This is a genomic window from Cellulosimicrobium composti (assembly GCF_010287905.1).
In the GTDB taxonomy this organism is placed as follows: domain Bacteria; phylum Actinomycetota; class Actinomycetes; order Actinomycetales; family Cellulomonadaceae; genus Cellulosimicrobium; species Cellulosimicrobium composti.
Genome location: NZ_JAAFAN010000006.1, coordinates 1 through 55,458, shown reverse-complemented (window position 1 = coordinate 55,458; position 55,458 = coordinate 1). Strand labels below are relative to the sequence as shown.

Below are 55,458 nucleotides of genomic sequence, written 5' to 3'. Positions count from 1 at the left end.
GCCCGAGCCCGGAGGTCGCGGTGAGGCGGTAGGGCCCGTTCGGCGTCCGGCGCCGGCGGCGGGAGGGCACGGCCGGGGCCGGGCCGCGCTCGCGCGCGGTCCGGCCCGGTCGCTCAGCGAGGGTCGAGGACACGGATCACTGCTTCCCGGTCTCGGTCTGGACCTTCGTCACGATGCCCTCGTCGCCGAAGAACTTCTCGTTCGCGGCGGGCCAGCCGCCGAAGTCGTCGGCGATCGTGAGGAGCGTCGGCACCGCCGGGAACGGGTCGCTCGGGTCGTTGGCGCCCTCGACCTCGACGTCGAGGTCGCCCGTGAGCGGGCGGAAGCCCTTGCTCGCGAACGCGGCCTGGCCCTCGGGCGTGACGACGAAGTCGAGGTAGCTCTGCGCGCGCGGGTCCGCGTCGACGGTCACCGCGGCGGGGTTCTCGATGAGGAGCGTCTGGTCGGGGACGACGTAGTCGAACGTCTCGCCGTTCTGCCGCGCGAGGATCGCCTCGTTCTCGTAGGAGATCAGGACGTCGCCCGTGCCCGCGGTGAAGGCGGTCGTCGCGTCGCGGCCGCCGCCGGGCAGCGCGACGGCGTTCGTGAAGAACTTCCGCAGGAACTCGGTCGCGTCCTCCTCCGTGCCGCCGTTCGCGATGACGCTGCCCCAGCCGGCGAGGATGTTCCACCGGGCGGAGCCGGACGAGCCGGGGTTGGGCGTGACGATCTCGATGCCGGGCTGGACGATGTCCTCCCAGGTCCGGATGTTCTTCGGGTTGCCCTCACGCACGACGAGCACGACGACCGACTGGCTGACGATGCCCTGGTGCTCGCCCGCGTTCCAGTCCTCGGCGACGATCCCGGCGTCGACGAGGCGCGTGACGTCGCCCTCGAGCGAGAAGTGCACGTAGTCGGCCTCGAGGCCGTCCGCGACGGCGCGGCTCTGGTCCCCGGAGGGGCCGTACGACGTCTCCCACGTGACGCCCTGGCCGTCCTCCGTCTCGGCCCACAGCTCCTGGGCCGCGTCGTTGCCCGCCTTGGGCACGGCGAACCCGACGAGCGAGAGCGTCGTGGGCTCGACGGAGCCGTCGCCGCCCGCGTCGCCGCCGGACCCGTCGACGGCGGTCGGCGCGCACGCGGTGAGGACCAGGGAGGTGGCTGCCGCGGCAGCCGCGAGGGTGATCGTCGTCCGGAGGCGTCGCATGGTGTCGTCCTTTGTCGGGGCCCGGAGGGTCCGGGGGAGCGGTCGGGGTCCCGGTCCGCGGCGTGATAGTGGACTGCCGCGGTCGGGTAAGTCGAGATTCAAGCGCGGCGTTCCCACCCTCCGAAACCCCCGACCGACTGCTGGGACGACGTAACGCCACCGTGAACGGCGCCGCCGGGCGCAGGTGTCCACCTGAGCACGCGCTTCGGTCCGGGCGTGCCTGCTGTGGGACACTGAGGTACGTGGCCCCCCGCGGAGATGGACTTCTCAACCACGACCTCATGCCCGGCGAGAAAGGCCCCCAGGACGCCTGCGGCGTCTTCGGTGTCTGGGCGCCCGGCGAGGAGGTCGCCAAGCTCGCCTACTTCGGTCTGTACGCGCTGCAGCACCGAGGCCAGGAGTCGGCCGGCATCGCCACCAGCAACGGTGAGCAGATCCTGGTCTACAAGGACATGGGACTCGTCTCCCAGGTGTTCGACGAGACGGCGCTCAACGCCCTGACGGGGCACATCGCCGTCGGTCACTGCCGGTACTCGACGACGGGCGGCGTGACCTGGGAGAACGCCCAGCCGACGCTCGGCGCGACGGCGTCCGGGACGGTGGCCCTCGGCCACAACGGCAACCTCACCAACTCCGCCGAGCTCGTCAACCTCGTCGCCGAGCGCTACGGCAGCCAGCGTCGCGGCGAGCTCGCGCGCGGCAACACCACGGACACCGCGCTCGTCACCGCGCTGCTCGCGGGCGACGCCGACCACACGCTCGAGGCGACGGCTCTCGAGGTGCTCCCGCGCCTGCGCGGCGCGTTCTCGCTCGTCTTCATGGACGAGCGCACCCTCTACGCGGCACGCGACCCGCAGGGCGTGCGCCCGCTCGTCCTCGGCCGCCTGGAGCGCGGGTGGGTCGTCGCGAGCGAGACGCCGGCGCTCGACATCGTCGGCGCGTCCTACGTGCGCGAGGTCGAGCCGGGCGAGCTCATCGCGATCGATGCCGACGGCCTGCGATCGCAGCGCTTCGCCCCCGCCGAGCGCGCCGGGTGCGTCTTCGAGTACGTCTACCTCGCGCGCCCCGACACGACGATCAACGGCCGCTCGGTGCACGCCGCGCGCGTCGAGATGGGCCGCCAGCTCGCGCGCGAGCACCCCGTCGACGCGGACCTCGTCATCCCGGTGCCCGAGTCCGGCACGCCCGCCGCGGTGGGCTACGCGGCCGAGTCCGGCATCCCGTTCGGGCAGGGCCTCACCAAGAACGCCTACGTGGGCCGCACGTTCATCCAGCCGTCGGACACCCTGCGCCAGCTCGGCATCCGCCTCAAGCTCAACCCGCTGCGCGACGTCATCCGCGGCAAGCGCCTCGTGGTCGTCGACGACTCGATCGTGCGCGGCAACACCCAGCGCGCGCTCGTGCGCATGCTGCGCGAGGCCGGGGCGGCCGAGGTGCACGTGCGCATCAGCTCCCCGCCGGTCAAGTGGCCGTGCTTCTACGGCATCGACTTCGCGTCGCGCGCCGAGCTCATCGCGAACGGGCTGTCGCCCGACGAGATCGGCCAGTCGCTCGGCGCCGACACCCTCGGGTACATCTCGACGGAGGGCATGATCGCGGCGACCGAGCAGCCGTCGTCGCAGCTGTGCACCGCGTGCTTCACGGGCAAGTACCCCATCGAGCTGCCGCCGGACGACCAGCTCGGCAAGCACCTCCTCGAGCAGGCCGAGCTCCCGCTCGGCGCGCCCGAGGACGGGCTGCGCAGCCTGTCCGTCTCCGCGGGCGGCTCCGGCGCACTCCAGCACCCCTGACCACCTCACCTGCACGACCACCGGCGCGCGCGCCGCGACGAACCCTTGGAGCCGACACGATGACTGCCGACGCGCCCCGGACGGGCCTCACCTACGCCGCCGCGGGCGTCGACACCGAGGCCGGTGACAAGGCCGTCGAGCTCATGAAGGACGCCGTGCGCCGCACGCACGGGCCCCAGGTGCTCGGCGGCGTCGGCGGCTTCGCCGGGCTGTACGACTTCTCCGAGGTCGCGACCTACCGCCGCCCGCTCCTCGCGACGTCGACCGACGGCGTCGGCACCAAGGTCGCGATCGCGCAGGCGCTCGACGTGCACGACACGATCGGCTTCGACCTCGTGGGCATGGTCGTGGACGACATCGTCGTGGTGGGCGCGAAGCCGCTCTTCATGACCGACTACATCGCGTGCGGCAAGGTCGTGCCCGAGCGCATCGCCGGGATCGTCCGCGGCATCGCGGCGGCCTGCGAGGTCGCCGGGACGGCGCTCGTCGGCGGCGAGACCGCCGAGCACCCGGGCCTGCTGGGCCAGGACGAGTACGACGTCGCGGGCGCCGCGACCGGCGTCGTCGAGGCGGACGCGCTGCTCGGCCCGGACCGCGTGCGCGCGGGCGACGTCCTCGTCGCCATGGCGTCCTCGGGCCTGCACTCCAACGGCTACTCGCTCGTGCGCGCCGTGCTCCAGCACGCCGGCTGGGGGCTCGAGCGCCACGTCGACGAGCTCGGGCGGACGATCGGCGAGGAGCTCCTCACGCCCACCCGCGTCTACGCGAGCGACTGCCTGGCGCTGGCCGCCGACGACGCCGCCCAGGTGCACGCGTTCACGCACGTCACGGGCGGCGGCCTCGCGGCCAACCTCGCGCGCGTGCTGCCCGCCGGGCTCGTCGGGGTCGTCGACCGCGCGAGCTGGGACGTCCCGCCGGTCTTCCGCCTCGTCCGCGAGCTGGGCGACGTGCCGCGCGGGGACCTCGAGAGCACGCTCAACCTCGGTGTCGGCATGGTCGCCGTCGTCGGCGCGGACGGCGTCGACGCGGCCCTCGCGCGGTGCGCGGCGCTGGGCGTGCCCGCCTGGGTGCTCGGCTCGGTCGAGGCGCTCGACGCGTCCGCGACCGACGTCGCGGACGGCGAACTCGTGGCGGGGACGAAGGGCGTCCAGGCCGGGGCCGTGCGCCTCGTCGGCGACTACAGGGCCTGACGCCCGCGGGGTCGGCGGGTCGCGCCGGCCCCGCGCCCCGCGCTCAGCGGTCGACGCGGACGACGGTCGGCGCGGACGCGGGTCGACGCGGACGCGCAGGGTGGCGGTCGGCGCGTCCTCGCGGCGCGGTCACCGGCCCCCGACATGACGGCGCCGCCGCCTGCAGGGCAGGCGACGGCGCAGCCGGGGTCGTGCGTCCGCGGGACCGCGGAAGAGAGGTGGTCGACGAACCGTCAGCGGTCGTCGGACCAGTCGTTGTAGCGCTGGTCGTAGCGCTCGAGGTCGTCCGACGACTCGGCGCCGAAGCGCGAGTCCGTCACGACATCCGTGTGGCTGTGACCGGTGAGCTCACGCTCGAGCGCACTGTAGTTCGTCTCGGGGCTGTAGTACTTCAGCGCGCGAGCGACCTTGGTCTGCTTTGCCTTCTGACGGCCGCGGCCCATGGCTCCGACCCCCTCAACGTAGAAGCGGGGCGGCTACGTGCTCAGACGTGCGGCCCCGGGGTGTAGTTTCGTCTGTTCAGGGTCCAACGGTACATGGTCCGGGCCTATTCCATCCACTCAGGAGCCCGGCCGGAGCCCCGGACGTGCCTGTCGTCACAGAGTCTCCACGCGCCGAGGGACCGGCGGGCGGTTGCGGTCCCGCGTGCCGGCGTCGGGAACACGTCCGTATGCCGCACGGACGCCTATCCGGCCGTTCCGACCCATAGACCGCCTAATTCACCCGTCCGTCAAGTCGCCCGAAATCCGCATGCTGCGACAATGGAGGGTACTGGCGTCGTGCTGTCGTCGTGATCCGGGGCATGAGCCGGACCAGCGCGTACCAGGAGGAGGTGTCGTGATGTCCATGCACGGAGAGTCCGAGGTTCTGCTCACGCCCGCCGAGGTCGCCAGCCTGTTCCGCGTCGACCCCAAGACGGTCACCCGCTGGGCGAAGGCCGGAAAGCTCTCGTCCATCCGCACGCTCGGTGGACACCGCCGCTACCGCGAGTCGGAGGTGCGTGCGCTCCTCGGCGCCGCGAGCGAGCCCGCCGAGGGCACCGACAAGTCCTGATCCGCCGCGCCGCGCCGCGCCGCCCGCGCGGCGGCGCGACGGCGGACGGGGAGGACGCGGCGGGCCGGTCACCGGCCCGCGCGGAGAGAGACACGGGCCGAGCGGCCCGATGTGCGCGCCCCGACGAGGGCGCGCTACGACCGGCGGCGGAGCACGGCCGCGGCGACGAGCGCCGCGCCCGCCACGACGGCACCCAGCAGCAGCTTGACGTTGCGCGAGCGGTCCGGGTCCTCCTCCGGCAGCCCGCCGCCGCTGAGGAACGTGCCCGTGTCCGAGGCGGCCTGCTTCGCCTGGTGCGCGGCCTGCTTGGCCTGGACGCGCGGGTCCAGGCGCGTCGTGAGCTCGTCGATCGTCCCGGCGAGCTCGGCCCGCGTGCGGGCGATCTCGTCCTCGAGCTGGGACTGGGACAGCTGGGGCGTCGGAGCCCCGTCGGATCCGCTCACGAGCGCAGTCCTTCCTTGATGGTCGCCACGTCTTCCTTGATGCCCTCGACCGCGCCGGTCGGGGTGGGCGGCACGCCGCGCTGCAGCTGCTTGACGCCGACGAACGCGAGCGTACCTGCGACGAGCACGAGCGCGAGCCCCACGATCAGCGCCGCGAGCCAGAGGGGCATCACGGTCGCGAGGCCCTCCATCGCGGAGTGGAGGAGGAACCCGAGGCCGTACAGGACGAGCACCCCGCCCACGACGAGCATGCCGATGCCGATGCCGGCGTGCTTGGCCTTGGTCGCGAGCTCGGCCTTCGCGAGCGCGATCTCCGACCGGACGAGGCGGGTCGCCTGCTCGGACAGCCGCTCGACGAGCTGCCCGACCGTCGGCTTCTGCTCCTCGGGCGGGATGCGCCCGTCGATCCAGTCGCTCATCTCTCCGCCTTTCCGCAGGTGACCCCACCACTCAACCGGGACCCGCGGCGGCGCGCAACTCCCCGGGGGCCGACGGTGGGCCGGGGCGCGCGGCGCGGTGGGGCGGCGTCGGGGGAGACCAGAAGACCCCCGCCCGGATCCCGGACGGGGGTCTCTCGGTGGCTCCGACCGGCGTCGATCCGGTGACCTTTCGATTTTCAGTCGAACGCTCTACCAACTGAGCTACAGAGCCATGGGGGAAGAGCCCGGCCGGCCGATGCCGACCGGGCTCTTCGCCTCACGCGACCCTGACGGGACTTGAACCCGCGACCTCCGCCGTGACAGGGCGGCGCGCTAACCAACTGCGCTACAGGGCCTTGCTTCTTCAGCGTGGAACACCCTAACACCCGTTCACCGGGGGCTTTTGGCGGCCCGCTTTCGAACCGAGAGGATCGTACCGTACCGATGAGCCGATCCGTAAATCCGCTGGTGGCCACCGGTCCCGGGCCGAGCTCGCGTACCCCCAACGGGATTCGAACCCGTGCTACCGCCGTGAAAGGGCGGGGTCCTAGGCCGCTAGACGATGGGGGCTCAGAACGTCGGCCAGTGTACAGCCGTGCCCGCGTCGTGGTCCCGCGCGGGACCGGGGGAGGATGGTCGCGTGGTGGAGATGACGCGGGCCGAGTTCGAGGACGCCGTGCGGGACGGGCTGGACCTCGTCCCGGAGGACCTCGCGGCGCAGATGGACAACGTCGTGGTGCTCGTCGAGGACGACGCGCCCGCGGACGACCCCGACCTCCTCGGCCTCTACGAGGGCGTGCCGCTCACCGAGCGCGACCACCTGTGGGCGGCCGGCTCGCTGCCCGACCGCATCACGATCTTCCGCAACCCGACCCTCGCGATCTGCGAGACGCGCGAGGACGTCGTCGAGGAGGTCGCCGTCACGGTCGTCCACGAGATCGCGCACCACTTCGGCATCGACGACGACCGCCTGCACGAGCTCGGCTGGGGCTGAGCGCGGGCGCGGCGCGACGGCGGCTCGCTACGATCGACGCGTGACGACGAGCGCCGCGAGCGACCCCGCCCACGCCGGCGCGCACGACCACGAGGCGGTCGCCCGCCTCCTCCACGCGCTCGCGGAGCCGAGCCGCCTCGCGATCGTGCACCTGCTCGCGCGCGACGAGCGCCGGGTGGTCGACCTCACGCGCGAGCTCGGGCTCGCGCAGTCCACGGTCTCCGCCCACCTCACGACGCTGCGCGACGCCGGCGTCGTCGGGGTCCGGCGCGAGGGCCGCTCCTCCTGGTACCGCCTCGCGCGGCCCGAGGTCGCGCACCTGCTCGCGGACGCCGAGCACGTCGCCCTCGCGCCCTGACGCCCGCCGGGCCCGGGTGGCCGACCTCACCTCGGGCACCCTGGAAATCATCGGTGACCGGCGATATCATCGTTAATCGCCGATGAATGGAGGCCCGATGGGTACCGGTCACGACCACGGTGCGGGGGGCGGCGCGCCCGACCACCGCGCGCGCCTCGGGGTCGCCTTCGGGATCACCGCGACGATCCTCGTCGCGCAGGCCGTCGGGGCGGTCCTCACGGGCAGCCTCGCGCTCCTCACCGACACCGCGCACATGCTCACCGACGCCACGGGCCTGCTCGTCGCGCTCGTCGCCGCGTCGCTCGCGCTGCGACCCGCGACCAAGCGGCGCACGTGGGGTTTCCGCCGGGTCGAGGTGCTCGCGGCGCTCGCGCAGGCGGCGCTGCTGCTCGCGGTCGGCGTGTACGCGGTCGTCGAGGGCGTCCGGCGGCTCGTCGCGCCGCCCGAGGTGCCCTCGTCCGAGCTGCTCGTGTTCGGCGTCGTCGGGCTCGTGGGGAACGTGGTCGCGATCGCGGTGCTCGCGTCGGGCCGTCGCGCGAACCTCAACCTGCGGGGCGCGTTCCTCGAGGTCGTCAACGACGCGCTCGGGTCGGTCGGGGTCGTCGTCGCGGCCGTCGTCATCGCGACGACCGGGTACCAGCGGGCCGACACGATCGCCGCCCTCGTCATCGCCGCGCTCATCGCCCCGCGCGCGTTCCGGCTCCTGCGCGAGGCGACGGCCGTGCTCATGGAGTTCACGCCCGAGGGGCTCGACCTCGACGACGTCCGGGCGCACATCCTCTCGCTCGACCACGTGGAGGACGTGCACGACCTGCACGCCTCGACCGTGGCGACCGGCCTGCCGACGATCTCCGCGCACGTCGTCGTGGACGACGCGTGCTTCCGCGACGGGCACGCGCTCGAGATCGTCGAGCGGGTGCGCACGTGCGTCGCGCACCACTTCCCCGTCTCGGTCGAGCACTCGACGTTCCAGCTCGAGACGGCGGCCCTGCGCGACCGCGAGGCGCACGGCCACGCGTAGCGACGGCGAGGCCGCGGACCGTCGCGCCGCCGGCCGCCGGGAGCCCTCGCCGCCCCACTAGGGTGGGTGCCATGACGATCCTCGTGACCGGCGGAGCCGGGTACATCGGCGCGCACGTGGTGCGCCTCCTGCAGGAGCGCGGCGAGAAGGTGGTCGTGGTCGACGACCTCAGCACCGGCCGTGCCGACCGCGTCGGCGACGCGACGCTCGTCCAGGTCGACGTGGCCTCGCCCGAGGCCGTGGACGTCCTGACGCGCGCGCTCACCGAGCACGAGGTCCGGGCCGTGATCCACTTCGCGGCGCGCAAGCAGGTGGGCGAGTCGGTCGAGAAGCCGGCCTGGTACTACCAGCAGAACGTCGGCGGCTTCACGAACCTCGTCACGGCGATGCAGGCGGCGGGCGTGGACCGCCTCGTGTTCTCGTCGTCGGCCGCGACGTACGGCATGCCGTCGGTCTCGCTCGTCGAGGAGAAGCTGCACGCCGAGCCGATCAACCCGTACGGCGAGACGAAGCTCGTCGGCGAGTGGCTCGGCCGAGCGGCCGGCCGGTCCTGGGGGCTGCGGTTCGTCGCGCTGCGCTACTTCAACGTCGCGGGCGCGGGCTGGCCGGAGCTCGGCGACCCGGCGGTGCTCAACCTCGTGCCGATGGTCCTCGACCGGCTCGAGCGCGGCGAGCGCCCCAAGGTCTTCGGGGACGACTACCCGACGCCGGACGGCACGTGCATCCGCGACTACATCCACGTGCTCGACCTCGCGCAGGCGCACCTCGCGGCGCTGGAGTACCTCGACGTCGCCGAGCGCCCGTTCGACGTGTTCAACGTCGGCACCGGCCAGGGCTCGTCGGTGCGCGAGGTCATCGACGAGATCGGGCGCGTGAGCGGGCTCGACGTCACGCCGGAGGTCCTGCCGCGCCGCGCGGGCGACCCGCCGCAGCTCGTGGGCGACCCGCGTCGCATCAACGAGCTCTTCGGGTGGCGCGCGACGAAGGGGCTGCCGGAGATCATCGGGTCGGCGTGGGAGGCGTGGCAGGCGGGTCCCCGTCGCATCGACCGCGCACCCGGTGCGACGGCCGGGTCCGCTCCCGAGATGTGAGGGTCGCCGTCTCGTGCGACCCTACGTTCCTCAGCATGCTGAGTAATGGCCGGGGAGGTGCCCCGGTGACGGGAGACGGGACGACGACGTGGGCGACGAGAGCGACCCTGGACGGCTGTACGACCTGACCGCCGCACGCACGAGCCGCGTGGTGCTCGCCGCGTACTCGACCTCGTTCGGGCTCGGCGCGCGGCTCCTCGACGCGCCGACCCGTGGCGGGATCGACGCGGTCTACGGGCTCGTGCGCATCGCGGACGAGGTCGTGGACACGCGGCGGGGCGACGGCGCCGCCGACCTCCTCGACGAGCTCGAGGCCGAGACGGGTCGCGCCCTCGAACGCGGGTGGTCGACGAACCTCGTCGTCCACGCGTTCGCCCTCACCGCGCGCCGGTGCGGGTTCGGCCACGCCGAGGTCGACCCGTTCTTCGCGTCGATGCGCACCGACCTCACGGTGCGCGTGCACGACCGCGAGAGCTACGAGCGGTACGTGTACGGCTCCGCGGAGGTCGTCGGCCTCATGTGCCTCGCGGTCTTCCTCAACGCCCGCCGCCGCCCCGGCGAGCCCCTGCGCGTGCCCGACCCGGTGCTCGTGCGGGGCGCCCGGGCGCTCGGCGCCGCGTTCCAGAAGATCAACTTCCTGCGCGACCTGCGCACCGACCACGACGAGCTCGGGCGCGCGTACCTCCCCGGGGTCGTGCCCGGCCGGCTGCGCCGCCGGGACGTCGAGGCGTTCTGCCGCGAGGTCGAGGCGGACCTCGCCGCCGCCCGGGCCGCGCTGCCCGGCCTCCCGGTGCGTCCGCGCATCGCCGTCGCCGCGACCGTCGCGGTGTACGAGCGGCTCCTCGCGCGCCTCGCCGCGACGCCGCCCGAGGACATCCTGCGCGCGCGCGTGCGCGTGCCGGACACGATGAAGGTCGCGCTCGCGGCGCGCGCCGCCGGCGGCCAGCTCCTCGGGCAGGTCGCGTCCGCCCGTTCCCCGCGGCCCCGGAAGGTGCTCGCGTGAGGGCACCGCGCGTCGCCGTCGTCGGAGGAGGGATCGCCGGGCTCGCCACCGCCGCGCTGCTCGCGCGCGGGGGAGCGCGCGTCACGCTGCTCGAGCGCCACGACGTCGTGGGCGGCCGCGCGGGCACGCTCGAGGTCGACGGCTTCCGCTTCGACACCGGCCCGTCCTGGTACTTCATGCCCGAGGTCTTCGAGCACTTCTTCGCGCTGCTCGGCGCGCGCGTCGAGGACCACCTCGACCTCGTGCCGCTCGACCCCGCCTACCGCGTGTTCTTCGAGCCCGACGGCGACGCCCCGGCGCCGGCGTTCGAGCTCTCGGCGAGCCCCGGCGTGAACCGCGCGCGGTTCGACGCGATCGAGCCCGGCGCGGGCGCGCGCCTCGCGGCGTACGCGGCCGACGCGAGCGAGGCGTACGGCCTCGCGCTCGACCACTTCCTCTACACGACGTTCGAGCGACCCGACCGGGCCCTGTCCCCGTCGGTCCTGCGCCGCCTCCCGCGGCTGGCCGGGCTGCTGCGCGAGAGCCTCGCCGACCGCGCCGCGCGCGCCGTCGACGACCCACGGCTCCGCCAGCTCCTCGGCTACCACGCCGTGTTCCTCGGTTCCTCCCCGTACCGGGCGCCCGCGCTCTACTCCCTCATGAGCCACCTCGACCTCGTCGACGGCGTGCAGTACCCGCGCGGCGGCATGCACACGCTCGTCGAGGCCGTCGAGCGGCTCGCGCGCGCCGAGGGCGTCGAGGTCCGCACGGGCGCCGACGTCGCCGAGATCGAGGTCGCGCCCGGCACGCGACGCCGCGGCCGGGTCACGGGCGTGCGCCTCGCGTCGGGCGAGCGCGTCGCGGCGGACGTCGTCGTCTCGGCCGCGGACCGGCACCACACGGAGACCGTGCTGCTCGCGCCGGACCGGGCAGACCTGCCCGCTGCCGCGTGGGAGCAGAAGGGCCCCGGGATCTCCGCGCTCCTCGTGCTCGCGGGGGTGCGCGGCGAGCTGCCCGAGCTCGCCCACCACTCGCTGTTCTTCACGGGCGACTGGCCGGCCAACTTCGACGCCGTGCTCGGCACGGACGGGCCCAGCGACCCCCGCGGCCTGCGGGTGCCCGCCCCGGCGTCGCTGTACGTGTCGCGGACGTCCGCGACGGACGGACCGTCGTCGTCCGCCCCCGCGGCGCCGCCCGGCCACGAGAACCTCTTCGTGCTCGTCCCGTTCCCCGCCGACCCGACGCTCGGTGCCGACGCCGAGTCGCAGCGCTCGCTCGAGGCGCTCGCGGACCGCTACCTCGCGCAGGTCGGCCGCTGGGCGGGCGTCCCCGACCTGCCGGGGCGGGTCGTCACGCGGCGCGTCCTCGGCCCGGCCCACTTCGCGACCGAGCTCTCGTCGTGGCGCGGGAGCGCGCTCGGCATGGAGCACACGCTGCGGCAGTCCGCGCTGTGGCGCCCGGGGAACGCGTCCCGCCGTGTCGACGGGCTCTACCACGCCGGGGGTGGCACGATCCCGGGCGTGGGACTCCCGATGTGCCTCATCAGCGCCGAGCTCGTCGCCAAGCGGCTGCTCGGCGAGACCTCGGCGCGCCCGCTGCCCGCCCCGCTGCGCGAGGGCTTCCTCGCGGCGAGCCGGCGACCCGAGCGGCTGCACCCGTCGGGGGCGCCGGCGGTGGTCCGCCGGTGACCGGTCTCGCCTACCTCGCGGCGCTCGCCGTGTCGCTCGGCGGCCTCGCCGTGCTCGACCGCCGCTTCCGGCTCGCGTTCTGGGCGGACCCGCGCCGCGCGGGCCTCACCGTGGGCCTGGGCGTCGTCGGCTTCCTCGCGTGGGACGTCGCGGGGCTCGCGCTCGGCATCTTCGCGCGCGGCGAGAGCCCCTGGATGACGGGCCTCCTGCTCGCGCCCGACCTGCCCGTCGAGGAGGCGGTCTTCCTGACGCTCCTGTGCTACAACGCGCTGCTCGTGTGGCGGGGTGCCGAGCACGTCCTCGCCGCGCGCCGCGCCCGGGCGGGGGGCGACGCGTGACGAACATCGTGCTCAACGCGGTCGTCCTCGCGCTGCTCGTCGTCGTGTCCTGGCGCGTGCTGCGCCGGCTGCGTCCCGGGCCGCTCGTGTGGACGGCCGTCGTGCTGTGCGTGCTCACCCTCGTGTTCGACACGCTCATGATCGCGGCCGACCTCTACGTGTTCGACCCGGGGAAGATCCTCGGCGTCTACCTGTGGGGCGCGCCGCTCGAGGACTTCGCGTACGCGCTCGCCGCCGCGCTCGGGATGCCCGTGCTGTGGACCGTGCTCGGCGACCGCGGCCGGGCACGCGCCGCCGGCGGCGGTCCGCGCGACCGGGCCGACGAGGACGCCCGGTGAGGGCGGTGCTCGCCGCGTCGCGGCCGTTCTCGTGGATCAACACCGCCTACCCCTTCGCCGCGGGCTACCTCGTCGCGACGGGGGGCCGGGTCGACGTCGCGCTCGTCGTCGGCACGCTCTACTTCCTCGTGCCCTACAACCTGCTCATGTACGGCGTGAACGACGTGTTCGACTACGCGAGCGATCTGCGCAACCCGCGCAAGGGCGGGATCGAGGGCGCGCTGGCCGACCCCGCGACCGCGCGGGTCACGCACCGGCGCATCCTGCGCGCGTGCGTGGCGACGAACGTGCCGTTCCTCGTCGCGCTGCTGCTGCTCGGCGACCCGCTCGCCGGGGTCGTGCTCGCGCTCGTGGTGCTCGGCGTCGTCGCGTACTCGGCGCCGGGCCTGCGGTTCAAGGAGCGCCCGTTCCTCGACTCGTTCACGTCGGCGATGCACTTCGCCGGGCCGCTGCTCTACGCGCTCGTCCTCGTGGACGCCGACCTCGCCGCGCGCTCGGTCTGGCCGGTCCTCGTCGGCTTCGTCCTGTGGGGCATGGCCTCGCACGCGTTCGGCGCGGTGCAGGACGTCCGTGCGGACCGCGAGGGCGGGATCGCGTCCGTCGCGACGGCGGTCGGCGCGCACGCGACGGTGCTCGGCGCGGCCGCCGCGTACGTCGCCGCCGCGGCCGTGCTCGCGGTCCTGCCGTGGCCGGGCGTCCTGGCGGCGCTCCTGCCGATCCCGTACGCCGTCAACGTGCTGCGGTTCCGCGACGTGCGCGACGACGACTGCGAGCGTGCGAACGCCGGGTGGCGCACGTTCCTGTGGCTCAACCTCGTCACGGGTTTCCTCGTGACGATGCTGCTCATCGCGGGCGCCCTCGTCTGACGCGCCGCCCGGCCCGCGCCGCGCCCCGGCGGACGTGCGGGGACGACGACGGCCCCGGCCCGCGAGGTCGTCGCGGTGCCGGGGCCGTCGAGGGCGCACGGTCAGGAGATGTCGCCGTACTCCCAGTGCCAGGGCTCGTTCTTGTTGCCCCCGGCGCGAGCCCACTCGGGGTTGTCCCACCCGTAGGCCGGCGCGTTGGCGCGCATCCACTCGTACTGCGCGGTGCCGTAGCTCTGGATGCCTCCGCTCAGGTCGAGCGCGAGCGCCCAGCCGTGGTTCGACATCCCGGGCGGCGCCGCGAAGTAGCCGCGGGACGCCTTCACGGCGACCTGCGACGCGTAGGAGCGGTACGAGTCCGTCACGGACAGGTTCGCGCCGAACGTCTCCTTGTACTTCGCGTTGAGCGCCTCGATCTGGTGCGCGGCGTCGCAGCGGAGCTGCTCGCCGGCCGCGAACGACAGCTCGCACAGCGCGTCCGCGGGGATCTGCCCGTTGCCGAAGCCCGCCGTGGACGCGGCCCACCGGTCGAGCTGGGCGGCGATCTCCGCGGGCGACGGCGGCCCGGGCACGACCTCGACGGCCACGCCCGATCCTGCGGCGTCGAGCAGCGTGGAGAGCTCGGCCGTCAGAGCGGCGATCTCGTCCGTGGTCGGCGCCGTCCCGGCCGGAGCCGCGGCGTCTGCCGACTCGGAGGAGTCGGCGCCCTCGGCCTCGGGGGCCGTCGTGAGGTCGGGCGCCTCGGTCGCGGCGTCGGCGGCCGCGGCGTCCTCCTCGGGCGACTCGATCGCGGCGGCGGCCGCCTCCTCGTCGGACGGCTCGGCGTCCGGCGCGTCCGCGGGCGCGGCGAGGTCCGGGGCGGCGGCGCCCAGCGTGGGCGCGACGGTGCCGAGGTCGGCGAGGGGCACGCGGCCCGACGACCGGCTCGCACGGTCGGTGCCGCGCTCGTCCAGCACGGGCACGCTCGCGGCGAGGGTGTCGGCGGCGGTGAGCGCGTCCTGCTCGGCCTCGGCCGGGGCGTCCGCGGTCTCCTCCGCGACGTCCGAGGCCTGGAGCTCGGTGCCCGCGGCGAGGCCCGCGAGGCCGGACGCCGGGCTCGCCGACGAGGCGTCGGTGACGGCCTGGCTGAGGCGCGCCTGGGCGTCCTCGATCTGGGCGACCTGCTCGGGCGTGAGGCTCGCGGCGCCCTCCCCGGTGAGGAACTGGGCGCGCACGAGGGCGTCGCTCGCGGCGTCGACGGTCGCGGGGTCCGCGGCGGCCACGCCGAGGGCGGGCGCGGTGGTCGTGGTCGCGGCCGGCGCCGCGGCGGACGTGTCGCCGGGCGCCGCCGACGGAGCGGCGGACCCCTCGGCGAACGCGGCGGCGGCGGTCGTCGCGGTGAGCGCGACGGCCGCCACGGCGGCGCCGGTCGCGAGGGTGCGCGGACGACGCACGGCGCGCGCGGCGACGTGCGAGCGGCGCGCGGCGGAGACGACGAGGGCGGGGAGCGAGGCGCGGCTCGCGGTGTGGCGCCCCATCAGCGCACCTCGCCACGGGGGGCGGGGCGCGCGTCGGTCGTGCGGGGGGAACGGTGTGCGGGCGTGCAGAGCTGAGCAGAGGTCAAGCGAACGATCCGATCATCGGGTCGTGGTCGCGGGCGGTCGAAGCGCGGGGCGCTTCCGAGCCCTGGTGCACCTGCGCAGGACGGGAAGCGCTGGGTGACCACGACGGCGTGCGGTTCGGGCGGGACGCGAGCGCGCCCTCTCACCACGAGGCCGACGGTGCGGTCGCAGGGGGGACCACGGAATCCGTCGGCTGTTCCATCTTCAACTAGACGTGTGTCCAGCGGGGGACGGTTCCGCGGGGGAGGGCCGGGAATGAGGTGGGAACCCTGTGGTCAGGACGTGAAGAGGGGACGTGCCTCGCGTCCCGGACCGCGCGTCACGACGGCGCGCCGGCGCTCGCGGCGACGAGCGCGAGCAGCGCGAGGGCGTAGGCGTCCTCCGGGTCGGGCGCGTCGAACGCGGCCGCGTCCCCCAGCACCTCGGTGCGCACGACGTAGCCGTCGTCGGTGCGCTCGAGCGCGCGGAACGTCCCGCCGAGGAGCTCGCGGAGCTGGCTCTCGAGCGGGTGCCACAGCGCGTCCTCGAGCGCGACGGAGTCGAGCGCCCACTCGGTCGTCCCGTTGAAGCCCAGCACGACGCCCGTGTCGAACTCGTGCGGCTCGATCGTCATGTCGCTCACGGTGTAGACGTCGCCGTCGCCGCCCGTCGCGAGCAGGCGGAAGCGGTCGCCGGGACCGGGCGACCACCGCACGCCCGCGTCCCGCAGCGCGAGCGCGAGCTCCCAGGAGATCATGCGTGCCACGCTAGGCCCGGCCGCTCGCGCCCGCGCGCGGGCGGACCCGGCAGGCGGCGTCCGACCCGCGGGACGATCCGTCCCGCGGGCGACGCCGTTCACGACCCCGAAACACCGAGCACGTTCACTCGTCCCCATGACCCACGACGTCCCCCGGGGCGCGGACCGGAGCGGCGCCCACCCCGCGCGTCTCCGGCCCGCCCGACCGTCCCGCCGCCGCGCCGGGCCCGACCACGACCCGACGGCTCGCCGCTCGCGCGAAGGCGCAGCCGCGGAGACCGGACCCCGCGCGCCGGGCCCGGGGGAGCCCGGGACCCGCGCTCCCGGCTCCGGGCCCGTGACCGTCGCGATCGAGCGGCGCGTCGCGCCCGAGAACGTCCCCGCCGTCACGCGGTGGGTCCAGGCCGGCGTCAACCTCGCCAACCGCTACCCAGGGTTCCTCGGGTCGGGCTGGGTCCGCGCGTCCGCGGGGTCGCACGACTGGCACATGCTCTACCGGTTCGCGGACGCGGCGACGCTCGACGCGTGGCAGACGTCGGCCGAGCGCCGCGAGTGGCTCGCGCAGGGTCGCGGGCTCGTCGAGGAGACGCGCGTCGAGCACCGCACGGGTATCGAGGGGTGGTTCGACGCCCCGGCCGCGAGCCCGGCGGCCGCGCCCGGCGCGGACCCGGCGCCGTCGCCGCCCGCGCCGCCGCGCTGGAAGCAGTCCGTGAGCATCTGGCTCGGGTTCTTCCCCGTGAACCTCGCGTTCACGCTCCTCGTCGGCGCGCTCGTCCCGGCGTGGGACGACGTCCCGGTCGTGCCGCGCGTGCTCGCCACGACCCTCGTCCTCACCCCCGTCATGACGTACCTCGTGCTGCCGCGCGTGACGCGCCTCCTCGCGCCGTGGCTCGCGCGGCCGGCGCGCGGCGGGTCCGACGGCCCGGAGGTGGCCGCCGCGCGCGCTGCCTAGCCTGGGGGGATGGACACCGAGCTCGAGAGCACGACCGACGTCCTCGTCACGCTCGGCGCGGTCGTGGCGGGCGCCCTGCTCGCGTTCGTCCTCGGCACCGTGATCTCGGCCGTCGTGCGCCGCGCGGGACGGCGCAGCGAGCTCGCCCGGGACCTGTCGCGACGGCTGCGACGCCCCGACCGTGCGGTCCTGACCGTCGTCGCCGTGTGGGTCGCGGTGCGCCTCACCACGGACGCCGCGACCCCGTGGCGACCCGGCGTGGAGCACCTGCTGCTCATCGCGTTCATCGTGGTGGGCGCGTGGTGGGTCGGCGCGATCGCGTTCGTGCTGGAGGACTCGGCGCTGCAGCGCTACCGCACGGACACGGCGGACAACCGGCACGCGCGCCGCGTCCGGACCCAGATCACGGTGCTGCGCCGCCTCACCGTCGCCGTGATCGTCGTGTGCGCGGTCGCGGGCATCCTCCTGACGTTCCCCGCCGCGCGCGCCGCGGGGGCGAGCCTGCTCGCCTCGGCGGGGCTCATCTCGATCGTCGCGGGCCTCGCCGCGCAGACGTCCCTCGCGAACGTGTTCGCGGGCATGCAGATCGCGTTCACGGACGCGATCCGCGTGGACGACGTCGTGGTGCTCGAGGGCGAGTGGGGCCGCATCGAGGAGATCACCATGACGTACGTCGTGGTGCACCTGTGGGACGACCGCCGCCTCATCATGCCGTCGACGTACTTCACGACGACCCCGTTCCAGAACTGGACCCGGCGCGCCGCCGACCTGCTCGGCACGGTCGAGCTCGACCTCGACTTCGAGGTGCCCGTCGGCGAGATGCGCGGCGAGCTCCGGCGGCTGCTCGCGCTCACGGAGCTCTGGGACGAGCGGGTCGGCATCCTCCAGGTCACCGACGCCGTCGGGGGACTGGTCCGCGTGCGCGCGCTCGTCAGCGCGCGCGACGCCCCGACGCTGTTCGACCTGCGGTGCTTCGTGCGCGAGGGCCTCGTCGACTGGCTCCAGCGCGCGGCCCCGCAGGGGCTCCCGCGCACACGGCTCGAGCGCGCGGCCGACGCCCCGGCGCTCGCGGACGACGCCGCCTCGCCCGGCCGCGAGGAGGACTCGGGGGACGGCACGTCGGCGCCCGTCGCCCCCGCGCGCCCGCCCCGGCTGCCGGTGGACCGCGGGTCGCGTCGCGCGGACGCGCCCGTCGTCCTCGGCACGATCCGGCGCGCGGGCCGGGGCGCGGGCGCCGCGCCGAGCGAGGACCCGACCCGGGTCGTCGGGGTCGTCCCCGGGCCGGACGGTGCGCCCGGTCCGCACGACGGCGACCCCGCACGGGGACCGGGCGTCGACCACGACGCGGAGGCGCCGGGACGCACCCGGCCGCTGCCCGCCGTCGGGCAGGACGACGACCCCGGCGACGCCCCGGACGAGGCCACGCCCGAGGCCGCGGAGTCGGCGTTCTTCAGCGGGACCCCGGAGGGCGAGGAGCGCTCGCGCGCGTTCGCGGGCCCGGGCCAGGACGTCATCGACGAGCGCGAGCGCACGGCGGAGCACGGCGCGGTGCGCGACGACGAGACCGGCGCGCCCGACGGCGACGCCCCCGGGGACGACGACGCCCGGGCCCGAGGCTGAGGACCGGAGCCTCGCCGCGTCGGCGGCACCGGGCCCCGACCCGGCGTGGACGGGTCAGCCGAGCCCGGGGACCTCGACCGTCGCGTCGGCGTAGGGCGCGACGAGGAGCGTCGCGGTGGCCCAGCCGCGTGTGAGGAGGCCCGTGTCCGAGTCGGGCTCGGAGTGCCGCTCGGTGCCGGAGTACTGGAGCACGAGGTGGCGGTCGCCGTCCTCGTGGATGTTGGCCTGGACGAGGCCGAAGCTCGCGAGCGGCGCCTGGCGCAGCCCGCGCAGCCGGTCCGGCGGGACGTCGGGGACGTTGACGTTGAGCGTGCGCCGGTCGAGCGGCACGTCGCCCGCCGCGTCGCCCGCCATCCACGCGAGCACGTGGTCGGTGACGAGCCGCGCCGTGTCCCAGTGCTGCGGCTCCGCCGCGTCGACGGAGACCGCGAGCGAGCGGATGCCGTGCGTCATCGCGGACAGCGCGGCGCCGACCGTCCCCGAGTGGAGGATCGCGTTGCCCGTGTTGGCGCCCTTGTTGGCGCCCGACAGCAGGAGGTCCGGCCGCGGGCCGAACCCGCCGTACGCGGCGACGAACGCGATGAGCGCGGGCGCGGCCCGCACCGCCCAGGACGTGACCTCGTCGGGCAGGCCGGGCGCCCGCCGCGGCTCGACGGCGAGCCGGCCGTCGCGCTCCGCGCCGAGCAGCGACGCGCTCGCGCCCGACGACTCGCGCGCGGGCGCGGCGACGACGACCTCGTACCCCGCGTCGAGCGCCGCGCCGGCGAGCACCGCCAGCCCGGGCGAGTCGATCCCGTCGTCGTTCGTCACGAGCGCGCGCACGATGCCTCCTGGGTCGGTCCTGGTCGTCGGTCTACGGCCGCGCCTCGCGCACCGTGACGCGGGACGCGAGGCGCTCGATCTGGTCGCGGCGGCCCGTGCCGAGCCCGCGACGGGTCACGTTGAGCGCGCCGGCCGCCGCGCCGAGACGCACCGCGGCGGGCAGGTCGAGCCCGCGCCCGAGCCCCACGGCGATCCCGGCAGTCATCGAGTCCCCGGCGCCGCGGTGGTCGACGGTCGTGATGCGCGGCGTGCGCACCGTGTAGGTGTGGTCGCGCGTCACGAGCAGGGACGGGTCGTGGGCGCGCGAGACGACGAGGGCGCGCGGCCCGGCGTCGACCATGGCGCGTGCGGCGGCGAGGAGCGCCGCCTCCGTGTCGTCGTCGGCGAACCCGCCCTCGACCATCTCCTCGTGGCTGATCTTGAGGACCGCCCCGGGGGCGGACGCGACGGCGCGCGCCTGCTCCCCGGAGAGGTCCGCGACCACCTGGCGCTCCGACGCGTGCAGGTCGCGCGCGAGGCGCGCGAAGAACGACGCCGGGACCCCGACGGCGGTCTCCGACCCGGTGAGGATGGTCACCGCGGCGTCGAGCCCGGAGACGAGGACCGTGCCGTACAGGTCGTCGACCTCGTGGCGGTTGAGGGGGAACGGGTCCATGCTCACGACCTCCTCGCGCGAGCCGCCGCGCCGGTCGTGCACGTACGCGCCGTTCGCGCCGGTCGTCGTCGCCCGCAGGTCGAGGTGCTCCGCGCGCGCGAGGTGCGCCGCGACGCTGCCGGTCTCCCCGCCGAACGGCCCGCACACGACGACGTGCGCGCCGAGCGAGTACGCCATGCGCGCGAGCCACAGGCCCTGGCCGCCCGGGTGGACGTGGACCTCGGGCGACGTCTCGTACGGGCCCGCCGGCTCGATCTCGACCGTGAGGAGCGGCGTGAGGGCGAGCACGCACACCGCCGGCGTGCGTGCGGGCTCGTCGGACGGGCCGGCGAGCGGCCCGGGCGGCGGGGTGGCGCTCATCCGTCGAGGCTAGGGCGGCGGCGTGCGCCTCACCCGTCGAACGACGGCACGGCGTGCACGGCAGCCCCGGGGGCGAGCGGGTCGGCCGCGCGCTCGGGCGACCGCCCGAGCCGCGCGTCGAGCCACCCGGCCAGGCGGTCCGGGCGGTCGGTCATGATCGCGTCGACGCCGCGGCCGAGCAGGTCCTCCCACTCGTCCGTCGTGTTCGCCGTCCAGCAGTGCACGCGCAGTCCCGCCCCTCGCACCGCCTCGACGAGGCCCGGCTCGTGCGCGAGGAGCGCGACGTCCGGGTTGCACGCGACGACGCCGAGGTCCGCGCACACCGCGACGAGCTCGTCGAGGCTGTCGGGGCGCAGCACCAGGAGCAGGGCGCGCGCGAGGTGCCCGGCCGCGTCGCGCAGCGCGGCGACCGTGGGCGGCCAGAACGACTGGACGACGGTGCGGTCCGCGAGCCCGGCGGCGTCGACGTGCCGGGTGACGAGCGGGACGTCCTCGACCGACCACACGCCCTTGAGCTCCACGAGGAGCTCCAGCCCCGGCCGCTGCGCGGCGAACCGCGCGACCTCCTCGAACGTCGGCACGCGCTGGCCCACGAACGCGCGCGAGAACGACGACCCGGCGTCGAGCGCGCGCACCTCGGCGAGCGTGAGAGCGTCCACACGGCCCGTCCCGTCGGTCGTGACGTCCACGACGTCGTCGTGCAGCACGACCGTGCGGCGGTCGGCCGTGAGGCGCACGTCGAGCTCGATCGCGTCCGCCCCGGCGCGACACGCCGCCTCGAACGCCGCGAGCGTGTTCTGCGGCGCGACGGACGAGTTGCCGCGGTGACCGACGACGAGCGGCCGGCCCGCGCGCTCGGCGGCCGGCCGGAGCAGCCGTGGGCCGGGGGAGGCGTGCGACACGTCGGTCGCGGTGCGGTCGGGCGACATGGGGTCAGTCTCGCGCGCGACCCCGCCGCCGTCCTTCCCGGGCGGGCACGCCGCCGACTTTCACCCGGGTGTCAGCGGCTCCGGCCGGTGAGCGCGAGGAGTCGCGCGAGGTCGTCGGCGTCGTCGGCGACGTCGAGCGGTCGGAGCAGCCGCCCGGGCTCGTCGCGCGTCGAGCGGGACTGCGCGTAGTGCAGCGACCACGCGACGAGCGCCGGGTCCACGTCCTCGGGCGCACCGGTCGCGCGCGCGAGGTCCCACGCGTGCACCACGAGGTCGAACGTCAGCTGGGCGCAGTACTCCGCGCCCGACTCGTCGCCGTAGGACAGGTGCACGCGACGCTCCAGCGCGCCGGGCGCGAGGAACGCCTCGCGCGCCTGGACCGACGCGTCGACCCACCGGTCGACGGGGTCGTCGCCGAGGACGTCGCCGTCGAGCACGGTCCCCACGTCCTCGATCCAGCGCCCCGCGAGGAGCTCGGGCGCCCAGAGCTGCTCGACGGTGAGGTGGTTGACGAGGTCGCGCACCGTCCAGTCCGAGTCCGGCGTGGGCACGGCCCAGGCGTCGTCGTCGAGCGGTCGCACGAGCGCGTCGACCGCACCGATCGCGTCGCCGTGGGCGGCGAGGACGTCCATGCGAACCTCCCGGGGCGGGTGCTGCCGTGGCTCCTCCACGGTGGCACGCCGGGTCGCGCGGCGCAGGTCGAGAGCGGCCGGGTGGCGCGGCCCGCGGCCCCGGGGACGGGGGGACCGCGGGCCGCACGTCTCAGACCGACACGACGATCTTCACGTGGTCGTCCTTGTGGTCGATCAGCTCGCGGTAGCCCTTCTCCACGACGTCCTCCACCGCGATGCGGCCCGTGACGAACGGCGCGAGGTCCACCTTGCCGTCCTGCACGAGGCGGATCGCGGCCGGGTGGTCGTCCGCGTACCCGATCGCGCCCTTGATCGTCAGCTCGCGCAGCAGCACGGTCATGACGTCGAGCGTCGGCGGCTCGGAGAACAGCGCGACGATCTGGAGCGTGCCGCCCGCCTTGAGCGCGCGGGTCAGCGTGTCGAGCACGGGCTGCGCGCCCGAGCACTCGATCGCGACGTCGGCGCCGCGGCCGTCGGTGAGCTCGAGGACGCGCGCGGCGACGTCGACCTCGCGCGGGTCGAGCACGACGTCGGCGACGCCCGTCTCGAGCGCCTTGGCCTTGCGCGCCCCGCTCACCTCGGTGACGACCGCGCGCGCCCCGATCGCGTGCAGCACGGCGCACGTGAGCAGGCCGATCGGCCCCGCGCCGCCGACGAGGACCGTGTCGCCCGCCTTCGCCCCCGAGAGCCGGACGCCGTGGTACGCGACGGCCAGCGGCTCGACGAGCGCCGCCTGGTCCAGCGGAACGTCGCCCACCGGGTGCACCCACCGCCGCTCGACCACGATGTGCTCCGCCAGCCCGCCGCCGCGGCCGGAGATGCCGATGAAGCCCATCTTCACGCAGGCGTTGTAGAGGCCGTCGCGGCACGGCGGGCACTCGCCGCACACCATGAACGGCTCGACGACGACGGCGTCCCCGACCGCGAGGCCCTCGACCCCCTCGCCGAGCTCCTCGACCACGCCGGAGAACTCGTGCCCGAACACGACGGGCAACGTCTCGCCCGACAGCGGGTGCGGCTGCGTCTGCGACGGCGCCGGCGGGAACGGGCCCTCGAGGAACAGGTGCAGGTCCGAGCCGCAGATGCCCGTCCAGGCGGGCCGGATCTTCACGGTGCCCGGCTGCGTCACGGGCTCCGGCACCTCCTCGACGCGGAGGTCTTCCTTGCCGTGGTACCGGGCCGCCTTCATGCTTCTCACCTCGATCGTCGTGCCGCGCGCACCGGTCGGTGCGCGGCGGCCGGCACGGGACCGACCCCGGCAGGACTTCGGCGGGGCCGTGCGACCGACCGCACCTCCACGGTAGGCACGACCCGCCCGCGGACCCGCCGCCGAAGGTCCCGCGCGACGGGGACGGTCGTCGTCGTTCGCGCCGACGCCGACGCGCCAGGCCCGCGATACTGGGGCGCGTGACTCCGAGCCCCACCCCCGCGCACCGCCCCGCCGACCGACCCGGTGAGGTGCGCGCGTGACCGACCGCTGGACGTGGCCGGCGTACGTGGGCGTGGTCGGGGGAGCGCTGCTCTTCGCGGCGTTCCTCGTCCCCGCGCTCGCGTGGCAGTACCGCCGCTACGGGCGGCTGAGCGGGCGCCGGCTCCTCGGTGCCGCCGCGGTCGCCGTGTACGGCGTCGCGCTCGTCGCGTACACGCTCCTGCCGCTGCCCGGAGGCGACCTCGCCGCCTGGTGCGCGCAGCACGGGGTGCCCCGGCCCGAGCTCGTGCCGGGCCACTCGCTCGACGACGTGCGGCGCGAGACCGCGGGGCTCGGCGTCGGCGCGACCCTGCGCAGCGTCGTCGTGCTCCAGGTCGTCTTCAACGTCGTGCTGTTCGTCCCGTGGGGCATGCTCGTGCGGCGCTACCTCGGCCGTGGGCTCGCCGTCGCGACGCTGTCCGGCCTGCTCGCCTCGCTGCTCGTCGAGACGACGCAGTACACCGGGATCTTCGGGCTCGTCCCGTGCTCGTACCGGGTCGCGGACGTCGACGACGTGCTCGCGAACACGCTCGGCGCCCTCCTCGGCGCGCTCCTGGCGCCGCTCCTGCTGCGGTGGATGCCGCGCGCGGGCGAGCTCGTGGCCGGACGCGGCCGGGCCCGGCCCGTGACCGTGTGGCGACGCTGGCTCGGGATGGTGCTCGACGCGCTGCTCCTGACGGCCCTGGGCGTGGTGCTCCAGGTGGGCTACCGCACCCTCCTCTCCGCGCTCGGCCGCCCGCTCCCCGACGGCACCGACACGACGCAGTGGCTCGTGGGGACCGTCGTCCCGTTCGTCGCGGTGTTCGTCGTGCCGACGCTCCTCGGCGACGGCGCGTCGTGGGGCCAGCGGACCGTGTGGCTCGCCCCGCGGTGGTCGGACCGGCGCGGCACCGTGGGTCGCCGCGTCGCGCGCGCGGCGAGCGGCGGCGCGCTGTGGGGCGCGCTCGGCGTCCTCGCGGGCGTGCCCGCGGCGGGTGGGGCGCTCGCGGTCGCGAGCGACGTCGCGGCGCCTCTCGCGGTGCTCGTCGCCGTGGTGTCCGTGGTCGCGGTGCCGTGCACACGCGGGCGCCGGGGGCTGTCGGGCGTCGTCAGCGGGGCCGAGGTGCGCGACGTCCGCGAGGGTGCGCTCAGCCGCGGGTGAGCAGACCGATCACCAGGGCGATCGTGCCCCAGATCGCGAGCCCGCCCCCGACGGCGATCCCCATCCCGTGGGCACCCGTCGAGGCGGATCGGCGCGCGCCTCGGGCGGCCGTCGCGGCGATCGCGAGGCCGGACACGACGAGCACAGCCCCTGCCACGATCCAGAACATCGCGAGTACCGTCCCATACGTCCCCCCGGTGGCGCATCGTGAACGAGCGTCCAGGAGCGGCGGCCCGGCTGCGGCCCCGCGCCGCGCGGCCCCGACCTGCGGGTTCTGGCCGCCGGTCTTCTCGGAGAGCGAACACGGCCCGTGAGACGGGTTGCGCGCGGGCCGTGCGGCAACGCACCGTGTGCGCGTGCCCACCACGCCCGAGCGCCCCGTCCGCCGCATCCTGTTCCCCGGCCGCCACCACGTCGTCACGCGCTACCAGGTGGACTACCTGCGCGCCCTGCGCGCCGGGCTGGTGCGCGACCTGGACGGCCGCCGCGTCCGCTGCGACCCCGGGGTCGAGGTCGTGTGGGTCGTCACGTCCGCGAACCACGCGGGCACGCGCCGCAACCCGCTGCCGGGCCACCGGCGCGAGGCGCTCGTCGAGAACGTGACGACGCGCGAGGGGCTCGCGTCCGTCGTCGTGCCCGTGCCCGACGTCGCGCCCGACGACCGGTTCGCCCAGCTCGTCCTCACGAGCGTCGCGACGGCGACCGGCGTCGCGCCCGACCCGGCCGACACCGTCGTCGCGTGCTCCACGCCGCCGCTCGTCGACGCCTACCGCGCGCTCGGCTACCGCGTCGCGGGCGTCGAGCTCGACGCCGCCGAGCCCGACGGCGAGGCGCCCGCCCGGCCGTGGGACGTCGTCGAGCAGATCGCCGCGGGCGACGAGCGCTGGCGCGACGTCGCGCACCCAGCGGTGGCGGAGTTCTTCGCGCGGTACCGGTTCGTCGAGGACGTGCGGCGCATCTTCGCCGACCCCGTCGTGTCCGGCGACGGCGACCTCACGTCGACGCGCGACTACCGCACGTACGCGGCGGCGTTCGAGGACGCGTCCGCGCGCAAGTGGGCCCAGGTGGCCCCGTACGTGCGGCCTGGCCGGATCGTCGACATCGGGTGCGCGACGGGCGGCCTGCTCGAGCACGTCGCGCGCGAGCCGCGCCTGCACGAGTCCGACCTGTTCGGGGTCGACGTCGCACGCCACCTCGTCGCGGAGGCGGAGCACAAGAAGGCGCAGGGCGTGTTCGCGAACTCGCACGTGTGGTTCGTGCAGGCCAACATCCTCGACCGGTCGGTGATGCCCGACGCGTCGGTCGACACGACCCTGACGATCGCGCTCACGCACGAGGTGTCGTCCTACGGCGACGGCGTGCGCGACGTCGAGACCTTCGCGCGCCGCGTCCACGACCACACGCGGCCCGGCGGGGTGTGGATCAACTCCGACGTGTGCGGACCCGCCGAGCCCGACCGGGACGTCGTGCTCACGCTGCGCACCGACGACGGCGCCCGCGCGGACGGCGACGGCCCGCACGGCGCGCGCACGGACCTCGACGCGCTCGCGCGCGAGGACGTCGCGGCCTGGGTCGGGGCGCTCTCCACGGACGCGCGCCTGGCCCAGTTCGCGCACGACTTCCCGCGCCTGTCCGGAGCGGCGTTCGCGCCCGAGCGACTCGCGGCCGGGTCGTGGCGGCTCACGCTGCGCGAGGCGATGGAGTTCCTCACGCGCAAGGACTACGTGGACAACTGGCTGTCCGAGAACCACGAGCGGTTCTGCGACCTCACCGGCCCGCGCTGGGCCGACCTGCTCACCGCGGCCGGGTTCGCGCTCGAGCCGGGCAGCGGCGCGTGGCGCAACGAGTGGCTCGACGAGCACTCCTTCGCGCCCGTCGCCGCGCTGCACGACGCCGCGACGGGCGAGCCCGTGGACTGGCCGGACACGCACGTGCTCACCGTCGCGCGCCGCCCCGAGCTCGGCGGCTGACCGACCCCGGGGACCCGGCGCGACCGGGTGAGCGCGCGGGGTCGCCGTCGTACGCTCGGAGGCGTGCTCCTCGACGCCCGCACGCTGCGCGGCCTGCAGGACGGGACGGTGACGGTCGCGTTCCGCCGCTGGACGACGCCCCGCGTGCGGGTCGGCACGCGGCAGCGCACCCGGGTCGGCGTGGTCGAGGTGACGTCGGTCGAGCGGGTCGCGACGGGCCCGGACGGCGCGCCCCTGCTGTCCGACGACGACGCGCGGCGCGCGGGCGCGACCTCGCCCACCGCGGTGGTCGCCCGGGGCGCGGCCCGCGAGGGCGACCTCTACCGCGTGGGCATCCGGCTCGCGGGCCCGGACCCGCGCGTCGCGCTGCGCGAGGACGCGGACCTGGACGCGACCGCCGTCGAGCAGATCCGCGCGGCGCTCGCGCGCAAGGACCGCGCGGCCACCGAGCCGTGGACCCGCCAGTACCTGGAGCTGATCGCGGCGCACGAGGGCGTCGTCGCGCGCGAGCTCGCGGCCGGGCTCGGCATGGCGCGCGACGACTTCAAGGTGCGGGTGCGCCGGCTCAAGGAGCTGGGCCTCACCGAGAGCCTCGACGTCGGCTACCGCCTGTCGCCGCGCGGGCGCGCCTACCTCGACGCGACGGCCGACCCGGCGGGCTAGACGTCCGCGCCGATGGCGGGCAGGCCGTCGATGCTCGCGGCGTTGCGCTCGTGCCAGTACGTGTCGAAGTACGCGGGGTCGCGGCGCTCGTGCGCGCGGTCGAGCACGTCGCGGTCCTCGACGAACGCGAGCCGCGGCACCGAGAAGCCGCACGAGTCGGAGACGCGCTCCACGTCCACCACGACGATCCCGCGCTGCCCGATCTCGCGCTCCTTGGCGAACGCCGGGCGCAGCGCGTCGAACTCGGGCGTGCCGACCTCGACGTACCGGCCGCGCCCGTGCAGCCGCACGATGTTCGGCGGCCCGTCGAACGCGCAGAACATGAGGACGACGCGCCCGTTCTCGCGCAGGTGCGCGGCGGTCTCCGCGCCGGACCCCGTGTAGTCGAGGTAGGCGACCGTGCGCGGGTCGAGCACCGCGAACGTCCCCGCCATCCCCTTGGGGGACACGTTGACGTGGCCGTCCGCCGCGAGCGGCGCCGTGCCGACGAAGAACACGGGCTGCGCGAGCACGAACCGCGCGAGCCGCTCGGTGATCTCGGGGTGGACCGTCGCCATGGCGCCAGTCTGGCACCCGCGTCGGCGGGCGGGAGGAGCGTCCGGAGGATGAGCCCGACACCGGCCGACCACGACCTGCGGCGGGCGACGACCGCGGCAACCTGCCCGACCTCGACGACGACGAGTGGGCCGCGTACCGCGCGCAGGTCGAGGGTGCCGCGGTCGAGGCGGCGCGGCGCGCGGGGGAAAGGTCTTGAGCCCGGTCCTCAGACGCGCTCGAGGAGGACCGCGACCTCGTAGTGCGACGTCTGCGGGAACATGTCGAGCACGCGCGCGGCGCGCGGACGCAGCGACGGCATGAGAGCCAGGTCGCGCGCGAGCGACGTCGCGTTGCAGCTCGAGTAGACGACGTGCCGGACGCCCGAGTCCTCGAGCCACGTGCTGAGGGTCTCGCCGATGCCGCGGCGCGGCGGGTTCACGACGACGAGGTGGGGCGCCGTCCGCTGCGCGAGCGCGAACGCCGTCGCGTCCTGCGCGAGGAACGTCGTGCGGTCCAGCCCGGCGTCGCGCGCGGTGAGCCGCGCGCTCGCGACGGCCTCCGCGCTCGTCTCGACGCCCACGACGTCCCGGTCCGGCCCCGCGACGTGCAGCGCGAACCCGCCCACGCCGCAGTAGAGGTCCCAGACCGTGGCGGGCGCGGCGTCGTCCACCCACTCCCGGCCCTGGCGGTACAGGGCGGCGGCGACGTCGGTGTTCGTCTGGAAGAAGCTCTGCGGGCGCAGGTGCAGGTCGATCCCGTTGACGCGCATGCGCAGCGTCTCGGCCGCGGTGAGCAGGACCTCCGTGTCGCCCTCGACCACGGCCTTGTGCTCGGGGTGGAGGTTGACGGAGACGACGCGCAGCGACGGCAGGGCGTCGAGCAGCGTCGGGAGGTGCTTGCGGATCCGCGGCAGGCTCTCCGTCGAGCGGAGCACGAACCGGGCCATGAGGTCGCCGTCGGGGGAGAGCGTCACGAGGACGTACTTGAGCTCGCCGCGGCGGGCGCGCACGTCGTAGGGGACGAGGCGGGCCCGCGTGACGAAGTCCGCGAACGCGCCGAACGACGCCTGGAGCGCGGGCGGGTAGAGCGGGCAGTCCGTGAGGTCGACGCCGCCGCCCTCGGCCAGGATGCCGAGCACCGGGGCGTCGGTCGTGCCCGTGACGACCATCTTCGCCTTGTTGCGGAAGCCGGACTCGGCGGACTCGACCGTGGGCAGCCAGGTCAGGTCCGGGGCGAGCGGGCCGAGGAGCGCGGCGCAGTGCTCCTGCTTGCCCGCGACCTGCGCGGGGTACGCCAGGTCGAGGAGGGTGCACGACCGGCACCGGCCGGCGTCGTAGTGGTGGCACTGCACTCGTTCGAGTCTACGGGCGCCCGGGAGCCGCACGATCACGTCGTGGGAGCGCTCCCTGGCGTGGCGCGGCATCCTCCGCTACGGTCGTGGCAGCGCTCCCACACCTCCTGTGGCAGCGGTGTCGCCGGCCGAGCCGGCGACTGCGGTTCCGACGAAGCAACCGAACAGGAGCAGATCCGGCATGACTCACGACAGGCGGAGAAGAAGCAGGCGAGCGTGGGCCGCGGTGGTCGCCGCGGTCCTCGCGGTGACCGGGGCGGTCGTCGGCGCGGCCCCGGCGAGCGCGGTCCCGGAGACCATCCCGCTCACGATCACCAACGACTCGGGCAGGGGACCGATCTACCTGTACGTGCTCGGCGAGCGCGACGGCGTCGCGGGCTGGGCCGACGCGGGCGGCACGTTCAACCCCTGGCCCGGCGGGGTCGGGCCCGTGCCCGTCCCCGCGCCGGACGCGTCGATCGCAGGCCCCGGGCCGGGCCAGTCGGTGACGATCCGGCTTCCGAAGCTCTCGGGCCGCGTCTACTACTCGTACGGCCAGAAGATGTCGTTCCAGATCGTGCTCGACGGGAAGCTCGTCCAGCCCGCGGTGCAGAACGACTCCGACCCGAACCGCGACATCCTCTTCAACTGGACCGAGTACACGCTCAACGACGACGGGCTGTGGATCAACAGCACGCAGGTCGACCACTGGTCGGCGCCGTACCAGGTGGGCGTCCAGCGCGCGGACGGGCACGTCCTGTCCACGGGCATGCTCAAGCCGGACGGGTACCAGGCGTTCTACACCGCACTGGAGTCCGCGGGGTGGGGCGGGCTGATCCAGCGCGCACCCGACGGCAGCGTGCTGCGCGCGCTCAACCCGTCCCACGGCATCGACGTCGGCCGGATCTCCTCGGCCGCGATCGACTCGTACGTCACCGACGTGTGGAACTCCTACCGCACGCGCGACATGGTCATCACGCCGTTCTCCCACGAGCCCGGCACGCAGTTCCGCGGGCGGGTCGACGGCGACTGGTTCCGTTTCAGGAACGGGTCCGGGCAGGAGGTCGCGGCCTTCACGAAGCCCGACGCGTCGAGCGTGTACGGGTGCCACCAGGACCTCCAGGCGCCGAACGACCACGTCGTCGGACCCATCGCGCGCACGCTGTGCGCGGCGCTCATCCGCACCACCGCGCTGACCAACCCGAACCAGCCCGACGCGAGCAGCGCCGGCTTCTACCAGGACCCGCGCACCGACGTGTACGCGAAGCTCGCGCACCAGCAGATGGCGAACGGGCGGGCGTACGCGTTCGCGTTCGACGACGTCGGCGCGCACGAGTCGCTCGTGCACGACGGCGACCCGCAGGCGGCGTTCATCCGGCTCGACCCGTTCACGGGGACCGCCACGCCCATCGGCGACGGCGGGACCACCCAGGAGCCGAACGAGCCCGACCCCGGCACCGGCCTGCCCACCGGCACCGGAACGATCCGCGTCGACGGCACGCTGTGCCTCGACGTGCCGTGGGCGGACCCGCGCGACGGGAACCAGGTGCAGCTCGCCACGTGCAGCGGCAACGCCGCGCAGCAGTGGACCCGCGGCTCCGACGGGACGGTCCGCGCGCTCGGCAAGTGCCTCGACGTCGCGGGCAGCGGCACGGCCGACGGCACCGTCGTGTGGATCTACACGTGCAACGGGACGGGCGCCCAGCAGTGGGTCTACGACGCCGGGACGAAGGCGCTGCGCAACCCGCAGTCCGGCAAGTGCCTCGACGCCCAGGGCGGCGCGCCGCTGCACGACGGCCAGAAGGTGCAGCTGTGGACGTGCAACCAGACCGCCGCCCAGCGCTGGACGCTCTGACGTCGCGCTGAGCCCGGTGCCCGACGACGTCCCGTGAGCGGGCGTCGTCGGGCACCGGCGTGCGGGGGAGGCGAGGGGCCCGCCGCGTGGTGCTGCGCGGTCAGGCCGGCTTCGTCACCTTGCCGTCGAGCCACAACGTGTCCGACTCGTCGCGGTGCGTGCCCGACGAGCCCACGTGCTTCGACGGGATCTGCGGGCCCTTGGTGATGACGTGCACCATCGCCATGCCGTGACCGCGGCCCAGGCCGTACTCGTCCTTGAGCCACTCGAGGATGGGCCCCGCCTTCGTCGTCTCGTCGAACCCGCGCTCGTGCGCGAGGTCGACGATCTGGCGCGGGGTCAGTCCGGTCTTGTCCTCGACCGCGTCGAGATAGGCCTGGAAGGACATGCGAGCTCCTCGTCGTCGGGGGCGGTCGGTCGACCTGCCGTCGAACCTATCGACGGCCGCCCACACCCGGACTCATCGCTCGCCCGCGCCCCGCACCGGGGGTCGTCGCTCCCCCCCCCGCGACCGGGTGCGGGGTGCGGGCCCTCGTGGCACTGTGGCGGCTCGCCCCGAGTCGCAGGAGGTCCGTGCGTGGACGAACACCCGTCGATCGACGTCCCCGGTGACGACGCCGACCTCGTCACGTCGATGCCGCCGTCGGAGTACGAGCCCGTGGAGGAGTGGGTCCTGTCCTCCACCGAGGACCTGTCCGCGCTGCGCGCAGGTCTCATGGGCACGCTCGAGCGCCACGGCGCCAAGTCGACCGGCCGGTTGTCGTCCACCCCGGACAAGCTCGTGCTCATCGCGTCCGAGCTCGCGACCAACGCCCTGCGCCACGGTCTGCCCCCGACGATCGTGCGCCTCGCGCGCCACCACGAGCGGTTCCTCCTCGAGGTCGCCGACCACGACACCTCGACCGAGCCCGTCTACGCCGGCCGCCGCATCCCCGGCGCCGGCGGCGTGGGCCTGCACATGGCGCGTCAGCTCTCGCTCGACGTCGGTTGGTACCGCACCGACGACGTCAAGACCGTCTGGGCGACGTTCACCGCCTGAGGCCGGGCGGACCCCGGCTCCGGATCGCCTGCACGGCCTCGGCACGACGGTGGGCCCCGTGGGGTTCGAACCCACAACCTACGGATTAAAAGTCCGCAGCTCTGCCAGTTGAGCTAGAGGCCCCGGACGCCGCTCGACGTCCCCGCACAGGCTACCCGCGTGCCGAGTTCGGCAGCTCGCGCCGAGATCGGCAGTCCCGTCCGGGATCGGCAGTCCGGACTGCCGATCTGAGCCGCGGATGCCGATCTCGACGACGTCTGCCGAAGTGGGAGTCGCGCGGGCGCGGACCCTACGCGGGTCGCGGAACGGTGTCACGCCGGGTCTTGATCCGTGAGAAATTCGGTGAGAAACGGGCGATTCGCTTGCGAGCGGGACGCGTTCTTGTTTCGGTGGAGAAGACCGAGGAGCCCGCGGGAGGGTGCACCGACGGCAGGTCACGCTCTCCAGGCGTGAGCCGCACGGACGTGTCCCGCAGGCTCCGCCCGGCGACGAGAGGAGCTCTCGTGCTCACCCTGACCGACAACGCACGTACCGCTGTCCACGACCTGCAGACCCAGGCCGGTGTCCCCGAGGGAGGCGGTCTGCGGATCGCCGAGTCCGCGGACCAGGCGGGCAGCTTCGAGCTCGCGCTCGTGCCCGCCCCGCAGCCTGACGACACGGTCGTCGAGGACGGTGAGGCGAAGGTGTTCGTGGAGTCCTCCACGGCGCCGACCCTCGCGAACCTCACGCTCGACACGGACCCGAACGCGCAGGGACCGGCGTTCGTCCTGACGCCTCAGGGCTGATTCGTTCTTCCGGCGCCCGCGCCGGCTGATCTCGGCGACGCGTCCACCTCCTCCGGACGTCGTCCTCGATCGCACGACGGGCCGTCCGCCTCGGCGGGCGGCCCGTCGTCGTGCGGCGGCACGGCCACGCCCCCGCACCTCGGGCGCCGCGTCGTGAGCGCGTTCGACGCGCCGCGCGGACGTGTGCTTATGATGCGTATCCCTTTCTCCCCTTTTAGGTGGTATGCGTCATGCACGAGGTACATCACTTCTCGTACGGGGCAGTGACGCCCCTCATCGCCTACCTGGCCGCCGTCGTCGGGTCGGCGTGCGGCCTCTCGGCGGTCTCCCGTTCCCGCGTGGACGCGTCGTGGAAGGTGCGCTCCGCGTGGCTGTGGCTCGGCGCGACGGCCATCGGCGGCACCGGCATCTGGGTCATGCACTTCGTCGCGATGCTCGGGTTCACGGTCGACGGCATGCCGATCTACTACGACGTGCCGCTCACGGTCGCGTCCGCGGCGGTCGCCGTCGTGGTCGTCTCGATCGGCCTGCACCTGGTGATGATGGCCAGGTACCAGCTCGGCCGGCTCGTCGCAGGCGGCGTCATCGCGGGGCTGGGTGTCGCGGGGATGCACTACATGGGCATGGCCGCGATGCGCATGAACGGCGAGATGCACTACAGCCCCGTGTCGGTCGTGCTCGCGGTGACCATCGCGGTCGTCGCGGCGACGGTGGCGCTGTGGCTGTGCGTCCACGCGCGCGGCGGGACGATGCTCACCGTGTCGGCCCTCGTCATGGGCGTCGCGGTCGCGGGCATGCACTACACGGGCATGTGGGGCATCTCGGTGACGGGCCAGACGGGGGCGCCGGAGGCGGGCGTCCCGATGATCGACCTGCTCGGCGCGCTCCTCCTGGGCGCGGGCGGCACGGTCCTGCTCCTCGTCTTCATCGTGGTCGGCTCGCGCACCGAGAGCGAGCGACGCCGCTACGAGTCGTTCCGGGAGCGGGTCGCCGACGAGCGCGTCGCCGACGCCTCGTAGCCCGGGCCCTGCGCGCGAGCGGCGCGCCCGGGCGGCGACGAGGCCGACCCGGGCGCGTCAGGGTCGCAGGCCCACGCAGTCGAGCGCCCAGAACGCGTCCGCGTACACGAGCCGTCCGCGCATCCAGGGCACGTGGCCCGAGAGGGGCACGACCTGGAAGGCGTGCGCCGGGATCCGGTCCGACGGCGCGACGAACCCGAGCCCGCCCCCGGCCACGAAGCCGTGCCGGGGGTAGTAGCCGGGGTCTCCCTCGAGGAAGACGAGCGGCCACCCCGCGGCGTCCGCCGCGTCCAGCGCGTGCCGCACGAGCGCACCACCGACCCCCGTGCGCTGCCGCTCGGGGACGACGCCGAGCGGCGAGAGCACGAGCACCTCGACGAGGCGATCGGGCGCGTCGAGCCACGAGCGCGTGAGCATGACGTGCCCGACGACCTCCTCCGTGCCGTCCGCGCGCTCGGCGGTCGCGACGAACGACAGACCGGGGACGTACGCGCTCGAGGCGCGCAGCGCGTCCACGAGGTCGGCGACGACCTCCTCGCCGGGCCCGAACGCCCGCAGCACGACGTCGCGGACGGTCGCGGCGTCGTCGGGCACCTCGGGGCGGACGACGACGGACGGCGACGGCGGCGGCGTGACGGACCCCATGCCGCGAGGTTAGGGCGCCGCGGTACCCGAGGGCCCCTGAATTTCCTGCGACAACCGCTGGGCGGACCGGCCCGTCAGGCCGCGGGGCCGACGATCCAGGAGCCGCCCACCACGGCGGCGCCGAGCGTCACGACGAGGAACACGCCCACCCAGACCAGGCCGGGCACGTGGGTGAGGCGGGCGAGGATGTCCGCGTCCGACGTCGCGGCCCGCCCGCGCGAGCGCTCGCCCTGCAGCTCGAGCACGGGACGGACCGCGCCGAGCAGGAGGAACCACGTGACGGCGTAGGCGACGGCGCTCTGCACGTCCGGCGTCGCCCACCACGACACGCCGACGAGCGCGGCGCCCGTGACGAGGACCGACCACAGCCCGAACCAGTTGCGGATCTGCAGGAGCATGAGGGCGAGCAGCACCACGAGGAGCCACAGGAGCCCCACGGCGTAGCCCTGGCGCAGCAGCGCCGCCGCACCGAGCCCGATGAGCCCCGGGCCCACGTAGCCCATGAACGCCGTGAGGATCATGCCGAACCCGCGCGGCCTCCCGGACGACACGGTGAGCCCCGAGGTGTCGGAGTGGAGCCGGATGCCGGACAGGCGCCGGCCCGTGAGCAGGGCGGCGAGCGCGTGCGACGCCTCGTGCGCGATCGTCACGACGTGGCGCGCGACGCGCCACACGGGCGTCACGAGCACGACGGCGAGCGCGAGCACGCCCATGACGAGGACCACGGCCGGGTCCGGGGGAGCGACGGGCGTCGTCGCGGCCTGCCAGACCTGCCCGACGACGTCCCCGAGCGAGGACGCCGTGTCGCCCGCGGTCGCGGCGAGGGTGGGCGAGAGGAGCGCGTGCACGCGCGCCATTCCACCACAGCGGCCGCGCTGCGGGGCGTGCCCGGCCGGTGCGAGACGCACCTCACCCGGCCCCTCGGCGTCGGGCATGAGACACTGGAGGCTCGAGGGCAGCGCGATCCCGCGCGCCCCGCGTCGTGGAGATCCCCCCGGATTGCGTGCGGCGGACCCCGATCCTTGAGCCCCGAGAGGCCCATCACCTGTGACTTCCTTTGCCGATTTCGGCCTGCCCACCCCCGTCGTGCGCGAGCTCTCGCGCCAGGGGATCGACTCACCCTTCCCCATCCAGACCGCCACGCTGCCCGACTCGCTCAAGGGCCGCGACGTCCTGGGCCGCGGCCGCACCGGCTCCGGCAAGACCCTCGCGTTCTCGCTGCCGACCGTCTCGCGCCTGTCGTGGGCCAAGACGTCGCGCCACCCGCGCCGGCCGCGTGCCCTCGTGCTGTGCCCGACGCGCGAGCTCGCCAACCAGATCAACGCCACCATGGAGCCGGTCGCGAAGGCCCTCGGCCTCGTGACGACGACGATCTTCGGCGGCGTCGCGCAGTCGCGCCAGGTCGCCGCGCTCGACAAGGGCGTGGACATCGTCATCGCGTGCCCCGGCCGCCTCGAGGACCTCCTCAACCAGCGCCTGCTCACGCTCGACGGCATCGAGATCACCGTGCTCGACGAGGCGGACCACATGGCCGACCTCGGGTTCCTGCCCGGCGTGAAGCGCATCATGGACAAGACCCCGAAGCACGGGCAGCGCATGCTGTTCTCCGCGACGCTCGACAACGGCGTGGACCAGCTCGTCAAGCGCTACCTCAGCAACCCGGTGCGCCACTCGGTGGACGACGCCGCGGCCGCGCCCCCGCAGATGACGCACCACATCCTCGCGGTGCGCGACGCGGACGCGAAGAAGCAGATCGTGCACGAGCTCGCCTCGGGCACCGGCCGCCGCGTGCTGTTCATGCGCACCAAGCACCAGGCGAAGAAGCTCGCCAAGCAGCTCACCGCCGCGGGCGTGCCCGCCGTCGACCTGCACGGCAACCTCGGCCAGGGCGCTCGCGAGCGCAACCTCGAGGCGTTCTCCTCGGGCGCCGTCAAGGTGCTCGTCGCGACGGACATCGCCGCACGCGGCATCCACGTCGACGACGTCGAGCTGGTCGTGCACGTGGACCCGCCGGCCGAGCACAAGGCGTACCTGCACCGCTCGGGCCGCACGGCGCGCGCGGGCTCGGAGGGCGTCGTCGTCACCGTCATGCTCCCGGAGCAGCGCGGCGACGTGCGCGACCTCACGCGCAAGGCGAAGATCACGGCCCAGCCGAAGCCCGTGGCGCCCGGCGACGCGACGATCAAGGGCCTCGTCGGCGAGGTCGCGCAGTACGTGCGCCCGGCGGACATCACGCCGCCGCAGACGCAGGCGAAGCGCGGCACCGCCTCGTCCAACGGCGGGTCGCGCGCGTCGCGCCGCGGCCGCGGCCAGGGTGGCCAGGGCGGCGGTCGTCCGGCGGCGCAGGGCGGTCGTCCGGACGCGCAGGGCACGGGCACGACGGCGCAGCGCGGCCAGGGCGGTCAGCGTGCGTCGGGTGCGGGGCAGGGCGGCGGCCGCGCCGCGGCCGGAGCCGGGAACGGCACGAGCGGCCAGCCCGCGGGCCGTCGCCGGGGCGGCCGCGGCCGCGCGCAGCGCCCGGCAGGCGGGTCGAGCGCCGTCTACTCGACCTCCAGCCCGCGCTGACGCCGCCTCAGCAGGGCACGACGACGCCGCGGCCGCCACGCTCGGCCGCGGCGTCGTCGTTCCCCGGGCCGGCCGGGAACACGGGCGCGGTACGCGCGGTTGGGACCGTCGGAGGTGGACCATGACCAACCCGATCCACGAGAACCAGCGCTACGACGTCGTCAAGACCGACGAGGAGTGGCGCGCCGAGCTGTCCCCCCAGGAGTACGCCGTCCTGCGGCAGGCAGGCACCGAGCGCGCCTGGACGGGCGAGCTGCTCGACGAGAAGCGCGTCGGCGTCTACGCGTGTCGCGCGTGCGGCAACGAGCTGTTCCGCTCCGACGCGAAGTTCGACTCGCACTGCGGGTGGCCGAGCTTCTTCAGCCCGCTCGCGGGCGACCGGGTCGAGCTCCTCACCGACCGCAGCCACGGGATGATCCGCACCGAGGTGCGCTGCGCGCGCTGCGGGTCGCACCTGGGCCACGTGTTCGACGACGCGCCCCAGACCCCGACGGGCGACCGGTACTGCATGAACTCGGTCAGCCTGACGTTCGTCTCCGGCGAGTAGCCGCCCACGCGTCGGCCGCGCACGCCGCGGCGACGCCCCCGAGATAGCAGACCAGGTCCCGCACCGCGAACGTGCTGCCCAGCAGCCACGCCGCGGGCGGGACCGCGTCGTTCACGGCCGTCGCGAGACCGGCCGCCTGGGCCGCCTCGACGGCCCAGCACCACCCGAGCGCGACGGCGCCCGCGACGACGGGGCGGACGCGCGCGAGCACGAGGACCACGAGGACGTAGGTCGCGACCGCGTACAGGACGTCACCACCGACGTCGCCCCACGGGTCGGGCACCTGCGTCGCGACGAGGAGCCCCGCGAGGACGGTCGCGGCGAGCACGAGCGCGACGGTGCGGCGGCTCCGGGGCCGGCCCCGCGTCCCGTCGGACGCGGACCGGGACCGCTGCGTCACGGCGGAAGCGGACCGGGACGCCGCGGCGTCGTCGGGGGCGGTCGCGCGCGGCCGCCCCGGTGAGGTCACCGGTTGGCGTTCCAGCGCACGACGTCCTCGGAGTAGCGGTGCAGGAGCGTGGCGAGCGTCGCGACGTCGGACCGGTCCCAGCCCTCGAGCGCCTCGGTGATGGACGTGATGCGGCCGGTGTGGGCCGCGTGGAGGCGGGCCTCGCCGTCGGGGGTGAGCGTGATGAGCTGGCCGCGCGAGTCGTCCGGGTCGACCTCGCGCGCGACGAGACCCAGGGCGTGGAGCCGGCTCAGCTGGCGGGAGATGGTCGCGCGCCCGACGCCGAAGTGCGCCGCGAGCTCCGACCCGCGGACGCCCGGGTGGTCCGCGATGTGCGCGAGCAGCGGGTACGCGCTCGCCTCGAGGCCGGGGTGGATGCGGCGCGCCATCGCCGTCGCCACCGCTCCCGCGCGGCGCAGCAGGATCCGCAGCTCGCGCTCGAGGTCGACGTACGCGGGGTCCGGCTCGGCGGTCGCGACGTCGGGAGCGGGCTGGGCGGGGGCAGTCTGGGCGGACACACGCCCATCATGACGCCCCGGGCGGCGTGCGGTCACGCGCGTGTGGAAAACTCACCCGCTGGACGCTCGACCAACACGTTGGCGACACGAAGAATGCGGTCTCGAAGCGTTTCGAGACCGCATTCTCCGTGAACACCCGCCGCCCGGGTCAGCGCGCGGGACGCGCTGTCGGGTCGTCGACGACGCCCGCGGGCTCGAACGCCTCCAGGAGCGTGGACTCCGTCTCCTCGGCGAGCGACACGCGACCGGGCGTCTCGTCGGCCGGGGCCTCGTCCGCCTCGCCGGCGAGCGCGGCCTCCTGCTCGAGCCGCTGCTGCAGCCCCGTCTTGGTGCCGAGCGGCACCTCCTTGAGGAACAGGACCGCGATCAGGGCGACGAGCGCGAGCGGGACGGCGACGAGGAAGATCTCCGCGATGCCGTCGCCGTAGGACTTCTCCACGAGGTCCCGGATCGGCGCGGGCAGCGTCGACACCTCCGGCACCGCGTTGCTGCCGCCCAGGGAGTCGGCCGGGATGCCGAGCTTCACGAGCCCGTCGCTGATCGACGACGTGACCGTGGACGCGAGCACCGCGCCGAGCACGGACACGCCGATCGCGCCGCCGAGGCTGCGGAAGAACGCGACGGTGGAGGTCCCGGCGCCCATCTCCTCCACGGCGAGCGTGTTCTGCACGGCGAGCACGAGGTTCTGCATGAGCATGCCCATGCTGGAGCCGAGGAGGAACAGGTAGACGCTGATGAGCACGAAGCTCGTGTGGTAGTCGATCGTCGAGAGCGCGAACAGCGACCCGACGAGGACCACGCCGCCGGCGACCATGATGTTCTTGTAGCGGCCGAAGCGCGTGATGAGCTGGCCGAACAGGGTCGACGCGACGAACGTGCCGATGATCATGGGGATCGTCAGCAGGCCCGACTCCGTCGGCGTCTTGCCGCGCGCGACCTGCATGTACTGGCTGAGGAAGACCGCGGTGCCGAACATCGCGACGCCGACCGCGACCGACGCGACGACCGCGAGGACGAACGTGCGGTTCGTGAAGAGGCGCAGCGGGATCAGCGGCTCGGGGGTCACGCGCTCGACCAGCACGGCGGCCACGAGCGCGACGACCGCGCCGCCCACCATGAGGAAGGTCTGCCACGAGAGCCACGCGAAGTTCTGCCCGGCGAAGGTCACCCAGAGCAGCAGCGTGGACACGCCGACGCTGATGAGCACGGCGCCCCAGTAGTCGATCCGCACGACGCGCCGCGCGGCCTTCGGCAGGTGCAGCGTGCGCTGGAGCACGACGATCGCGGCGATCGCGAACGGCAGCCCGACGAAGAAGTTCAGGCGCCAGCTCGCGGCGTCGGTGAGGAAGCCGCCGAGGAGCGGTCCGCCGATCTGGCTCACGGCCATGATCCCGCCCATGAGGCCCATGAACTTCCCGCGCTCGCGCGGGGAGATGATGTCGGTCATCAGGACGGTCGCGAGCGCCGTCAGACCGCCGGCCCCGATGCCCTGGAACGCGCGGAACGTGATGAGCGTCCCGACGTTCTGCGAGAGCCCCGCGAGCGCGGACGACACGACCGCGACGACGAGCGCGATCTGGATGAGGACCTTGCGGTTGGTGAGGTCGGCGAGCTTGCCCCAGATCGGGGTCGAGATCGTCATGGCGAGGAGCGTCGACGTGACGACCCACGTGTAGGACGACTGCGAGCCGTCGAGGTCGCTGACGATCTTCGGCAGGGAGCTCGACACGATCGAGCTCGCGAGGATCGCGACGAACATGCCGAGGAGGATCCCGGAGAGGGCCTCCATGACCTCGCGCCGGGTCATGGCGACCGAGGTGGGCGTGCCGCCGGGCGGTGCGGTGCGTGCGGGGGTGCTGGTCATAGGGCGCTGGCGTTCCTTGCTCGAGCGGGCCCACGCGCGGTGGGCGGTGTCAGGGGGTTCGGGGGCCGGTCCGCGGGGCGCGGGCCGTCGGCGGGGGCGTGCCCGACGGCGCGGTGCCGGCGGGCGTCGCGGTCACCCGGCCGTGCGGGGTGCGTCGTGGACGGCGACGACCGCGGCGGCGACGCGCTCGATCTGGCGCGTGGCCTCGACGATCTCGTCCTCGCGCCACTCGGCGAACGTCGTGGCGGCGAGGGCGTCGATGTGGTCGTACGCCCGCAGGACGAGCCGGCGGCCCGCGTCGGTGAGCTCGACGGTCCGGGCGCGCCGGTCGTCGTCGTCCACGGTGCGGCGCACGAGGCCCGCCTCGACCAGGTGGCTCACCTGGCGGCTCGCGACGGACAGGTCCACGCGGAGGCGGGCGGCGACGTCCCCGAGCGGGACGGGGCCGCACCGCTGGAGCGTGCGCAGGAGCCCGAAGGAGGATCGGGGGATGTCGAGGTCCCGCGCGATGCGGACGGCCGACTCGCGCTGGGCGCGGGCGAGCTCGTCGAGCGCGCGGATGAGGCCCGCCGCGGGCGACGGGTCCGGGGCGGGCGGCGCGGTGGCCGGCGCGACGGGGGTGGTGACGGGCACAGAGACTCCTTGGTTGCTGCAGGCAAGCATACTCCGTGAAGTTGCTTTCAGCAACCATTGTTCGTCGCAAGGAATTCCCGCGGGCGCGCCGGAGCCCGGGCGCCCGCCCGACGGGGGTCGTCGCGGCGCCCGGGCTGGCGGAGGTGTCAGGCCGCGCCGCGTCCCACGCGCTCGTCGCCCATGTCCTCGAGCTCGACACCCTTGGTCTCCGGGACCTTGGCGAGCACGAACGCGAACGACAGGGCCGCGAAGATCGCGTACATGAGGTAGGGGATCGAGGCGCCGAACGCCGAGAGCATCGGCGGGAACGTCAGCGTGATGGCGAAGTTCGCGAGCCACTGCGCCATCGCGGCGACGCCGAGCGCCGCGGCGCGGATGCGGTTCGGGAACATCTCGCCGAGCAGGACCCACACGAGCGGCCCCCACGACGCGCCGAAGAACACGACGAACGCGTTGGCGGCGACGAGGGCGATCGGCCCCCACGGGGACGGCAGGCTGATCTCGTCACCGCTGCCGCTGGCCTGCGTGAAGGCGAGCGCCATGATGCCGAGCGACAGCGTCATGCCCGCGGACCCGATGAGGAGGATCGGGCGGCGGCCGACCTTGTCGACGAGCGCGATCGCGATGAACGTCACGGCGACGTTCGTCACGGACGTGATCGTCGACACGAGGAACGACTGGCTCTCGTCGAACCCGACCGCCTGCCAGAGCGTCGTCGAGTAGTAGAAGATCACGTTGATCCCGACGAACTGCTGGAAGACCGACAGCAGGATGCCGACCCAGACGATCGGCTTGAGGCCGAGCGCGGAGCCCTTGAGCGAGCCCTCCTGGGCGTTCTTCTCGTCGACCGCGATGGAGCGGTGGATCTGCGCGATGCGGTCGTCGACGTCCTCGTCCGGGCCGAGCACGGAGTCCAGCACCGCGCGCGCCTCGTCGTCGCGCTCCTTGGCCACGAGGTAGCGCGGCGACTCGGGGATCCGCAGCGCGAGGATGCCGTACACGGCGGCCGGGACCACGCACACGAGGAACATCCACCGCCAGGCCTCCCACCCGAACCACAGGTCCTCGGCGGCGCCGCCCGCGGACTCCGCGAGGAGCTGGTCGGACAGCAGCGCGGCGAAGATGCCGATGGTGATCGCGAGCTGCTGCAGCGAGCCCATGCGGCCGCGCAGGCGGGCCGGCGCGATCTCCGCGATGTACGCGGGGGCGATCACGGACGCGATCCCGATGCCGACGCCGGCCATGAACCGCCAGATCGCGAGGTCGAACGCCGACCACGCGATCGCGGAGAGGATCGACGACGCGAAGAACAGCACCGCGCCGAACACCATGACGCGCGTGCGGCCCCACCGGTCGGCGAGCCGGCCGCCGGACCACGCGCCGAGCGCGCAGCCGAGCAGGGCGATCGCGACGACGAGGCCGGTGACCGCGGAGTCGAGGTCGAACTGGCCCTCGATCGCGGCGACCGCACCGTTGATGACCGAGCTGTCGAAGCCGAAGAGGAAGCCGCCGACGGCGGCGGCGACCGCGAGGCCGACGGCCTTCCGGTGCGCGCTGCGTTCGGTCGCCTGACCTGCGGTCCCGCTGCTCGACATGTCGCCCTCCGCTCCGTCCCGGAGCCGGGTGGGCCCCTTGCGTCACTGTAGGTCGGGGCGGTTTGCCCGGCGCGTCGAACGAGGTCGGGCGTGCGCGGCGCCCGGCGGTGCGACCCGGCGCGCACCGGGTGGAGACTGGGCGGGTGCCCGACGACGTCCCCGCCACGCCCGCGGACCGGTCCGACCCCGGCCGCTCCGACCGCACCCAGCGACCCCGCCGCCCCGCGATGCTCGACCCGCGCGACGCGGAGGAGCTCCCCGGAGAGCTCGACCCCGCGCTGCGCGACCAGGTCGCGCACACGACCGCGCACGCGATCGTGCACCGCGCACGCGACACCGAGGACCCGCGGGTCGTCGAGCGGCTCGTGCACCTCGTCGAGACGGAGGGTCTCGACGTCGTCGCCGCGCTGTGGTCGGACGCCGCGCCGAACTCGCTGCCCGGCGCGTTGTGGCGGCTCTACGTGCTGCGCGAGTGGGTGCGCCGCGACCCGCAGACCGTCACGCTGCGCTACCGGCTCGGCGTGGACGCCGCTCCGGTGCACGAGGCGATCGCGGGCGTCCCGCGTCCGCCCGGGCCCCAGGACGTGCGCGACCTCGCCGACGCCGTGCTGTCGGGCGTGTTCACCGGAGACCTCGCGGTCGCGCTCGAGCGCGCCGGGTCGTTCTGCCGGATCCTCGCGACCGGCGCGGCGTTCGACGCGGACGCGCGCGAGGTCGCGGACCCGGGCGGCGCGCTGCGCATGACGCGCGGCGCCGGCTCGCTGCTGCGGACCGCCCAGGAGCTCGAGCACGCGGCCGAGCTCTGGCGCGCCGAACGCCTCGACTGACGGGCGCGCGACTCGTGCGGCGGGTGCGGCGGGTGTGGCGGGTGCGCAGGGTGCGGGCTCGGGCGCGCGCACGCACGGCGGGCGGGCCACGTCTCGCGGAGCGCGAACACAGGCCCTGAACGGTGCCGCACGGGCGGCGCGGCACGTACGATGGGTGACGACGTCGGGCCGCGGTAGCCCCGGGCTCCACACTCAGCCGCTACGAGCGGCCACGCGCCGAGAGGCGCTCCCGGTCCGGCGTCACTACTTCCCCCGCGCGGTGCGCGAGGTGGCCACGACCCCCCGGCGACGGTGCCGGGAACGGTCGGTGAGCATCCTGCGGATCCGGGGACTTCACCCGGACGATTCCAGCATCGCTCCGCTCGTCGGCTACATTTGACGAGAGTTCGACGTGCGTTCATCGAGAGATCATCCGAACCGAGATCGTGACCACCCCGGCCGTCCGGCCCGTCCGGCAGCCGAGCGGCCCCCGTGGCCGACGCCAGCTCAGACCCCGACCCCGCGTCCCTTCCGGAGCCCCCCGTGCGCCTGCGCCTGACACCGCGCGACACCTCGTTCTTCGACCTCCTCGCCGCCTCGGCGCAGCACCTGGTCACCGGATCAACGCTCCTCGCGGAGCTGCTCGGGGCGGACCGCCCCACGCGCAAGCAGCTCGCGAAGCAGCTGAGCGAGACCGAGCACCTCGCGGACGACGCGACGCACTCGATCATGCGGCGTCTCAACCAGACGTTCGTCACGCCGTTCGACCGCGACGACATCTACGCCCTCGCGTCGGCGCTCGACGACTGCATGGACTTCATGGAGGAGGCCGCCGACCTCATCGTCCTGTACAAGGTCGACGAGCTCCCGGCGCGCGTGTCCGAGCAGGTCCAGGTTCTCCAGCGCGCGTCCGAGCTCACGGCCGAGGCGATGCCCCGCCTGCGCTCCATGGACGACCTCCCCGAGTACTGGGTCGAGGTCAACCGCCTCGAGAACCAGGCCGACAAGGTCCACCGCAAGCTCCTCGCCGAGCTGTTCGACGACGTGTCCGACCCCGTCCTCCTCATGAAGCTCAAGGAGATCGTGGAGGTCCTCGAGCAGGCGGCCGACGCCTTCGAGAAGGTCGCGAACACCGTCGAGACCATCGCGCTCAAGGAGTCCTGAGCCCCGTGGAGGTAGTGCTCGTCGTCGTCGTCGTGGCGTTCGCCCTGGCGTTCGACTACACCAACGGGTTCCACGACGCCGCGAACGCCATCGCGACCTCGGTGTCCACCAGGGCCCTCACCCCGCGCGCGGCGCTCCTCATGGCCGCGGTCTTCAACCTCATCGGCGCACTCCTGGGCACCGCGGTCGCCCAGACGATCGCCGAGGACATCGTCGCCGTGAACGACGTGCCACCCCACCAGGGCCTCGTCATCGTGCTGTGCGGCCTCGTCGGCGCGATCACGTGGAACCTCATCACGTGGTGGCTCGGCCTGCCGTCGTCGTCGACGCACGCCATCATCGGCGGCCTCGCCGGCGTGGGCCTCGCGTCCGGCATCACGGTCCACTGGGACGCGATCCTCGACAAGGTCGTGCTGCCGATGGTGTTCTCGCCGCTCATCGGCTTCGGCCTCGCGTTCGCCCTCATGGTCCTCGTGCTGTGGGTCTTCCGGAACGCCGCGCCCGCCCGGGCCTTCCGCCGCTTCCGCATCGCGCAGACGGCCTCGGCCGCGGCGATGGCGCTCGGCCACGGCCTCCAGGACGCGCAGAAGACGATGGGCGTCATCGTGCTCGCGCTCGTCGCGGGCGGGTTCCAGGACGACAACACGATCCCGCTGTGGGTCAAGCTCTCCGCGGCGACCGCGATCTCGCTCGGCACGTACGCGGGCGGCTGGCGCATCATGCGCACGCTCGGGCGCAAGATCATCGAGCTCGACCCCGCGCGCGGCTTCGTGGCCGAGTCGGTGTCCGCCGTCGTGCTGTACGCCAACGCGTTCATCTTCCACGCGCCGGTCTCCACGACCCACACCATCACGTCCGCGATCATGGGCGTCGGCGCCACCAAGCGGCTCTCCGCGGTCCGTTGGGGCGTCGCCAAGAACATCGGCGCCGCGTGGGTGCTGACGATCCCCGCCGCGGCCCTCGTCGCGGCCGTCGTCTACTGGGTGCTCAGCCCGATCCTCATCTGACGGCCGTCAGTGCAGCGGCGGGGCGACCTTCTCCGCCGCGACGACGCGCGGACCCTTGGACGTCCGCGCCACGTGCGCGACGAGCATCTCGCCCGGCTCGAGGAAGGGGTCGTTCGTCGGCAGGGCGTTCGCGACCGCGCGGCGCGAGTGCTGGCCCAGGACGTCGAGCACCGTCGGCAGCACCGGGCGGTGCGTGCACAGCACCGACGACCGCTCGGACTCGAGGAGCTCGCGCACCGTGCGCGCGACGCGCGAGGGGGAGCGCTCGTGCTGCGCCTCCGTGAGGTGGTCGCTGCTCAGGCTCGCCAGCCCCGAGGCGCGCGCGTACGGCGCGATCGACTGGGCGCAGCGGTCCCAGCGGCTCGTCACCATGGCTTCGACCCCGTACGCCGCGAGCACCGGCACCATCGCGACGGCCTGCGCGTGACCCGCGGGCGTGAGCGGACGGTCCTGCTCGTCGCCGTGCCACGCCGAGCGCGCGACGGCCTTCCCGTGGCGCGCGATGACCACGACGTGCGTCGCGAGCCGCCCCTCCGCACGCTCCCGCACGAGCGCGTCGAGCGGCGTGCGGTCGGCCTCGCGCGTGAGGCGGCGCGCGGCGTCGTCGACCGACAGCCACGCCGCGCGGTCGATCTCCCGCGGCGACACCGGGGGCACGGGGGCCCGCGCGGCGAGGGCGCCGGCGTCGGACCGGCGTGACGCCTTGCGCGCGGCCCAGTAGTGGACCCGCTTCACGCGGCCCTCGGGCGTGAGGTACTGCAGCCCGGGCAGCGGGACGCCGAGGATCACGGGCTTGCCCGTCTCCTCCGCGACCTCGCGGGCGGCCGCGGCCTGGAACGTCTCGCCCGGGTCGAGCTTGCCCTTGGGCCACGACCAGTCGTCGTAGCGCGGCCGGTGCACGAGCCGGACCTGGAGCTCGCCGTCGTGCACGCGCCACACGAGCGCTCCGGCCGACTCGATGACCGGGGCGTGCGACACGTGCGTCGGGCCGAGCGTGTCCACGAGCGGGACGCCGCTGCGGAGGGCGGAGGAGGGCACTCCCATCCGCTACCGCCTCCCGGCGAGCCGACGGCGCTGGCGTTGCACGAGGCTCGCCTGGAGGTCGACGAGCGGGGAGCCGTCGGGGCCCGACTCGGGGCGGTGCCACGTGCCGTCCGCGTCGAGGTGCCACGACGCGGTGCGCTCGGACATCGACGCGTCGAGCAGGTCCAGCAGCTCCATCACCTGGTCGGGGTCCGTGATGCGCACGAGCGCCTCGACGCGGCGGTCCAGGTTGCGGTGCATGAGGTCGGCCGACCCGATGAACACCTCCGGACCGCTGTCCGGACCCTCGCCGATCGCCGGGCCGCCGGAGTTCGCGAACGCGTAGATGCGCGAGTGCTCGAGGAACCGGCCGAGGATCGAGCGCACGCGGACGTTCTCGCTGAGGCCGGGCACGCCCGGGCGCACGGCGCAGATGCCGCGCACCACGAGGTCCACCTTCACGCCCGCCTGCGACGCGCGGTACAGCGCGTCGATCGTCGTCTCGTCCACGACGGAGTTGACCTTGATCTTCACCCATGCCTCGCGGCCCTCGCGCGCGGCGACCGCCTCGCGGTCGATGCGCTCGACGAGCCCGGACCGGACCGTGCGCGGCGCGACGAGGAGCCGGTGGAACCGGGACTGCGGCGCGTAGCCCGAGAGCTGGTTGAACAGGCGCGTGAGGTCCTGCCCGACGTCGGGGTCGCACGTGAGCAGGCCGTGGTCGGTGTACAGGCGCGCCGTCTTGGGGTGGTAGTTGCCCGTGCCCACGTGGCAGTAGCGCCGCAGGCCGTCCGACTCCTGGCGCACGACGAGCGACAGCTTGCAGTGCGTCTTGAGCCCGACGATCCCGTACACGACGTGCACGCCCGCCTGCTCGAGCTTGCGCGCCCACGAGATGTTGGCCTGCTCGTCGAACCGGGCCTTGATCTCGACGAGCGCGAGCACCTGCTTGCCCGCCTCGGCCGCGTCGATGAGCGCGTCGACGATCGGCGAGTCGCCCGACGTCCGGTACAGCGTCTGCTTGATCGCGAGCACCGACGGGTCGGCCGCGGCCTGCTCGAGGAACGTCTGGACCGACGTCGAGAACGAGTCGTACGGGTGGTGCAGCAGCACGTCGCGCTCGCGGATCGCCGCGAACACGTCGGTCGGCGTCGAGCTCTCGACCTCCGCGAGGAGGCGGTGCGTCGTCGGGACGAACGGCGGGAAGTGCAGGTCCGCGCGGTCGAGGTCCGCGATGAGGTTGAGGCCCGTGAGGTCGAGCGGCTCCGGGACCTCGTACACCTCCTCCTCGATCACGCCGAGCTCGCGCACGAGCAGCGCGCGGATGCGCGGGCTGATCCCGGGCGTGAGCTCGAGCCGCACCGGGGGGCCGAACCGGCGACGCAGGAGCTCCTTCTCCATGGCCTGGAGCAGGTTCTCCGCGTCGTCCTCCTCGACCTCGACGTCCTCGTTGCGCGTCACGCGGAACAGGTGGCGCTCGCGCACCTCCATGCCCGGGAAGAGGTGGTCGAGGTGCTGGGCGATCACCTCCTCGATCGGGACGAACGACGTGGGCCCCCGGTCGGGAGCGGCGGTCTGGGAGGTCGGGGCGCTCGGGCGGCCCCGCGCGTCGACCGCGATGAACCGGGGCAGCAGCGGTGGCACCTTGACGCGCGCGAAGTGCTCCTTGCCCGTCGTCGGGTTCGCGACGACGACCGCGAGGTTGAGCGAGAGCCCCGAGATGTACGGGAACGGGTGCGCCGGGTCCACGGCCAGCGGCGTGAGGACCGGGAAGATCTGCTTGCGGAAGAACTTGTGCAGGCGCTCCTGCTCGCGCGTCTCGAGCTCGTCCCAGTGGACGAGCGTGATGCCCTCGGCGGCGAGCGCCGGCTGCACGTCCTCGGCGAACACGCGCGCGTGCCGTGCCATGAGGTCGTGCGCGCGCTCGCTGATCGCGTCCAGCACCTGGCGCGGCGAGAGACCGGACGCCGCGGTGACCGCGATGCCGGTCGCCATGCGGCGCTTGAGGCCGGCGACGCGGACCATGAAGAACTCGTCCAGGTTCGACGCGAAGATCGCGAGGAACCGGACGCGCTCCAGGAGCGGCTGGCTCGGGTCCTCCGCGAGCTCGAGCACGCGCTGGTTGAACGCCAGCCAGCTCAGCTCGCGGTCCGCGAACCGGTCGTCGGGGAGCGGACGGAGGTCGAGCTCCGCGCCCACCTGCTCGATCTCCGGCTCCTCCGCGATGTGCTCGGCGATGTGCGCGGCGAGATCGGGGTCGAGCGTGCGCTGGGTGGACGTGTCGGTCATGGGTTCATGGTGGCACCAGTTGGTGAACGGTGCGTGACACGCGTCACGAGGACGGCCTACGCCGTGGTCCCGCGGGCCGTGCGCGCGTACTGGACGTGGACCGCGCGGCGCGTGAAGCCCGCGCGCTCGTAGGTGCGCACCGCGGGCACGTTGTCGCCGTCGACGTACAGGACCGCCGTCGTGACGCCCTGCGCGGCGAGGTGCGCGAGCCCCGCGGCCGTCAGCACGCGGCCCAGGCCCTCGCCCTGCGCGGCGGGGACGACCCCGACGACGTAGATCTCGCCCTCGCGCGCGCCGTCGGGCTGACCCGTGGGGATCTTGGTCCACACGAAGCCGACGAGCTCCGCCGGGCCCGCCGGCGTCGTGCGCTCCAGGAGCAGCAGGCCCGCGGGGTCGAACCAGTCCTCGCGCGTGCGGGCGTGCAGGTCGGCGACGGTGAGCCGGCCCTGCTCGGGGTGCTGCGCGAAGGCGAGCGCGTTGGCCCGGACCCACGCGTCGTCGTCCTGGCCGGGCACGAAGGCGCGCAGCCGCAGCCCGTCGGGCAGGGTCGGGGTCGGGTGGTCCGCGGGCCCGCCGAGCGGGCGCTCCAGGACGAGCAGCTCCCGCACGACGGCGTAGCCCGCCCGGGCGGCCAGGCCGCGGGCCGCGGGGAGGTCGCCGTGCGCCCACACCCGCAGCGGTGCCGGGGCCGGCTCGCCGTCGTGCTCGGCGCGGGACGAGGGGAGGCCGCCGTGCGCGTCGTCGTCGGCCGTGGGCGGCGGCTCGGCGGCCCGGTCCGCGGCGCTCCCGAGCAGGTGGAACCCCAGCCCCCGGCGCCGGTGCCCGGGCCGCACCACGAGCTCGGCGCTCGGTGCGTCCCCCCGCTTGTCCACCTGGGCGTACCCCGCGAGCTCGCCCGCGCGCCACGTGAGCAGGTGCACGACGTCGTCCGTCGCGTCGCGCAGGTTGAGCAGCGGCTGCTCGGACAGGGGCGCGACGCCGTCCTCGCGCTCGGCGGCCGCGGCCAGGTCGTGGACCTGCGCGATCTCGACGTCGTCGATGAGGGGCCCGGTGTGCCAGAGGATCGCCGTCTCCACCCGTCCATCTTGCCCCCGGCCGCCCGGCGCGGCCGAACGGCGGGACGCCGGCGGGGCGTGCCGAGGGCGCGTCCGGGCAGGTCGGGAAGGTCTGGTGCCGCGTGACGGTTGCCACGTCCGTGAGCGAGCAGCCGTGAGGCGCGGGGCCGGGGGACCGCGTCGGTATGCCCCGCTCCGCACCGCGCGGCCGCTCGGCCGGGCGCAGCGCGGGGCTGCTCTCCTGGGCGATGCTCCCGGTCGCCGTCGCCGCGGGCCTCGTGAGCGCCGGGTTCGGGCTCGCCGTCGCGGGGTACGCGATGGCGTTCCTCGTCGCACCGTTCGCGGGCCTCGTGCTGTTCGGCGGCGTCCTCGCGGACCGGTTCACGGCCCGCCGCATGATGGTCGTCGCCGACGTCGCGAACCTCGTCGCGCACGTGCTCCTCGCCGTGCTGTTCGTGCGGGGGATCGACCACCTCTGGCACCTGTACGCCCTGCTCGCCGTCGCCGGGACGGCCAACGCGCTGTTCCAGCCCGGCGCGGCGTCCACCGTCCCGCTCGTCGCCCGGGACGTGCAGGGCGCGAACGGCGTCCTGCGCACGGCCGAGGCCATCACGGGGCTCGGCGGTCCGGCGCTCGCGGGGGCGCTCGTCGGGTTCGGGTCGACGGGCGCCGTCATGGTGCTCTCCGCGGTCGCGTACGGGACCAGCGCGCTGTGCCTGGTCGCGCTGCGACTCGGCGTCGTGCCCGCGCCGCCCGCCGGGACGGGGCTGTGGCGCAGCCTCGCGGACGGGTGGGAAGCGTTCCGGTCCCGCACGTGGCTCCGGGGTGTCATCGTCGTCTGGATGGTGTACGCCGTGCTCGCGTGGGGACCGCAGCTCCCCGTCGCAGCGAGCGTCGTCGTGCCGGAGCACGGGGCCGGGGCGTTCGGCGTGCTCAACAGCGCCCTCGGGGTCGGCACCGTCGCGGGCGGTCTGCTTGCCATCCGTGTCAAGCCGCGGCGGCCGCTCGCCGCGGGCGCCCTCGCGCTCGTCGCCTACCCGCTGTACCCGCTCGGCCTGGTGCTCGGCTGGCCGGTGGGGGCGCTCGCCGTCGCGCAGGTGCTCGTGGGCGTCGGGGTCGGCGTGTGGGGCGTCATGTGGGCGACGAGCGTGCAGACCCAGGTGCCGGGCGAGGTCCTCAACCGGGTCCACGCGTACGAGGTCGCGGGGTCCGTCGGCATGTACCCGATCGGCGCAGCGCTCGCCGGTCCGGCCGTCGCCGCGATCGGCACGGACCAGGTGCTCGTGGTGGGCGCCGTCGTCGGCGCGCTCACCGTCGTCGCGCTCCTCGCCGTGCGCCCGATCCGCACGCTGGAACGCGTCCCCGACCGCACCTGACGCGTAGCCGCCGCTGGACCCCGTGCGGCGAGCACGGGGTTGCGTGCCGTCGAGCACGGGGTTGCTGTCGTGATGGCGGCGATAACGACAGCAACCCCGTGTTCGGCTGCCGGGGTGGGGAAGGTTCCGGGGGTCCGGGTCGTTGTGCCGGGCGTGAGCGGACGAGAGACGGGGACCGGACGCGCGTGGTCGGACGACGGCGTGCGCGACGTCGTGGTGATCGGCGCCGGCCAGGCGGGGCTGTCCGCGGCGTACCACCTGCGGCGGGTCGGGCTCGACCCGCTCGTGCTCGACGGCGGACGCGGACCGGGCGGCGCGTGGCAGGACCGCTGGGACTCGCTGACGATGGCCGAGACCCACGCCGTGCACGACCTGCCCGGCGTCCCGCTGCCCGCCGGTGACCCGGACGAGCGCGCGAACGTCGCCGTCCCGCGCTACTACGCGGCGTACGAGCGGGAGAACGACCTGGGCGTCGTGCGGCCCGTCACCGTGCACGAGGTGGCGCAGGACCCCGACGACCCCGCGCTGCTGCGCGTCCGGGCTACGGTCGGCACCGGGCCCGACGCGCGCGAGCGCACCGTGCGCGCACGCACCGCCGTCAACGCGACCGGCACGTGGACACGGCCGTTCTGGCCGCGCTACCCCGGGATGGAGACGTTCCGCGGGCGCCAGCTCCACACGCACGACTTCCGTGCCGCCGAGGACTTCGCGGGGCAGCACGTCGTGGTCGTCGGGGGCGGCGCGTCCGCGACGCAGCTGCTCCTGCAGGTGGCCCCGCACGCGTCGGGGACCACGTGGGTGACGCGTCGCGAGCCCGTGTGGGTCGAGGAGGAGTTCTCGCCCGAGCTCGGGCGGGCCGCCGTCGCGCGGGTCGCCGAGCGCACGTCCGCCGGGCTCCCGCCGGGGAGCGTCGTCTCCGTGACGGGCCTGGCCCTCACGCCGCGGTACCGCGCGGGGATCGCGAGCGGGGTCCTGCGGCGCCGACCGATGTTCGCGCGGGTGACGGCCACGGGCGTCGAGTGGGAGCCGGGCGCGAACGACGACGGGCTGCTGTTCCAGCCGGCCGACGTCATCCTCTGGGCGACGGGCTTCCGCGCGGCGCTCGACCACCTCGCCCCGCTCGGGCTGCGCGAGCCCGGCGGCGGGATCGTCCTCGACGGCACGACGGCGGCCCGCGACCCCCGCGTCCAGCTCGTCGGCTACGGGCCGAGCGCGTCCACGATCGGCGCCAACCGCGCCGGTCGCGAGGCTGCGCGCGGCGTGCTCCGCGCGCTCGGCGCGGCGCCGGGCCGCGGCACGGACCCTCGCCGGGAGGCCCAGACCGCACCCGTTGGGCCGCCGTCGGCAGGATCACGACGGCCGGTGGCGGCCTGAGGGCTCGTCACGACGGTCCGCCCCGGCCTACCGTGCCGGGGTGAGCACCGAGCACCCCGCCGAGCGGTCCCCCGCCCCTCCCGGGCCGTCCGACGTCCCCGACCTCCCGAGCCAGCGCCGCACCCTGACCACGCTCGCCACGACGCAGGTCCTCTCGGGCGTCGGCGTCGCGAGCGGCATCGCCGTCGCGCCGCTCGTCGCGTCCGCGCTCTCCGGCTCCGACGCGATCGCCGGGCTCACGTCGACCGCCGGCGTCGTCGGTGCCGCGCTCGTCGCCCTGCCGCTCGCGGACGTCGCCGGTCGGCGCGGGCGACGGCCGTCGCTGCTGCTCGGGTTCGGCGTCGCGGCTGGGGGAGCGGTCCTCGCGACGGTCGCCGTGCTCGTGGGCTCGTGGCCCCTGCTCGTCGTCGCGATGCTGCTGTTCGGCTCGGGCGCGGCCGCCGGGCTCGCGTCGCGCTTCGCCGCCACGGACCTCGCGACGCCCGAGCGGCGCGCTCGTGACCTGTCGGTCGTCGTGTGGGCGACGACCGTCGGCTCCGTCGTCGGGCCCACCCTCGCCGGCGCGGCCGACCGCGTCGCCGGGCCCGTGCTGCGCCTCGGCGGGGACGCGCACGCGGGGCACGGGTCGTCCGGGCCGAGCGCCGCCCCCTTCGTGCTCGCGTCCGTCGCGTTCGTGCTCGCCGCGGCCGTCGTCGCGGTGTGGCTGCGCCCCGACCCGCTGCTCGCGTCCCGCGCGGCGACGGCGGTCCCCGACCGCGGCACCGCGACGGCGACCCCGGACCGCACCGCCACCGCTCCGGACCGCGGCACCGCGACGGCGGGGCCCGGTGGCGCGCCCGCGCCGGCCGCGTCGTGGCGCGCGGGGCTGAGCGCGGGCTGGGCCGTCGTGACGGCGAGCCCCACCGCGCGTCTCGCGCTCGGCGCGATCGTGCTCAGCCACCTCGTCATGGTCGGGCTCATGTCCATGACGCCCGTGCACATGAACCACGGCGGCGCGACGCTCCAGGTCGTCGGGCTCGTCATCAGCGCGCACATCGCGGGCATGTACGCCCTGAGCCCCGTCGTCGGGTGGCTCGCGGACCGGGTCGGGCACGCGCGCATGCTGTTCGTCGGCGCGGCGCTCCTGCTCGCGGCCGCCGTCGTCGTGGCGGGTGCGCCCGGCGAGGACTCCGCGCGGCTCACGGTCGGCCTCGTGCTCCTCGGGCTCGGCTGGTCGTGCGGGCTCGTCGCGGGGTCCGCGCTGCTGGTCGACGCGACGCCCGCGCCGTCGCGCACGTCCGTCCAGGGCCTGTCCGACCTCTCGATGAACGCCGGCGGTGCCGTCGGCGGCATCCTCGCGGGCGCGATCATCGGGTTCTCGTCGTACGGCGCGCTCGCGTGGGGTGCCGCCGTGCTCGTCGTCGCCTGCGTGGTCGCCGCCGTCCCGCTCGCGCGGCGGGTCGCGCTGCGCTGACGCGCGAGATCGGCACCTCCGTCCGAGGTCGGCAGCGGCGTCCGAGATGGGCGGTCGCACGTGCCGATCTCGGACGCGCCTGCCGATCTCGAACGCTCAGTCCCGGAGAGCCGCCGGGAGGGCCGTGCGCTCGTCCCGGCGCACGGCGCCCGCCTGCGCCGGGGTGAGGAAGAGCGCCCGCGAGAGGTCGGTGCCGCGCGCGTCCGCGCCGCGCAGGTCCGCGCCCAGCAGGTCGACGACGTCGAGCCGGGACCTGCGCAGGTCGGCGCCGAGCAGCAGCGCGCCGCGCAGGTCGGCGCCCGTCAGGTCGAGCGCGCGCAGGTCTGCCCCCACGAGGTCCGCGCCGGGCCGCAGCCGACGGCGGACGGCCGGCGACGGCTCGACGAGGGATCGGGGGCGGGGCGCGGACGCAGGGCCGCCCGCGGTGGACGACGCCCGCGACCCCCGCCCGGAGCGCGCTGCGTCGCGGACCAGCGCGCCGGCGCGGTCGATCAGCGGGCCGACCTCGCGGCGCACGGCACCGACGTCGAGCGCGAGCAGGTCCGCCGGGGCGAGGGCCGCGAGGGCCGCGGTCCGGTCGAGGGCCAGCCGGGCGTCGTCGTGCACCGGCGCGGCCGCGTCGAGGGCGAGCACCTCGGTGAGGTACCACAGGAGCTCGTGGAGCTGCGTGACGACGGGCAGCGCGGCGAACGCGTCGCGCGCGGCGGCGGGGTCGTCACGCCAGGTGGCGCCGTCGTGGGCCGCGCGCACGGCGGCGGTGACGCGTTGCCCGGCCCCGAGGCAGTCGTAGGCGACGCAGCCGGGGAACCCGGACTCGCGCAGCCGGGAGTGGATGCCGCAGCCGAAGTCGCCACGCAGGTTCGGGCAGGGCGTTCCGGCGGGCTTGTCGATCGCGAAGTCGGCCGACCGCACGAGGTGCAGGCCCACGCAGCACAGCGCGGTGCAGCGCGCGCAGTCGCTGTGCAGGTCGAGCTGCTCGACGAGGAGGGTGCGCGCGCCGGGCGCGGGAGGAACGGGCACCCCCCGACGCTACGTCCTCCGCGCGCGCCCTGGGCACCAGGACCGCGTCCGACGAGGACGGGGCCGGCGACCGGCTCCCGCAGGAACCCGGGGCCCCCCCCCCGGTTTCCCCCCCGCGGGGGGGCTCCGCGGCGCCCCCCCGCCGAGCTTCGCGACGTCGCGCAGCGAGTACCGGCGGCCGCGGCCCGCGGTGCGGCGCGGCACCACG

General features: G+C 74.9%; 56 protein-coding genes and 4 tRNA genes (1 of these 60 only partly in view). 29 read left to right on the top strand and 31 right to left on the bottom strand.

Going from position 1 to position 55,458, the window contains the following annotated elements:
* Together cysT and GYH36_RS02950 are read right to left on the bottom strand one after the other, a co-directional pair.
* Positions 1 to 133, bottom strand: partial view of a sulfate ABC transporter permease subunit CysT gene (gene cysT, locus GYH36_RS02955; RefSeq protein WP_312028480.1) — the start only. It extends 755 nt beyond the left edge of the window; the window shows 133 of its 888 coding nt (coding positions 1-133); the start codon lies at positions 131 to 133; the stop codon falls past the left edge of the window.
* Between the two features lie 3 nt (positions 134 to 136).
* The gene (locus GYH36_RS02950) at positions 137 to 1,186 is read right to left on the bottom strand and encodes a sulfate ABC transporter substrate-binding protein (RefSeq protein ID WP_162289054.1); all 1,050 of its coding nucleotides are present in this window, start codon (positions 1,184 to 1,186) and stop codon (positions 137 to 139) included.
* A 242-nt stretch (positions 1,187 to 1,428) separates the two neighbouring features.
* On the opposite strand from GYH36_RS02950, the gene purF reads away from it, so the two are divergent.
* Positions 1,429 to 2,976 (top strand): amidophosphoribosyltransferase, encoded by a 1,548-nt coding sequence (gene purF / locus GYH36_RS02945; RefSeq protein WP_024839014.1) that lies wholly within the window; start codon positions 1,429 to 1,431, stop codon positions 2,974 to 2,976.
* Positions 2,977 to 3,035: 59 nt separating this feature from the next.
* On the top strand, positions 3,036 to 4,166 hold the full coding sequence (purM, locus tag GYH36_RS02940) for a phosphoribosylformylglycinamidine cyclo-ligase (protein ID WP_162289053.1): 1,131 nt from the start codon (positions 3,036 to 3,038) through the stop codon (positions 4,164 to 4,166).
* Positions 4,167 to 4,399: 233 nt separating this feature from the next.
* Here the strand turns inward: purM and GYH36_RS02935 are convergent, their stop codons facing one another.
* Positions 4,400 to 4,609, bottom strand: coding sequence for a DUF3073 domain-containing protein (locus GYH36_RS02935; RefSeq protein WP_024839012.1), 210 nt, complete (start codon positions 4,607 to 4,609; stop codon positions 4,400 to 4,402).
* A gap of 397 nt (positions 4,610 to 5,006) precedes the next feature.
* Here GYH36_RS02935 and GYH36_RS02930 point away from each other — a divergent pair, with 397 nt between their 5' ends.
* The gene (locus GYH36_RS02930; protein WP_024839011.1) at positions 5,007 to 5,219 is read left to right on the top strand and encodes a BldC family transcriptional regulator; all 213 of its coding nucleotides are present in this window, start codon (positions 5,007 to 5,009) and stop codon (positions 5,217 to 5,219) included.
* Positions 5,220 to 5,353: 134 nt separating this feature from the next.
* Here the strand turns inward: GYH36_RS02930 and GYH36_RS02925 are convergent, their stop codons facing one another.
* The 5 genes from GYH36_RS02925 to GYH36_RS02905 form a co-directional block, all read right to left on the bottom strand.
* Complete coding sequence (locus GYH36_RS02925; protein ID WP_024839010.1) at positions 5,354 to 5,662, bottom strand: DUF3618 domain-containing protein; 309 nt, start codon at positions 5,660 to 5,662, stop codon at positions 5,354 to 5,356.
* Positions 5,659 to 6,081: a phage holin family protein gene (locus GYH36_RS02920; RefSeq protein WP_024839009.1), complete on the bottom strand. Its 423-nt coding sequence runs from the start codon at positions 6,079 to 6,081 to the stop codon at positions 5,659 to 5,661. Before GYH36_RS02920 ends, GYH36_RS02925 begins: the two co-directional genes overlap by 4 nt.
* Before the next feature lie 159 nt (positions 6,082 to 6,240).
* Positions 6,241 to 6,313 (bottom strand) — tRNA-Phe (locus GYH36_RS02915).
* A 50-nt stretch (positions 6,314 to 6,363) separates the two neighbouring features.
* Positions 6,364 to 6,437: transfer RNA gene (locus tag GYH36_RS02910), tRNA-Asp, on the bottom strand.
* Positions 6,438 to 6,578: 141 nt separating this feature from the next.
* Positions 6,579 to 6,651, bottom strand: a tRNA-Glu gene (locus GYH36_RS02905).
* 79 nt (positions 6,652 to 6,730) lie between these two features.
* Between GYH36_RS02905 and GYH36_RS02900 the strand changes: the two genes are divergently transcribed.
* From GYH36_RS02900 to GYH36_RS02860, 9 genes are all read left to right on the top strand, one after another.
* Positions 6,731 to 7,075 carry a metallopeptidase family protein gene (locus GYH36_RS02900; RefSeq protein ID WP_115943517.1) on the top strand — a complete coding sequence of 115 codons (345 nt, stop codon included), beginning with the start codon at positions 6,731 to 6,733 and terminating at the stop codon, positions 7,073 to 7,075.
* Between the two features lie 40 nt (positions 7,076 to 7,115).
* Positions 7,116 to 7,433, top strand: coding sequence for an ArsR/SmtB family transcription factor (locus GYH36_RS02895; protein ID WP_024839007.1), 318 nt, complete (start codon positions 7,116 to 7,118; stop codon positions 7,431 to 7,433).
* 97 nt (positions 7,434 to 7,530) lie between these two features.
* Positions 7,531 to 8,454 carry a cation diffusion facilitator family transporter gene (locus tag GYH36_RS02890; RefSeq protein WP_162289052.1) on the top strand — a complete coding sequence of 308 codons (924 nt, stop codon included), beginning with the start codon at positions 7,531 to 7,533 and terminating at the stop codon, positions 8,452 to 8,454.
* Between the two features lie 71 nt (positions 8,455 to 8,525).
* Positions 8,526 to 9,545 (top strand): UDP-glucose 4-epimerase GalE, encoded by a 1,020-nt coding sequence (gene galE, locus GYH36_RS02885; RefSeq protein ID WP_024839005.1) that lies wholly within the window; start codon positions 8,526 to 8,528, stop codon positions 9,543 to 9,545.
* 88 nt (positions 9,546 to 9,633) lie between these two features.
* Positions 9,634 to 10,548, top strand: coding sequence for a phytoene/squalene synthase family protein (locus tag GYH36_RS19505; protein WP_162289051.1), 915 nt, complete (start codon positions 9,634 to 9,636; stop codon positions 10,546 to 10,548).
* Positions 10,545 to 12,215: a phytoene desaturase family protein gene (gene crtI / locus GYH36_RS02875; protein ID WP_162289050.1), complete on the top strand. Its 1,671-nt coding sequence runs from the start codon at positions 10,545 to 10,547 to the stop codon at positions 12,213 to 12,215. Before GYH36_RS19505 ends, crtI begins: the two co-directional genes overlap by 4 nt.
* Positions 12,212 to 12,553: a lycopene cyclase domain-containing protein gene (locus tag GYH36_RS02870; protein WP_162289049.1), complete on the top strand. Its 342-nt coding sequence runs from the start codon at positions 12,212 to 12,214 to the stop codon at positions 12,551 to 12,553. Before crtI ends, GYH36_RS02870 begins: the two co-directional genes overlap by 4 nt.
* A complete protein-coding gene (locus tag GYH36_RS19995) occupies positions 12,550 to 12,891 on the top strand; it encodes a lycopene cyclase domain-containing protein (RefSeq protein WP_115941903.1) in 342 nt (113 codons plus the stop codon). The genes GYH36_RS02870 and GYH36_RS19995 overlap by 4 nt, the downstream gene beginning before the upstream one ends.
* Complete coding sequence (locus GYH36_RS02860; RefSeq protein ID WP_115941904.1) at positions 12,888 to 13,757, top strand: prenyltransferase; 870 nt, start codon at positions 12,888 to 12,890, stop codon at positions 13,755 to 13,757. The genes GYH36_RS19995 and GYH36_RS02860 overlap by 4 nt, the downstream gene beginning before the upstream one ends.
* Before the next feature lie 101 nt (positions 13,758 to 13,858).
* Here GYH36_RS02860 and GYH36_RS02855 read toward each other — a convergent pair whose 3' ends face one another.
* Entirely contained in the window at positions 13,859 to 15,271 is a 1,413-nt protein-coding gene (locus tag GYH36_RS02855; protein WP_162289048.1) for a M15 family metallopeptidase, read from the bottom strand.
* Positions 15,272 to 15,674: 403 nt separating this feature from the next.
* The gene (locus GYH36_RS02850; protein ID WP_155100090.1) at positions 15,675 to 16,091 is read right to left on the bottom strand and encodes a pilus assembly protein CpaE; all 417 of its coding nucleotides are present in this window, start codon (positions 16,089 to 16,091) and stop codon (positions 15,675 to 15,677) included.
* 337 nt (positions 16,092 to 16,428) lie between these two features.
* Between GYH36_RS02850 and GYH36_RS02845 the strand changes: the two genes are divergently transcribed.
* Complete coding sequence (locus tag GYH36_RS02845; RefSeq protein WP_312028479.1) at positions 16,429 to 17,043, top strand: antibiotic biosynthesis monooxygenase; 615 nt, start codon at positions 16,429 to 16,431, stop codon at positions 17,041 to 17,043.
* A 9-nt stretch (positions 17,044 to 17,052) separates the two neighbouring features.
* Positions 17,053 to 18,663 (top strand): mechanosensitive ion channel family protein, encoded by a 1,611-nt coding sequence (locus GYH36_RS20215; RefSeq protein WP_162289046.1) that lies wholly within the window; start codon positions 17,053 to 17,055, stop codon positions 18,661 to 18,663.
* Between the two features lie 54 nt (positions 18,664 to 18,717).
* On the opposite strand, the gene surE is transcribed toward GYH36_RS20215, so the two are convergent.
* From surE to GYH36_RS02815, 5 genes are all read right to left on the bottom strand, one after another.
* A complete protein-coding gene (gene surE / locus GYH36_RS02835) occupies positions 18,718 to 19,485 on the bottom strand; it encodes a 5'/3'-nucleotidase SurE (protein WP_115941909.1) in 768 nt (255 codons plus the stop codon).
* Between the two features lie 31 nt (positions 19,486 to 19,516).
* Positions 19,517 to 20,500 (bottom strand): 1-phosphofructokinase family hexose kinase, encoded by a 984-nt coding sequence (locus tag GYH36_RS02830; RefSeq protein WP_162289045.1) that lies wholly within the window; start codon positions 20,498 to 20,500, stop codon positions 19,517 to 19,519.
* 29 nt (positions 20,501 to 20,529) lie between these two features.
* Positions 20,530 to 21,429, bottom strand: a complete 900-nt coding sequence (locus tag GYH36_RS02825; protein ID WP_162289044.1) for a glycerophosphodiester phosphodiesterase — start codon at positions 21,427 to 21,429, stop codon at positions 20,530 to 20,532.
* Positions 21,430 to 21,500: 71 nt separating this feature from the next.
* Positions 21,501 to 22,061 (bottom strand): TIGR03086 family metal-binding protein, encoded by a 561-nt coding sequence (locus tag GYH36_RS02820; RefSeq protein WP_162289043.1) that lies wholly within the window; start codon positions 22,059 to 22,061, stop codon positions 21,501 to 21,503.
* 130 nt (positions 22,062 to 22,191) lie between these two features.
* Positions 22,192 to 23,250, bottom strand: a complete 1,059-nt coding sequence (locus GYH36_RS02815; protein ID WP_155100087.1) for a 2,3-butanediol dehydrogenase — start codon at positions 23,248 to 23,250, stop codon at positions 22,192 to 22,194.
* 277 nt (positions 23,251 to 23,527) lie between these two features.
* On the opposite strand from GYH36_RS02815, the gene GYH36_RS02810 reads away from it, so the two are divergent.
* Positions 23,528 to 24,670 carry a VanZ family protein gene (locus tag GYH36_RS02810; RefSeq protein WP_115941914.1) on the top strand — a complete coding sequence of 381 codons (1,143 nt, stop codon included), beginning with the start codon at positions 23,528 to 23,530 and terminating at the stop codon, positions 24,668 to 24,670.
* On the opposite strand, the gene GYH36_RS02805 is transcribed toward GYH36_RS02810, so the two are convergent.
* Entirely contained in the window at positions 24,657 to 24,839 is a 183-nt protein-coding gene (locus tag GYH36_RS02805; protein WP_155100085.1) for a hypothetical protein, read from the bottom strand. The two genes, GYH36_RS02810 and GYH36_RS02805, sit on opposite strands and share 14 nt — an antisense overlap.
* Before the next feature lie 187 nt (positions 24,840 to 25,026).
* Between GYH36_RS02805 and GYH36_RS02800 the strand changes: the two genes are divergently transcribed.
* Both GYH36_RS02800 and GYH36_RS02795 read left to right on the top strand, forming a co-directional pair.
* On the top strand, positions 25,027 to 26,640 hold the full coding sequence (locus tag GYH36_RS02800) for a class I SAM-dependent methyltransferase (RefSeq protein WP_162289042.1): 1,614 nt from the start codon (positions 25,027 to 25,029) through the stop codon (positions 26,638 to 26,640).
* A gap of 63 nt (positions 26,641 to 26,703) precedes the next feature.
* On the top strand, positions 26,704 to 27,303 hold the full coding sequence (locus GYH36_RS02795; RefSeq protein ID WP_162289041.1) for a hypothetical protein: 600 nt from the start codon (positions 26,704 to 26,706) through the stop codon (positions 27,301 to 27,303).
* Here GYH36_RS02795 and GYH36_RS02790 read toward each other — a convergent pair.
* Positions 27,300 to 27,860 carry a pyridoxamine 5'-phosphate oxidase family protein gene (locus tag GYH36_RS02790; RefSeq protein WP_115941916.1) on the bottom strand — a complete coding sequence of 187 codons (561 nt, stop codon included), beginning with the start codon at positions 27,858 to 27,860 and terminating at the stop codon, positions 27,300 to 27,302. The two genes, GYH36_RS02795 and GYH36_RS02790, sit on opposite strands and share 4 nt — an antisense overlap.
* A 206-nt stretch (positions 27,861 to 28,066) precedes the next feature.
* On the bottom strand, positions 28,067 to 29,191 hold the full coding sequence (gene rlmC / locus GYH36_RS02785) for a 23S rRNA (uracil(747)-C(5))-methyltransferase RlmC (RefSeq protein WP_162289040.1): 1,125 nt from the start codon (positions 29,189 to 29,191) through the stop codon (positions 28,067 to 28,069).
* Between the two features lie 181 nt (positions 29,192 to 29,372).
* Here rlmC and GYH36_RS02780 point away from each other — a divergent pair, with 181 nt between their 5' ends.
* Positions 29,373 to 31,025, top strand: a complete 1,653-nt coding sequence (locus GYH36_RS02780) for a glycoside hydrolase family 64 protein (RefSeq protein ID WP_162289039.1) — start codon at positions 29,373 to 29,375, stop codon at positions 31,023 to 31,025.
* A gap of 100 nt (positions 31,026 to 31,125) precedes the next feature.
* Here GYH36_RS02780 and GYH36_RS02775 read toward each other — a convergent pair whose 3' ends face one another.
* The gene (locus GYH36_RS02775) at positions 31,126 to 31,413 is read right to left on the bottom strand and encodes a DUF4287 domain-containing protein (RefSeq protein WP_162289038.1); all 288 of its coding nucleotides are present in this window, start codon (positions 31,411 to 31,413) and stop codon (positions 31,126 to 31,128) included.
* Between the two features lie 189 nt (positions 31,414 to 31,602).
* Between GYH36_RS02775 and GYH36_RS02770 the strand changes: the two genes are divergently transcribed.
* Complete coding sequence (locus GYH36_RS02770) at positions 31,603 to 32,064, top strand: ATP-binding protein (protein WP_162289037.1); 462 nt, start codon at positions 31,603 to 31,605, stop codon at positions 32,062 to 32,064.
* Between the two features lie 50 nt (positions 32,065 to 32,114).
* On the opposite strand, the gene GYH36_RS02765 is transcribed toward GYH36_RS02770, so the two are convergent.
* Positions 32,115 to 32,187: transfer RNA gene (locus GYH36_RS02765), tRNA-Lys, on the bottom strand.
* Positions 32,188 to 32,567: 380 nt separating this feature from the next.
* Between GYH36_RS02765 and GYH36_RS02760 the strand changes: the two genes are divergently transcribed.
* On the top strand, positions 32,568 to 32,849 hold the full coding sequence (locus GYH36_RS02760; protein ID WP_024838981.1) for a HesB/IscA family protein: 282 nt from the start codon (positions 32,568 to 32,570) through the stop codon (positions 32,847 to 32,849).
* Between the two features lie 230 nt (positions 32,850 to 33,079).
* Positions 33,080 to 33,868: an MHYT domain-containing protein gene (locus GYH36_RS02755; protein ID WP_115941920.1), complete on the top strand. Its 789-nt coding sequence runs from the start codon at positions 33,080 to 33,082 to the stop codon at positions 33,866 to 33,868.
* Between the two features lie 57 nt (positions 33,869 to 33,925).
* On the opposite strand, the gene GYH36_RS02750 is transcribed toward GYH36_RS02755, so the two are convergent.
* Together GYH36_RS02750 and GYH36_RS02745 are read right to left on the bottom strand one after the other, a co-directional pair.
* Entirely contained in the window at positions 33,926 to 34,513 is a 588-nt protein-coding gene (locus GYH36_RS02750; RefSeq protein ID WP_115941921.1) for a GNAT family N-acetyltransferase, read from the bottom strand.
* Between the two features lie 74 nt (positions 34,514 to 34,587).
* Positions 34,588 to 35,361, bottom strand: coding sequence for a M50 family metallopeptidase (locus GYH36_RS02745; RefSeq protein WP_231492762.1), 774 nt, complete (start codon positions 35,359 to 35,361; stop codon positions 34,588 to 34,590).
* A 199-nt stretch (positions 35,362 to 35,560) separates the two neighbouring features.
* Here GYH36_RS02745 and GYH36_RS02740 point away from each other — a divergent pair, with 199 nt between their 5' ends.
* Together GYH36_RS02740 and msrB are read left to right on the top strand one after the other, a co-directional pair.
* Positions 35,561 to 37,078: a DEAD/DEAH box helicase gene (locus GYH36_RS02740; protein WP_162289036.1), complete on the top strand. Its 1,518-nt coding sequence runs from the start codon at positions 35,561 to 35,563 to the stop codon at positions 37,076 to 37,078.
* A gap of 121 nt (positions 37,079 to 37,199) precedes the next feature.
* Positions 37,200 to 37,625: a peptide-methionine (R)-S-oxide reductase MsrB gene (msrB, locus tag GYH36_RS02735; RefSeq protein ID WP_115941923.1), complete on the top strand. Its 426-nt coding sequence runs from the start codon at positions 37,200 to 37,202 to the stop codon at positions 37,623 to 37,625.
* Here msrB and GYH36_RS19990 read toward each other — a convergent pair.
* The 5 genes from GYH36_RS19990 to GYH36_RS02710 all read right to left on the bottom strand — a co-directional run bounded on the left by GYH36_RS19990 (position 37,597) and on the right by GYH36_RS02710 (position 42,683).
* Complete coding sequence (locus GYH36_RS19990) at positions 37,597 to 38,025, bottom strand: DUF2809 domain-containing protein (RefSeq protein WP_162289035.1); 429 nt, start codon at positions 38,023 to 38,025, stop codon at positions 37,597 to 37,599. The two genes, msrB and GYH36_RS19990, sit on opposite strands and share 29 nt — an antisense overlap.
* Positions 38,026 to 38,090: 65 nt before the next feature.
* Complete coding sequence (locus tag GYH36_RS02725) at positions 38,091 to 38,591, bottom strand: MarR family winged helix-turn-helix transcriptional regulator (RefSeq protein ID WP_162289034.1); 501 nt, start codon at positions 38,589 to 38,591, stop codon at positions 38,091 to 38,093.
* Positions 38,592 to 38,739: 148 nt separating this feature from the next.
* Positions 38,740 to 40,455, bottom strand: coding sequence for an MDR family MFS transporter (locus GYH36_RS02720; RefSeq protein WP_203231511.1), 1,716 nt, complete (start codon positions 40,453 to 40,455; stop codon positions 38,740 to 38,742).
* A 132-nt stretch (positions 40,456 to 40,587) separates the two neighbouring features.
* Positions 40,588 to 41,088, bottom strand: a complete 501-nt coding sequence (locus GYH36_RS02715) for a MarR family winged helix-turn-helix transcriptional regulator (protein WP_162289033.1) — start codon at positions 41,086 to 41,088, stop codon at positions 40,588 to 40,590.
* Positions 41,089 to 41,234: 146 nt separating this feature from the next.
* Positions 41,235 to 42,683, bottom strand: coding sequence for a sugar porter family MFS transporter (locus GYH36_RS02710; RefSeq protein WP_162289032.1), 1,449 nt, complete (start codon positions 42,681 to 42,683; stop codon positions 41,235 to 41,237).
* 227 nt (positions 42,684 to 42,910) lie between these two features.
* Between GYH36_RS02710 and GYH36_RS02705 the strand changes: the two genes are divergently transcribed.
* The 3 genes from GYH36_RS02705 (at position 42,911) to GYH36_RS02695 (ending at position 45,660) form a co-directional block, all read left to right on the top strand.
* The gene (locus tag GYH36_RS02705) at positions 42,911 to 43,510 is read left to right on the top strand and encodes a hypothetical protein (protein WP_162289078.1); all 600 of its coding nucleotides are present in this window, start codon (positions 42,911 to 42,913) and stop codon (positions 43,508 to 43,510) included.
* Between the two features lie 522 nt (positions 43,511 to 44,032).
* The gene (locus GYH36_RS02700; protein ID WP_047231395.1) at positions 44,033 to 44,653 is read left to right on the top strand and encodes a DUF47 domain-containing protein; all 621 of its coding nucleotides are present in this window, start codon (positions 44,033 to 44,035) and stop codon (positions 44,651 to 44,653) included.
* A 5-nt stretch (positions 44,654 to 44,658) separates the two neighbouring features.
* Complete coding sequence (locus GYH36_RS02695) at positions 44,659 to 45,660, top strand: inorganic phosphate transporter (protein WP_024838969.1); 1,002 nt, start codon at positions 44,659 to 44,661, stop codon at positions 45,658 to 45,660.
* Positions 45,661 to 45,666: 6 nt separating this feature from the next.
* On the opposite strand, the gene GYH36_RS02690 is transcribed toward GYH36_RS02695, so the two are convergent.
* From GYH36_RS02690 to mshD, 3 genes are read right to left on the bottom strand one after another with little or no spacing between them, the layout of a single operon-like run.
* On the bottom strand, positions 45,667 to 46,704 hold the full coding sequence (locus GYH36_RS02690; RefSeq protein ID WP_162289031.1) for an NUDIX hydrolase: 1,038 nt from the start codon (positions 46,702 to 46,704) through the stop codon (positions 45,667 to 45,669).
* A gap of 3 nt (positions 46,705 to 46,707) precedes the next feature.
* Positions 46,708 to 48,972, bottom strand: coding sequence for an RNA degradosome polyphosphate kinase (locus GYH36_RS02685; protein ID WP_024838967.1), 2,265 nt, complete (start codon positions 48,970 to 48,972; stop codon positions 46,708 to 46,710).
* Between the two features lie 56 nt (positions 48,973 to 49,028).
* Positions 49,029 to 50,048 carry a mycothiol synthase gene (mshD, locus tag GYH36_RS02680; RefSeq protein ID WP_162289030.1) on the bottom strand — a complete coding sequence of 340 codons (1,020 nt, stop codon included), beginning with the start codon at positions 50,046 to 50,048 and terminating at the stop codon, positions 49,029 to 49,031.
* Positions 50,049 to 50,212: 164 nt separating this feature from the next.
* Here mshD and GYH36_RS02675 point away from each other — a divergent pair, with 164 nt between their 5' ends.
* The 3 genes from GYH36_RS02675 to GYH36_RS02665 all read left to right on the top strand — a co-directional run bounded on the left by GYH36_RS02675 (position 50,213) and on the right by GYH36_RS02665 (position 54,230).
* Positions 50,213 to 51,403, top strand: a complete 1,191-nt coding sequence (locus GYH36_RS02675; protein ID WP_162289029.1) for an MFS transporter — start codon at positions 50,213 to 50,215, stop codon at positions 51,401 to 51,403.
* 153 nt (positions 51,404 to 51,556) lie between these two features.
* A complete protein-coding gene (locus GYH36_RS02670) occupies positions 51,557 to 52,777 on the top strand; it encodes an FAD-dependent oxidoreductase (RefSeq protein ID WP_312028478.1) in 1,221 nt (406 codons plus the stop codon).
* A 40-nt stretch (positions 52,778 to 52,817) separates the two neighbouring features.
* A complete protein-coding gene (locus GYH36_RS02665) occupies positions 52,818 to 54,230 on the top strand; it encodes an MFS transporter (RefSeq protein WP_312028477.1) in 1,413 nt (470 codons plus the stop codon).
* A gap of 96 nt (positions 54,231 to 54,326) precedes the next feature.
* Here the strand turns inward: GYH36_RS02665 and GYH36_RS02660 are convergent, their stop codons facing one another.
* A complete protein-coding gene (locus GYH36_RS02660; protein ID WP_162289028.1) occupies positions 54,327 to 55,250 on the bottom strand; it encodes a pentapeptide repeat-containing protein in 924 nt (307 codons plus the stop codon).
* Between the last annotated feature and the right edge of the window lie 208 nt (positions 55,251 to 55,458).

Coding starts and splice junctions, on each gene's coding strand:
- GYH36_RS02950 (WP_162289054.1), bottom strand. CDS start 1,186: ATGCGACGCCTCCGGACGACGATCACCCTCGCGGCTGCCGCGGCAGCC.
- purM (WP_162289053.1), top strand. CDS start 3,036: ATGACTGCCGACGCGCCCCGGACGGGCCTCACCTACGCCGCCGCGGGC.
- GYH36_RS02935 (WP_024839012.1), bottom strand. CDS start 4,609: ATGGGCCGCGGCCGTCAGAAGGCAAAGCAGACCAAGGTCGCTCGCGCG.
- GYH36_RS02930 (WP_024839011.1), top strand. CDS start 5,007: ATGTCCATGCACGGAGAGTCCGAGGTTCTGCTCACGCCCGCCGAGGTC.
- GYH36_RS02920 (WP_024839009.1), bottom strand. CDS start 6,081: ATGAGCGACTGGATCGACGGGCGCATCCCGCCCGAGGAGCAGAAGCCG.
- GYH36_RS02900 (WP_115943517.1), top strand. CDS start 6,731: ATGACGCGGGCCGAGTTCGAGGACGCCGTGCGGGACGGGCTGGACCTC.
- GYH36_RS02890 (WP_162289052.1), top strand. CDS start 7,531: ATGGGTACCGGTCACGACCACGGTGCGGGGGGCGGCGCGCCCGACCAC.
- galE (WP_024839005.1), top strand. CDS start 8,526: ATGACGATCCTCGTGACCGGCGGAGCCGGGTACATCGGCGCGCACGTG.
- GYH36_RS02855 (WP_162289048.1), bottom strand. CDS start 15,271: ATGGGGCGCCACACCGCGAGCCGCGCCTCGCTCCCCGCCCTCGTCGTC.
- GYH36_RS02850 (WP_155100090.1), bottom strand. CDS start 16,091: ATGATCTCCTGGGAGCTCGCGCTCGCGCTGCGGGACGCGGGCGTGCGG.
- GYH36_RS20215 (WP_162289046.1), top strand. CDS start 17,053: ATGGACACCGAGCTCGAGAGCACGACCGACGTCCTCGTCACGCTCGGC.
- GYH36_RS02830 (WP_162289045.1), bottom strand. CDS start 20,500: ATGAGCGCCACCCCGCCGCCCGGGCCGCTCGCCGGCCCGTCCGACGAG.
- GYH36_RS02825 (WP_162289044.1), bottom strand. CDS start 21,429: ATGTCGCCCGACCGCACCGCGACCGACGTGTCGCACGCCTCCCCCGGC.
- GYH36_RS02820 (WP_162289043.1), bottom strand. CDS start 22,061: ATGGACGTCCTCGCCGCCCACGGCGACGCGATCGGTGCGGTCGACGCG.
- GYH36_RS02815 (WP_155100087.1), bottom strand. CDS start 23,250: ATGAAGGCGGCCCGGTACCACGGCAAGGAAGACCTCCGCGTCGAGGAG.
- GYH36_RS02805 (WP_155100085.1), bottom strand. CDS start 24,839: ATGTTCTGGATCGTGGCAGGGGCTGTGCTCGTCGTGTCCGGCCTCGCG.
- GYH36_RS02790 (WP_115941916.1), bottom strand. CDS start 27,860: ATGGCGACGGTCCACCCCGAGATCACCGAGCGGCTCGCGCGGTTCGTG.
- GYH36_RS02780 (WP_162289039.1), top strand. CDS start 29,373: ATGACTCACGACAGGCGGAGAAGAAGCAGGCGAGCGTGGGCCGCGGTG.
- GYH36_RS02775 (WP_162289038.1), bottom strand. CDS start 31,413: ATGTCCTTCCAGGCCTATCTCGACGCGGTCGAGGACAAGACCGGACTG.
- GYH36_RS02755 (WP_115941920.1), top strand. CDS start 33,080: ATGCACGAGGTACATCACTTCTCGTACGGGGCAGTGACGCCCCTCATC.
- GYH36_RS02750 (WP_115941921.1), bottom strand. CDS start 34,513: ATGGGGTCCGTCACGCCGCCGCCGTCGCCGTCCGTCGTCGTCCGCCCC.
- msrB (WP_115941923.1), top strand. CDS start 37,200: ATGACCAACCCGATCCACGAGAACCAGCGCTACGACGTCGTCAAGACC.
- GYH36_RS02720 (WP_203231511.1), bottom strand. CDS start 40,455: ATGACCAGCACCCCCGCACGCACCGCACCGCCCGGCGGCACGCCCACC.
- GYH36_RS02710 (WP_162289032.1), bottom strand. CDS start 42,683: ATGTCGAGCAGCGGGACCGCAGGTCAGGCGACCGAACGCAGCGCGCAC.
- GYH36_RS02705 (WP_162289078.1), top strand. CDS start 42,911: ATGCTCGACCCGCGCGACGCGGAGGAGCTCCCCGGAGAGCTCGACCCC.
- GYH36_RS02690 (WP_162289031.1), bottom strand. CDS start 46,704: ATGGGAGTGCCCTCCTCCGCCCTCCGCAGCGGCGTCCCGCTCGTGGAC.
- GYH36_RS02685 (WP_024838967.1), bottom strand. CDS start 48,972: ATGACCGACACGTCCACCCAGCGCACGCTCGACCCCGATCTCGCCGCG.
- GYH36_RS02675 (WP_162289029.1), top strand. CDS start 50,213: ATGCCCCGCTCCGCACCGCGCGGCCGCTCGGCCGGGCGCAGCGCGGGG.